This is a genomic window from Allobosea sp. R86505, assembly GCF_042466375.1.
Classification (GTDB): Bacteria; Pseudomonadota; Alphaproteobacteria; order Rhizobiales; family Beijerinckiaceae; genus Allobosea.
Genome location: NZ_JAXHPY010000001.1, coordinates 2,178,472 through 2,235,260, shown reverse-complemented (window position 1 = coordinate 2,235,260; position 56,789 = coordinate 2,178,472). Strand labels below are relative to the sequence as shown.

The following is a 56,789-nucleotide window of genomic DNA, read 5'->3' as shown; positions in this document are numbered from 1 at the left end:
GGCGAAGGCACGGCCGTGCTCGACCCGCACCGGCTGCAGAATGCGCAGGTAACGGCGCGGCGACGAGAGCCCGACCAGACCGGTGGCCTCGATCGCGGCGACGAATTCGGCGGCGCTGCCGTCCATGATCGGCATTTCCGGCCCGTCGATCTCGACCAGCACGTTGTCGAGGCCGAGACCGGCGCAGGCCGACATCAGATGTTCGATGGTCGCGACGGAGGCCGAAGCCCGGTCCCCAATGACGGTGCACAGCTCGGTCGCGCTGACCTTTGTGTGCTTGGCATGGATCAGCTGGGCGGGCGCGTCTTCGAGGCCCTGCCGCAGGAACACGATTCCGGAATTGGCGCTGGAGGGCTTGAGGCAGATCGTGGCAGGAGCTCCGGAGTGAACGCCGATCCCGGTCAGGGTCACGGGGGCTCGCAGGGTCGTCTGCCGATCGAAGCTCATTCCGGTATCCAATCCTGATCGCGAACGACGCCGTTTCATCGGGGATGGTCCCCGCCGGGGCAGTTCGTCTGCGATGCGTCCTGAGTCCAGGAACGGGCGAGGCCCGCCTCCTGTCTGTCGTGGTGCAGCCGCAACATAAGCTTTCCGAGCATGGTCACAAAATCACGCTTTCTTTCGCTCTGTTACAGGACGCAGCAACGCGCAGAGAGGACCTATCAGGCTGAAATCATTATCGTTTTCGACAAGGGAAATCCCGGCGCGCGGGAGGCGCGCCGGGACGATGTGACAGCCCGTGCGAACCGGGAGGACGCTCAGTTGGCCTGCCGGCGCAGGAAGGCCGGGATCTCGAGATGATCCTCCTCGCTGGTCCGATTCGGGGCGGCGCGGCCGAGCGGGTCGAGCTGACCCTGGGCCGGTCGGGCGACCGGCGCTGCCGGGCGGCGCATATACTCGGCATGAGCCGCGCTCGGAGCCTGCGGCATCGCCGGGGGCTGCGGCGCCTGGCGCACCGCGGCCGGCGGGGCCTCGGCCGCCTCCTCCTCCTTGCGACCGAACCCGACCGAGGCGAGGCGCTGCATCAGCGACATGCGCTTCTGGTCCGCGGTGCTGGGCGGCGGCGGCGCGGCCTGGGCGCCGCGATGGGCGGCGATCTGGGCCTGCGCCGGGATCGGCAGATCCTCGACGCGGGGCATGCGGGTCGGACGCACCACCGAACGCTCCGGCATCGGCGGGATGAAACTCTCTTCGAGCATCGGCGCGGGCTCGGGCTGACGCACGGGCTCGGGCGCCGCGGTGGCCATCACCGGGCGGGGCTGCGCCGGGGCGATGCGGATATCCTCCGACAGGCTGTGCGGCGCAGTGTCGATCGCATGCGGCATCCGCATCTCGAGCGGCGCTTCGGGCGCAACCGGCGCCGGCGCCGGGGCAGCCTGGCGCGCCGGGGTCGCGGTGCGCAGGCGGGCCTCGGCCTTCAGGCGCTCGGCGACCTGGGCAATGCGCGCCTCGGTCTCGTCCATCTCGGCCTGCGAGGTCACCGGCTTGTCGATGCCCGTCGCCACGACGGAAACACGCACGATGCCTTCCAGCGCCTCGTCGAAGGTCGCGCCGACGATGATGTTGGCCTCGGAGTCGACCTCCTCGCGGATGCGGGTGGCGGCCTCGTCGACCTCGTAGAGCTTCATGTCGCGCCCACCGGTGATCGAGATCAGCAAGCCGCGCGCGCCCTTCATCGAGACGTCGTCGAGCAGCGGGTTGTTGATCGCGGCCTGGGCCGCGTTCAGCGCGCGCTTGTCGCCCTGCGCCTCACCGGTGCCCATCATCGCCTTGCCCATGCCGCGCATCACGGCGCGGACGTCGGCGAAGTCGAGATTGATCAGGCCGGGGCGGACCATCAGGTCGGTGATGCAGGCGACGCCGGAGTAGAGCACCTGGTCGGCCATGCCGAAGGCGTCGGCGAAGCCGGTGGTTTCGTTGGCGACCCGGAACAGGTTCTGGTTGGGGATGACGATCAGCGTGTCGACCGCCTCGTTCAGCTCGCTGATGCCGGCTTCCGCCATGCGCATGCGGCGATGGCCCTCGAACTGGAACGGCTTGGTGACGACGCCCACCGTCAGGATGCCCATGTCGCGGGCGACGCGGGCGATGGCGGGGGCCGCACCGGTGCCGGTGCCGCCGCCCATGCCGGCGGTGATGAAGACCATGTGGGCGCCGGCGAGATGATCGCGAATCTCGTCGATCACCTCCTCGGCGGCCGCGCGGCCGACCTCGGGCTGGGAGCCGGCGCCGAGACCCTCGGTCACCTGCAGGCCCATCTGGATGATGCGCGAGGCCCGCGACAGCGCGAGCGCCTGGGCATCCGTGTTGGCAACCACGAAATCGACGCCGTCGAGACCGGCCTCGATCATGTTGTTGACCGCATTGCCCCCGGCGCCACCGACGCCGAACACGGTGATCCGGGGCTTGAGTTCCCGGATGTCCGGGGCTTGCAGATTCATCGCCATGGTTGCCTCTTTTGATCCCTTGTCCGGCGCCTGGCGGGAGCCGTCCCGATTGCTACATTCGACGCCGTGGCTCGCCCGCCGCGCGGGCTCGCCGGTACTCACTCTGCTTTCGAACGGAGGGCCGTGACGGCCTTCCGCTCAGAAACTCTCCTTCAGCCACCGCCCGACGCGGGAAAAATACCCGTCGGTTCCCGTGGCGAAATAAGCCGCGCCCGCGCGGGGCTCGAAATGCTCGACATGGGCCACCTGCGGGTAGACCAGCAGGCCGACCGCCGCCGCGAAGGCCGGCCCCTTGCCGGCTTCGGGCAGGCCCTTGATGCCGAGCGGCCGGCCCGTGCGGACCTGACCGCCGAGAATGCGCCGCGCCACCTCGGGAAGGCCGGTGAGCTGGCAGGCGCCGCCCGTCAGCACGACGCGGCGCCCGGCCTGGGCGGAGAAGCCGGCCTGGGTCAGGCGGTCGCGCACCAGTTCGAGAATTTCCTCGACGCGCGGCTTGATGATCCGCACCAGCTGCGACTTCGGCAGATGGTTGGGCGTGTCGCGCTCGTCGTCGTCGACCTGCGGCACGGAGATCATGTCGCGCTCGTCGGAGGCGCTGGAAATGCAGGAGCCGTGCAGCGTCTTCAGCCGCTCCGCGGCCGCGACGCGGGTCGAGAGTCCGCGCGCCACGTCCATGGTGATGTGGTTGCCGCCGACCGCGATCGCGTCGGCATGCATCAGGTGGCCGCCCGAGAAGACGCCGAGGCTGGTGGTGCCGCCACCCATGTCGACCACGACCACGCCCATCTCGGCCTCGTCGTCGACGAGCACCGACAGACCCGACGCATAGGGGGTCGCGACCACCGCCTCGACCTCGAGATGGCAGCGTTCGACCGCCAGCATGACGTTGCGCGCGGCGGAGGCCTCGCTGGCGACGACATGCATGTCGACCGAGAGCTTGCCGCCGATCAGCCCGCGCGGATCGAGCACGCCCGGCACGCCGTCCAGCGCATAGCCGGTCGGAAGGGCATGGAGCACGGCCTTGCCGGGCCGCAGCGCATGGGTGGCGGCATGGGCGAGCACGCGCTTGACGTCGCCGTCGCCGACCGAGCCTGCGCGCAGATCGACGCTGGCCGCGTAATGCTGCGAGGCGAGGCGCCCGCCGGTCAGGTTGACGATGACCGACTGGACCTCGACCTTGGCCATGCGCTCGGCGGCGTCGACCGAGGCGCGGATCGCCTTCTCGGCGCTTTCGAGATCGATGATCGCGCCGCCCTTGAGGCCGAGCGAGCGCTGATGGCCGATGCCGATGATGCGCGCGACATGGGTGCGGCCGCGCAGCCGCTCATTGGCCTCGGCCGGGTTCAGCTCGGCGATCAGGCAGACGACCTTGCTCGTGCCGATGTCGAGAATCGACAACGTCGCGCTCTTGCGCGACGAGAGCGGACGCATCCGCGGCGTCAGGCCCTGGGAGGTGACGTGGTTCATGCTTCGCCTCCCTTTTTCTTGGTCTTGCTCTTGAGCTGTTCGGTGCGGGCGGCGGCGCCCTCTTCCGTCAGCCTCATGACGACCCGGTCGGGCTGGCGCAGGTCGATCGCCAGCAGATCCTTCTCGAAGATCCGGTAATCGGCCTGGAGAGCCGCCAGCCTCTTCACCGCCGCGGCCGGCTCCGCCTCGGGGAGGCGCACATCCATGCCGTTGTCGAGCTTCAGATTCCAGCGCCGGCCGGCCACCAGCGTCGCCGCGCGGATATGCGGGGCGATCGGGCCGGCCTCGCTGCGCAGCGCGAGATATTCGCGGGCGCGGTTGTTGGCGTCGACGCCGACGACCAGCGGAAGATGGGCGAAGCGCCCGTCATCCATCTTGTCGATCACCGTCCCATCGGCGGCGATCACGTAAAGCTCGCCCTTCACCTGCCACAACGCGAAGGGTTCGCGCTCGACCAGCGTGATCGCGACCTCGCCCGGATAGAGTTTGCGGACGGTGGCCTCGCGGATCAGGGGAGCGGATTCGAGTCGCTTGCGCGCCTGGTCGGCGTCGAAGAAGGGCAGCGAGATCTTCGGGTCGATGCCGGCGGCGACCAGAACCTCGACTTCCGAGAGTTCGGCGATGCCCGAGATGGTGACGCGGTCGATTCCCAAGCCGACGAGGCGGGCCAGCATGTGGTGTGGCTCGCCATAATTGTCACGCAGCGTCTCGACATGCCCCCCCAGCAGCGTCCCGGCCCCGATGCTCAGACCCAGGAAGCCGAACGTCAGCCAGGTGCCCAGCCGGCGCGGCAGGCGCTGCGCCAGCGGCACGGCGACTGCACTGCGGCGCGAACGGCGCAGCCAGCGCCCCTGCCGCTCGCCGACGAGCAGCTGCGGCCCGGGAGCCGGGACCGGCAGACGCGCGGCGGCAACCGCCACCGTTGTCTTGACCGATCGAGGGAGGCGTCCTCCACCATCCATGTGACGCGTTCACCGAAGTTGAGCCCGCATGGGCAGCCAGGCGGCGCTGGGCCGATTCGGTCACGCCGGGCCGTCCGGAGCCTAGCCGCAGGGATGAAACACGCTGTTTCGCGGCCCTGGCGGAGATCGGTTCTGAAGACGTCCCGGCACCCGATTGCTTGATGCGCCGTTAACGTCCACTCTTCGATCTGCTGGTAAATTTTTGGTAAAGGTTGCGCCCGGGAGATGGGATCGCGCGTGGATTCTTCGCGGTCCGGACGCCCGGCCCAGCGATGGGCCGGAGCGGCTCTCAGGCGACGCCGATCCGCTTGATCTCCCATTGCAGCTCGAAGCCGGAATGGTCCTTCACCCGGCGCCGCACCTCTTCGCCGAGGCCCTCGACATCGGCCGCGCTCGCCCCGCCGGTGTTGATCAGGAAGTTGCAGTGCATCTCCGAGACCTGCGCCCCGCCCATCCGCAGGCCCCGGCAGCCGGCGGCGTCGATCAGCTGCCAGGCCTTGCCGCCGGGCGGGTTCTTGAAGGTCGAGCCGCCGGTGCGTTCCCGGATCGGCTGCGCCGCCTCGCGGGCCGCGGTGACACGGTCCATCTCGGCCTGGATTGCAGCCCGGTCCCCTGGCCGCCCCTGGAACAGCGCCGAGGTGAAGATGATGTCCTGCGTGTCGGCGCCGCTGCTGCGATAGGAGAAGCCCATCTCGGCATGGGAGAGCGTGACGAGCGTTCCGGCCCGCGTCACGCCGCGCGCCTCGACCAGCACGTCGGTCGTCTCGCCGCCATGGGCGCCGGCATTCATCCGCAGCGCCCCGCCGATGCAGCCGGGAATGCCGCGGTAGAAGGCGAGCCCGTCGAGCGCCGCATCGGCTGCCGCCCGCGCCAGCTTGACATCCGGCACCGCAGCCCCAGCCCGCAGCCGGTCGCCGGGTTCGAGCGCAATCTCGCCGAAGGCCTTGCCACCGAGCCGGATCACCAGCCCCGGAATGCCGCCGTCGCGGACGATCAGATTCGAGCCGAGCCCGACCACCGTCAGCGGGATCTCCGGCGGAAGGCCCGACAGGAGATGCGCGAGATCGGTCTCGTCGGCAGGCGTGAACAGCACCTGGGCCGGTCCGCCGACCCGAAACCAGGTCAGCGGCGCCATCTCGGCATTGAGCAGCAGACGGCCGCGCAACTCGGGGGCCGCGGCGCGGAGGGCCGGGGTGATATCCTCGAAGCTCATGCCGCGGGCTTTGGCGGCGCAAACGCGGCCAGTTCGCCCGGAAGGGCGTAGGCCCATTGCGTGATGTTGCCGGCGCCGAGCAGCACGACATAGTCGCCGGGCCCCGCCACCTCGGCCACCATGCCGGCGAGCCTGTCGGGGCTCTCCAGCGGCAGGGCGTGGCGATGGCCGCGCGCCTTGATGCCGGAGACCAGCGAATCGCGGTCGGCGCCTGCGATCGGGGCCTCGCCCGCCGCATAGGTGTCGGCCACGATCACCGTGTCGGCGTCGTTGAAGCAGGCGGCGAAATCGTCGAACAGGCTGGCGAGCCGCGTATAGCGATGCGGCTGCACGATCGCGACGACCTTGCCCTTGGTCGAGGCGCGCGCCGCCTTGAGCACGGCCGCGATCTCGACCGGGTGATGGCCGTAATCGTCGAAGATCAGGGCGCCATTCCACTCCCCGGTCTTGGTGAAGCGGCGCTTCACGCCGCCGAAGCCGGCGAGCGCGGCGCGGATGCGCTCGACGGGAATGCCGAGATCATAAGCCACCGCGATCGCCGCCGTGGCGTTGAGCGCGTTGTGATGGCCGGGCATCGGCATGATCAGATCGCGTACGACCTCGTCGCGGCCGCGCTTGCGATCGCGGATCAGCAGCGTGAACTTCGCCTGCCCGCCCGAGAGATCGATGTCGATCAGCCGGAAGTCGGCCTGGGGATTTTCGCCATAGGTGACGACGCGGCGGTCCTCGATCTGCCCGACGAGGCCCTGCACGGTGGGATGGTCGATGCACATCACCGCGAAGCCGTAGAAGGGCAGGTTCTCGACAAAGCTGCGGAAGGCGGCCTTGATCGCGTCGAAAGTGCCGAAATGGTCGAGATGCTCGGGGTCGATATTGGTGACGATGGCGACATCCGCCGGCAGCTTCAGGAAAGTGCCGTCGGATTCGTCGGCCTCGACCACCATCCAGTCGCTCTCGCCCATGCGGGCATTGGTGCCATAGGCGTTGATGATGCCGCCATTGATCACGGTCGGGTCGAGCCCTCCCTTCTCCAGCAGCGTCGCGACGAGCGAGGTCGTCGTCGTCTTGCCATGCGTGCCGGCGATCGCGATGCAGCTCTTCAGCCGCATCAGTTCGGCCAGCATCTCGGCCCGGCGCACCACCGGCAGGCGCTTCTCGCGGGCGGCGACGAGTTCGGGATTGTCGCGCTTGATCGCGGTCGAGACCACGACGACCTCGGCCTCGCCGAGATTGTCCGCCTTGTGCCCGACAAAGGTGGTGATGCCCTTCTCGGCGAGGCGCTTGACGTTGGCGCCGTCCGAGGCGTCGGAGCCCTGCACCTTGTAGCCGAGATTGTGCAGCACCTCGGCGATGCCGGACATGCCGATGCCGCCGATCCCGACGAAGTGAATGGAGCCGAGCTTCGGCGGCAGCTTCATGATGCGGCGATCCTTGGTGAGGTTAGAAGCCGGCGACGTCCGTGACGACGGCGGCGAGTCGATCCGCGGCGTCGGCGATTCCGGCGCTCTTCGCGCTCTCGGCCATGACCGTCAAGTCCGACGGCTGCTGCATCAGCCTGGAGAGCTCGCCCGCCAGCCAGCGCGGCGTGAAATCCGGCTGCAGCACCCGGATGGCGGCACCGCGCTTCTCCAGGAAGGCGGCATTGGCCGCCTGGTCCTGGTCGAGCGAGCCCGGCAGCGGCACGAGGATGGCGGGACGACCGATCACGGTGAGTTCTGCGACCGTCGAGGCGCCGGAGCGGCCGATCACCAGATGGGCCTTCGCCATCCGGCCCGGAAGGTCCTTGAAGAAGGGCGCGATCTCGGCCCTGACGCCGAGGCTCTCATAGATCCCGCTGACGCGGCCATCGTCCTCGGCACGGGCCTGCTGGGTGATGACCAGCCGCGCCCGCTCGGCGGGAGCCAGCAGCTGGATCGCGGGCGGCAGGATATCGGCCATGACGCGCGCGCCCTGGCTGCCGCCGAAGACCAGGAGGTTGAACGCTCCTACGCCCGGCCCGGAATAGGGCGAGGCCGCCGCCACCACGGCCGGGCGCACCGGGTTGCCGACATGGCGGCATTTCGCGCTGGCCTTGGCGGTGAGGCCGCCCACCTCCGCGAATCCCGTCGCGATCGCGTCGACCCAGCCCGAGAGGAAGCGGTTGGCCCGCCCGATCACGGCGTTCTGCTCATGGACGAGCGTCTTCACCCCGCCCAGCGCCGCACCCAGCACGGGCGGCACGGTCGGATAGCCGCCGAAGCCGACGACCAGCCCCGGCTTGAGGTCCCTGACGATCCGGCGCGCCGCGAACACGCCTTTGGCGACCTCCATGGCGACACGGATCTTGCCGGAGAGCGGCAGACCGGACGGCGTCGCCGACGGCACGGGAATGACCGCGTCCGCCGGAAAATCCCCGGCGAATTCGGCCCCGCGCGGATCGGTCATCAGCACGACCCGGATGCCCTTGGCCCGCAAGGCGTGGCTCAGGGCCTCGGCCGGGAAGAGATGGCCGCCCGTACCGCCGGCTGCGAGAATGACGAGCTTGGCCTGTCCCATCGCGTCAGTTCCTGAAACGACCGAAATCGACGGCGCGCGGTCGTTTGCGCGTCAAGGCCAGCAGGAATCCCGTCCCGATCGCCAGCGAGATCAGCGACGAGCCGCCATAGGAGATGAACGGCAGGGTCATGCCCTTGGCCGGCATCATGTGCAGGTTGACCATCATGTTGATCGCGGCCTGGATGCCGAAGAGCAGCGCGAGACCGGTTACGGCCAGCCGGATGAACGGGTCCTCGGCCTTCTGCGCGACGAAGAGCGCCCGCAGCACGATCAGCGCGAACAGCATCACCAGCAGGATGCAGACGACGATGCCGAATTCCTCGGCCGTCACCGCAAAGATGAAGTCGGTATGCGCGTCGGGCAGGATTCGCTTCACGGTGCCCTCGCCCGGGCCTTTCCCGAGCCAGCCCCCCTGCGCGAAGCTTTCGAGCGCCGTGTCGATCTGGAAGGTGTCGCCGGAGCCCTTGTCCATGAAGCGCTCGATGCGGGCGCGCACATGCGGCACGAGTTGGTAGGCGATCAGGATGCCGACGGCCCCGGCCCCGCCCAGCCCCAGCACCCAGAACCAGTGCAGACCCGCAACGAAGAACAGCCCGGCCCAGACCAGCGTGACGAGCATGGTCTGGCCGAAATCCGGTTGCAGTACGAGCGGCGCGATCGTCGCCGGCAGCAGCAGGAAAGCGATCCAGGTGCCCGGCAGATCGGGCCGTCGCGTGCCCTCGGCGAAGGCCCATGCGGCGAGGACGACGAAGGCCGGCTTGAGGAACTCGGAGGGCTGGATCGACCCGATCGGCCCCAGCGTGAGCCAGCGCCGCGCCCCCTTGACCTCGACGCCGAGATAGAGCGTCGCCACCACCATGGCGAGCGAGACGGTGAAGATCAGCAGGGCCAGCCGCCGGACCTGGCGTGGCGTCAGGAAGGAGACGCCGACGAAGATCGCCAGGGCCAGGACGAGATAGGCCGCCTGACGGTTGACGAAGTGGAAGGTGGACAGCCCGAGGCGCTCCGCCACAGGTGGCCCGCCCGCCATCAGCAGCACGACGCCGGAAACCATCAGCGCGACGAGGGCGCTCAGGATGACGCGGTCGATCGACCACCACCAGCGGCCGCTGAGAGAAGGTTCGGCGCGCGAGACCATAAGAGGCTCCAGGACAGGCGCGGAGCGGGCCGAGACCCGCTCCCAATCCGAATCACTCTGTCAATGAAGAGTTAACGGAATGATTCCGAAGCCCGCTCCGGGCTATTGCAGATCGCCGAAAGCCTGCTTCAGCCGGTCGACCGCCTCGGCCACGACGGCGCGCGGCGTCGCCAGGTTGAAGCGCAGGAAGGACGCACCGCCCTTGCCGAAGCTCGGGCCGTGATTGGCGGCGATCAGCGCCTGCTTCTCGATGCGGGCCGTGAACTCGGAGGGCGCCATGCCGGTGCCCGTAAAGTCGATCCAGGCGAGATAGGTCGCCTCCAGCGGCATCGCCCGCACGCCGGGGATCGCTCCGACTCCCTCCTCGAACAACCGGCGGTTGCCATCGAGATAGGCGACCAGCTGATCGACCCAGGCGGCGCCGTCCGGTCTGTAGGCCGCGGTCGCCATCATCATGCCGAAGGAATTCGGCGAGACGCCCGCGGCGTTGATCGCCGCCGCCAGCGGCGCCCGCAGCGCCTTGTCGGGCACGATGATGTTGCCGACATGGCAGCCGGCGATGTTGAAGGTCTTGGTCGTGGCGGTCATCATCACCAGCCGGTCCATGATCTCCGGCGCCGCCAGCGCCATCACCATGTGCTTGTGGCCGGGCATGACGAGATCGTGGTGGATCTCGTCGGAAACCAGGATCAGGTCGTGGCGGACGCAGAACTCCGCGATCGCGCGCAGTTCCTCGCGAGTCCAGACGCGCCCGCCGGGATTGTGCGGCGAGCAGAGCACGAACATGCGCTCCTGGCCGGTCATCATCGCGTCCCAGGCGGCGATGTCGAGGACATAGCGGTCGTTCTCGATCGCGAGCTGGCATTCGACCACCTGCCGACCCGCCGCGGAGATCACGCGGGCGAAGGCATGATAGACCGGCGTCATCAGCACGACGCCGTCACCGGGCTTCGTATAGGCGGCCACGCACAGCGCCGTGCCGTTGACGAGCCCGTTCACGGTGAAGATCGAGGCCGGCTCGACCTCCCAGCCATGGCGGCTCTGCATCCACCAGCGGATCGCCTCGTGATTGGCCTTGCTGTCGCCGAAATAGCCGTAGAGCCCATGGGCCGCCATGCCCTCGAGCGCCGCCTGCACACAGGCCGGGGGCCGGAAATCCATGTCGGCGACCCACATGGCGATGCCCTCCGAGGCCGGCACGCCATAGAGGGGCTCCATCATGTCCCATTTCGAGGAATGGGTGCCGCGGCGGTCGATCCGCTCGTCGAAATTCGGGGCGTTGCTCATCATCGGTCCTCAATCGCAGGGCGGGACCGGCCGGCCGGACGCGCCCGTCAGACATGTCGCTTTCGCGGCGCGCCGGCCAGTTGCGCAGCGGATGGCCGCCATGCCCCAGCGGCGCGCCGGCGGCGCCGAAAGCCTAGCGCGCGCCGAACGGCTCGAAGCCCGGCAGCGCCTTGACCAGCGCCCGGAAGGCATCGCCCCGCACCTCGAAATTCGGGAACTGGTCGAACGAGGCGCAGGCCGGCGACAGCAGAACAGCGATCTCGCCCTGCCCGCCATGCGCGAGCGCATCCTGCGTCGCCTGCGCGACGGCTACGTCGAGCGTGCCGCTGCGCTCGTAAGTGACGCGGCCATCCGCCTCGAAGGTCGCCGCGAAGAGGTCGCTCGCCGCACCGATCAGATAGGCCCGGGCGATGTTGGGGAAATAGCGGCGTAGCGACTCGATGCCGCCCTCCTTGGCCTTGCCGCCGAGGATCCAGAAGATGTCGCGGAAGGACGTCAGCGCCTTCTCGGTCGAATCCGCATTGGTCGCCTTGGAATCATTGATGAAGACGACGCGGCCGATGCGGCCGATCTCCTCCATGCGATGCGCCAGTCCGGGATAGCTGGCGAAGCCCGCCGCGATCTCCGGCGCCGTCAGGCCCAGCGCGAAACAGGCGGCGAAGGCGGCCGCCGCATTCTGCGCGTTGTGCGAGCCGCGCAGCGAGCCGATCCCGGCGAGATTGGCGACGATGCGCGGCTTGCCGTCGAGCACCTGGACGATCCGCGTCTCCAGCGAGCCGGCATTGGCGGTCACGCCCGCGAAGACGCCGTCATCCAGCGGCTGCTCGCCGCTGATCTTGACCACGGGCCGCCCCGAGGCCGCACGCCGCCGCGCCATCTGCTTCGACGGCTCGTCATCGACCCCGATCACCGCGATGTCGGCCGCGGCGACCAACCGCTCCTTGATCGCCCCGTATTGCTCGAAGGTCCCGTGCCGGTTGAGATGATCCGGCGTCAGGTTCATCTGGATGCCGACGCTCGGCGCCATCGAAGGTGCGAGGTCGATCTGGTAGCTGGAGCATTCGATGACGTGGATGCGGCCGTCGGCCGGTGGCTGCAGCGCCAGCACGGCCGTGCCGATATTGCCGCCCATCTGGACGTCGCGGCCGGCGGCCTGCAGCACATGGGCGATCAGGGCCGTCGTCGTCGACTTGCCGTTTGTGCCGGTGATGCAGACGACCGGTGCGGCCGGCGCGATCGCCGCCCGCTCGCGGAAAAACAGCTCGATGTCGCCGATGATCTCGATCCCGGCCGCCTGGGCCTTCTCGACCGTCCAGTGCGGGGCGGGATGGGTGAGCGGCACGCCCGGCGCCAGGATCAGGCTGTCGAAACGCGACCAGTCGGCCGCCTCGAGGTCGGCGACCGGGATGCCCTTCCCCGCCGCCTTCTCGCGGCTCGCGGGATTGTCGTCGAAGGCCTCGACCTGCGCCCCGCCGGCGATCAGCGCCAGCGCGGTGGCGAGCCCCGAGCCGCCGAGCCCGAACAGCGCGACGCGCCTGCCGGCAAAACAGGTGACGGGTGTCATCTCAGCGCAGCTTCAGCGTCGACAGGCCGATCAGCGCCAGCACCACGGAGATGATCCAGAAGCGGATCACGACCTGCGGCTCGGTCCAGCCCAGCTTCTCGAAATGGTGGTGGATCGGCGCCATCAGGAAGACGCGCTTGCCCGTGCGCTTGTAGACGAAGACCTGGATGATTACCGAGAGCGCCTCGATCACGAAGAGCCCGCCGACGATCGCCAGCACGATCTCGTGCTTGGTCGCGACGGCGACGACGCCAAGCAGGCCGCCCAGGCCGAGCGAGCCGGTATCGCCCATGAAGATCTGCGCCGGCGGCGCGTTGAACCAGAGGAAGCCGATGCCGGCGCCGATCACCGCGCCGCAGACCACCGCGAGTTCGCCGGCGCCGGGCACGTGATGGATCTGCAGGTAGTTAGCGAAGATCGCGTTTCCGGTCAGGTAGGAGATGAAGCCGAAGGTCGCCGCCGCGATCATCACCGGAACGATGGCGAGGCCATCGAGCCCGTCGGTGAGGTTCACCGCATTGCCGGCGCCGACGACGACGAAGGCCGTGACGATCGGGAAGAAGATCCCGAGCGGGATCACGAGTTCTTTCAGGAAGGGCATGGCGAAGCCCGATGCGATCGCGGGCGGGCCGAGTTGCATAACCACCCAGCAGGCGAAGAGGGCGATCGCCATCTCGAGGCCCAGGCGCGCCTTGCCCGAGAAGCCCTTGTGGGACTGCTTCGTCACCTTGAGATAGTCGTCATAGAAGCCGATCGCGCCGTAGCTGACCGTCACGCCGAGCACGACCCAGACATAAGGGTTGCGCAGATTGCCCCAGAGCAATGTCGCCACCAGCAGCCCGCCCAGGATCATCAGCCCGCCCATGGTCGGCGTGCCGCGCTTGGCGAGATGGGATTCCGGCCCGTCGGTTCGGATCGGCTGGCCCTTGCCCTGCTTGATCCGCAGCCAGGAGATCGCGGCGGGGCCGAAGAAGAAGACCACGAGCAGCGCCGTCGCGGTCGCGCCGCCGGCCCGGAAGGTGATGTACCGGAAGACGTTCAGGATCGGGAACGTGCCCGAGAAGTCGGCGAGCCAGACGAGCATTGTTGTTGCGGTCTCTTGTTCTAGTCTTCAGCCGAGGAGGCGGGAAAACGTATGGTCAGCGCCTTGACGATCGGCCCCATGCGCGAACCGAGCGACCCCTTGATCATGATGACGTCGCCGGACCGCACAGTGTCCAGCACGAGCGGTTCGAGCCCGCTCGCCTGGGCGGCATAAGCCCCCCGCAGGGTCGAAGGCAAGCTGTCATAGAGCCCGCGCATCAGCGGGCCGCAGGCGAACACGCTGTCGATGCCGTTGGCCGTGATCGCCGGCGCCAGCCCCTTGTGCAGGTCGGGACCCGTCGGCCCGAGTTCCAGCATGTCGCCCAGCACGGCGATCCGCCGCCCGCGCCCGGCGACCGGGATACGGCCGAGATTCTCGATCGCCGCCTTCACCGAGGCCGGATTGCCGTTGTAGCTCTCGTCGATCAGCGTGAAGGGGCCGCCGGGCGCCTCGAGCCGCTGCTGCGCCCCGCGCCCCGCCGGCGGACGCAGGTCGCCGAGCGCCAGCGCCGCCAGCGCGAGATCGGCGCCCAGCGCCTGCGCAGCCGCCAGCACGGCGAGCGAATTGATCACGATGTGCTTGCCGGGGCTGCCAATCCGATAGGTGATCGGCTGCCCCATCACCACCGCATCGACGGTCGACACGTCGGAGCGCAGCGCGCAGGAGATCAGCCTGACATCGGCATCGACGCTTTCGCCGAAGCGGATCACGCGCCCGGCCCGGCCGGCCTTGGCGATGCGCTCCAGGAGATCGGCCTGGGGGATGTCGCCATTAAAGATGGCGGTCCCGCCGGGCTCCAGTTCCCAGAAGACCCCGGCTTTCTCCTCCGCGATCCCTTCAAGTGATGAGAACGCCGCAAGGTGGACCGGCTGGATCGTCGTGATGATCGAGACCTGCGGCCGCACCAGCTTCGCCAGCGGGAGGATCTCGCCGGGATGGTTCATGCCGATCTCGTAGACGGCGTAGGCGACGTCCCGCGGCGTCCGGCACAAGGTCAGCGGCACGCCCCAATGGTTGTTGTAGGAGGCGACCGGCGCATGCGTCTTGCCCTGCCGCGACAGGACGAGCCGCAGCGCCTCCTTGGTGCCGGTCTTGCCGACGGAGCCGGTGACCGCGACCACACCGGCCTTCAGCTCCGCCCGGCGGACGCTGCCGGCCCGCTCCATCGCCTTGAGCACGTCGGGCACGATGGCGAGCGCGCCTCGGCCGGCGAACTGCTCCGCATGGGCCTCGTCGACCACGACGAGCGCCGCGCCCTTTTCCAGGGCGGCAGCGACGAAGTCGTGCCCGTTGCGGGCTTCGCCGGTGATGGCGAAGAAGGCGTCGCCCGGCTCCAGCGTGCGGGTGTCGATCGAGATGCCCGTGACGGCACTCGGGACGGCGCCATCGGCCCGCGCACCCAGCGCCGCGACCAGTTCGTCTCCGCTCCAGAGAGGGGCGCTCATCCTGCGATCTCCGCGATAGCCGTCCGCACCACGTCTTGGTCGGAGAAGGGATAGGTCCGGTCGCCGATGATCTGGCCGGTTTCATGGCCCTTTCCGGCCACGACCAAAACATCGCCCGGCATCAACATGGCCACGGCGGCCCGGATCGCCTCGGCCCGGTCGCCGATCTCGCGCAGCTTCGGCGAGGCCGCCATTACCTGCGCCCGGATCGCGGCGGGGTCCTCGCTGCGCGGATTATCGTCGGTGACGATGGCGATGTCGGCCTTCTCGGCAGCGATCGCCCCCATCACCGGCCGCTTGCCAGTGTCGCGGTCGCCACCACAGCCGAAGACGCAGATCAGGCGCCCAGTCGCATAGCCGCGCAGGGTTGAGAGCACGGCCGCCAGCGCATCGGGCTTGTGAGCGTAATCCACGACCACCAGACCGCCATTGGCCTCGCCGACGCGCTCCAGCCGACCGGCGACACCGGTCAGTCCTGCGATCGCCTGCAGCGCGCGCTCGGTGTCGTCGCCGGTGGCGATGGCGAGTGCGGCGGCCACCAGCGCGTTGCCCGCCATGAAGTCGCCGACCAGCGGCAGCGTCACCCGATGCTCGCGCCCTTCGACCGCCACAGTCAGCCGCTGTGAAAAACCTTCGCGGACGCTCTCGACGAGCCGGATGGTCTCGCCCTTGCGGCCGATGCCGATCAGCCGGTGTCCTGCGGCAAGGGCCGCATCGGCGGCCTCCTGCGCATAGGGCTCGTCGCGATTGATCACGACAGGCGCCCCCTTGGGAAGCAGCGTCCAGAGCCGCAGCTTGGCGGCGAGGTAGTCGGCCACCGTCGGATGGTAGTCGAGATGGTCGCGCCCCAGATTCAGGAAGGCGCCGGCAGCGAGCCTGACCCCGTCGAGCCGGTGCTGGTCGAGCCCGTGCGAGGAGGCTTCCATGGCGAGATGCGTCACACCTTCCCCGGCCAGCCGGTTGAGCGAGGCGTGCAGCGAGATCGGGTCCGGCGTCGTGAGCGAGCCGTAATCGGCGCCCCTCGCGGTGACGATGCCGATGGTGCCGAGGCTTGCCGACTGATGGCCGAGCGACTGGAAGATCTGCCGGGTGAAATCGGCCACCGAGGATTTGCCGCTGGTGCCGGTGACCGCGACGATGGTCCGGGGCTGGCGCGGATGGATTTGCGCGGCGGCGAGCGACAGCGCGAGACGCGGCTCGGCGACCTCGGCGAAGGCGACGGCCGGGTCGAGCCCTTCCGGGCGTGGCCCGCCCGAGACGACAGCGATGGCCCCCTTGCCGACGGCATCCGCAATGAAGCGCGCGCCATCCGCCTTGGCACCGGCGAGCGCGACGAAGACGTCGCCCGGCGCCACCTTGCGGCTGTCGAAGGCGAGGCCTGCGACCCGCCGCGACCCGCCGGCGGCGAAGGCGCCCGGAAACAGGCGGCCGAGTGTGAGGGCTTCTGTCATGATCGCTCGCTAGCGTGGAGCCCGGCCCGCGGCAAGCGTCAGCGCGAACCCCATGCGCCCAGCCGCGCCATCAGCGGGAAGGGTGACACCGGCGGCTCGAAGCGCGGCGGCAGGCCCAGGATCGGCGCGGTCCGCTCGATCACCTTGCCGGTGGTGATGCCGGCATTCCAGGCGGCGGTCGAATAGCCGCCGCTCTCGGCATAGCCCTTCGGCTCATCATAGATGGCCAGGAACAAGTATTTGGGCTTGTCGGAGGGCGCGATCGCGGTGAAGGTCGTGAAGTTGCGGTTCTTGGCGTAGCGGCCGTTGATGACCTTTTCGGCCGTGCCGGTCTTGCCGCCGACGAAGTAGCCCGCGACATCCGCTTTTCGGGCCGAGCCCTTCTCGCCATTGAGGCGCATGATGAAGCGCATCGCCTCGGAGGTTTCGGGCTTGATCACCCGCACGCCGCTGCGCTTGGCCTCCTCTTCCGTCCGCTTCAGGAAGGTCGGCGTGATCAGCGTACCGCCATTGACCAGCGCGCCCACCGCCGCCATCGCCTGGAGCGGCGCGACGGCGAGGCCGTGGCCGAAGGCGATCGTGGCCGTGTTGATCTCGCCCCAGCGCTGCGGAACGATCGGCGCCGCGCTCTCCGGCAGTTCCGTCGTCATCCGGTCGAGTTGCATCATCTTGCGTAGGAAGGCCTTGTGCCCCTCCACGCCGACGGCGAGCGCCATCTTGATCGAGCCCATATTGGACGAGTGCAGGAAGACCTCCGGCACGGTCAGGGTCCGGCCCGTCCCGTGATACTCCTTGATCACCTGCCGGCCGAACCGCATCATGCCGCCGGCTGTCGAATAGCTCGAATTGATGTTGGCCTTGCCGGAATCGAGCGCCATCGCGATGGTCAGCGCCTTGAAGGTCGAGCCCATCTCGTAGACGCCGACATTCATCCGGTTGATCCGGTCCTTCTCCAGCGCATCGACCGGGTTGCCGGGGTCGAAATCCGGCAGCGACACCAGCGCGATCATTTCGCCGGTGTTGACGTCCATGATCGCGCCCGCGGCGGCGATGGCCCGATATTTCTCGATGCCCTTGGCGAGTTCGTCGCGCAGGGCGTGCTGGACGCGGAGGTCGATCGACAGCGCCATCGGCTTGAGATCGGATGATTCCGTCGCCAGGCCCGCGCCGTTCAGGTCCTGCAGACCCTGCGAGTCGATGTATTTCTCGATGCCGGCGATGCCGACATTGTCGACATTGGCGAAGCCGAGCACATGGGCGGCCGCCGTCCCGTTGGGATAGACCCGCTTGTTCTCGGGCACGAAGCCGACGCCGGGAATGCCGAGCCGATGGACCTCGGCCTGCTGGCGGGGCGTGATTTCGCGCTTGACCCAGACGAAGCCCTTCTTGGTGCCGAGCTTGTCGCGCAGATCCTTGGCGTCGAGATCGGGCAGGACGGCGGTGAGCAGTTCCGTGGCCTCGTCCTTGTCGAGGATCTTCCGCGGTTCGGCGAAGACGGAGACGGTGCGGATATCGGTCGCCATCACCTCGCCGTTGCGATCGACGATGTCGGGCCGCGCGGCCGAGATCGCGGTCGAGGTGGCGCGGCGCAGGCCGACCTGCTCGTTGGGCAGCGTCGCGAGCATGACGAGGCGCCCCGTGATCGCGAGGAACAGCACCGAGAAGCCGAGGATCACCAGGCCGACGCGCGGCTGGCTCTTCTCGCCGCTCATGCGGAAGACGTCCCTCAGCGCACCGAGACGATGCCGGGGCGCGGCATCCGCCGCGCTCTCGGCCACGGCCTCGGCGGCCTTCGTCGCGGTCTCGCTCATGGGCGGCCTCCCGGCGTCGTGGCGCTCGGCTTGCGGTCCCTCGGGGTCTCGGTGGGAAGTCCGAGGCCGAGATCCTCGAGCTTGCGGCCGATGGCGTCGACCTTCGGTCCGCGAAGGGGCACGTCGGACATGCGCACCACCTGCGTCACCGAGAAGGGCTGCAGGTCGAGATGCCGCTCCGCCAGAGCCTGCAACCGGTCGGGGCGGTTGAGGAACTGCCATTCGGCCTTCAGCACCGCGATCGCATCGCGCTCGCGGTGGATCTTCATGCGGATTTTCTGGACCTGCTCGGCCTCGAGCGTGGTCTCGTACTTGATCGTGTAGGCGTAGAAGGCCGAGGAGACGAGCGCGCCGATCGCGACGACATGCAGCAGCTTGATCATGCGCGGGGCCTCCGGCGAGGCTGCGGCTCGGGCAGGCCGGCCAGCGCGACGAGATCGGGATCGGCCGGGCGCGGGGGCGCTTCGTTGCGCGCCGCCGCCCGCAGCTTGGCCGAGCGCGCGCGCGGATTGAGCCGCATTTCGGCCTCCGACGGCGCAACGGGACCGCGGCTGACCAGGCTGAAGGTCGGCTGGGACGCAGCCACCACCGGCGCATGGCGCGAGCCCGCCGGAGCGCGGCCCGATCGCTCGGCCAGGAACTGCTTGACGATGCGATCCTCGAGCGAATGGAAGGTCACGACCACGAGCCGCCCGCCCGGCGCCAAGACTTCCTCGGCTGCATGCAGCGCACGCACCAGCTCGCCCAGCTCATCGTTGACCGCGATCCGCAGCGACTGGAACACGCGCGTCGCCGGATGCGCCCCGCCGGGCTCCGCCCAGACGATGCCGGCGACGAGTTCGGCAAGTTGCTTCGTCGTCGTCAGCGGGGCCTTGCGACGGGCCTCGATGATCGCGCGCGCCACGGCGCGGGAACGCCGCTCCTCGCCATAGTGATAGAAGATGTCGGCGAGGACGCCCTCCTCCGCCCCGTTGACGAGATCGGCGGCGCTGCGGCCCTCGCGGCCCATCCGCATGTCGAGCGGGCCGTCGAAGCGGAAGGAGAAGCCGCGCTCGGCCTGGTCGATCTGCATGGAGGACACGCCGATGTCGAGCACGATGCCGTCGAGCGGCACGCGCCCGAAGCGCTGCGCCTCCTCCGCCAGTTCACCGAAGCAGGCCTGCGCCAGCGTCAGCCGGCCGTCCATCTCGGCGACGAGCCCCGCGCCTCCGGTGATCGCAGTCGGATCCCGGTCGAGCGCGAGCAGGCTGGCATCCGGCGCGGCCTCGAGAATCGCGCGGGCATAGCCCCCAGCCCCGAAGGTTCCGTCGAGATAGCGCCCGCCCGGCCGCGGCGCGAGCGCGCTCAGCACCTCCGCGAGCAGCACTGGCACATGCGGTGCGCCGGTCTCGGCAGGCCCCTCGGCCCGTTGTCCGCGCGTCTGCGAGCGCCCCGGCATCAGCTCGCGCCTCCGGTAACCGGAGGCGCGACGCTCAGCGCCCGCTTGACGTCGCGCAGCTTCGCCTTGGCCGCTTCGAGATGCGTCCGGAACCGCTCCGGTTCCCAGATCTGGAATTTGTGGCCATGCCCGACGAAGGTCACCGTATCGGTGACCCCCGTATGAGCCCGCAGCGCCTCGCTCAGCATGATGCGGCCCTCCGGGTCCACTTTCAGCACCTCCGAGGTGCCGTTCAGCGCCGTCGACAGCGATTCCCACTCCTCCGAGAAGGGCGAGAAGCGCGCCAGGATGTCGTCGATCGTCCGGCGCAGGGCGTGCCCGCCGGCATCGAAAGCCGCGAGTTCCAGCGCGGGATGAACATAAAGGCCCTCGTAGCCGTCCTTCGCCAGGACGGCGCGGAAGCTCGAGGGAATGGAGACGCGGCCCTTCGCATCGAGCCGATTGGTGAAATTCGAGACGAAGCGGTCCGTCAACGCCGCCTCCCGGCCTGCTCTTCACCCGGGCGCCGGCCGGCGCGCTGCGCGGGGCGGTAGCCCCCCGTCGAGGCAGGCAAAGGACGGCCTTGGACCAGTTTCCGCGCGGCACACGGACCCTGGTCTGACGGCTGCCTGCCGGCCTCGACGGGATGATTTGGGATAGCATGGGCCTTTATGGGCGTCAACGGAATCGGGTTACCGCAGCGGGTGCTGTCAGGTCCTGGCGGCATCACAGCCCGGTAAGGTTAAGTATCCGTAACCACGCGCGATTCCGTCGCGTCCGAGCGCCGGAAGCTCGGTGCCGCCTCCCCCGAGCCCCGCAAAAAAGTTGTCCTGCGTTCATCCTGACGTGGCGGCCGCAAGCAGCGCCTTCGCGCCTTGCGACAGGCTGGGCGGCCGAATTCCCGCAGTGGTTGAGCGCGACACGGGGAGGCTCAGTTTCGGCAGATACCTGCGGGCAGGAGAAGCCAGCCGGCACCTCGCAGTTCAGGGCGTGATCGGAACCTTTGGTCATCCCAGCGCTTGCCACAGCGCGCTCTGCAAGGCGGCCGGCATCGCGGCGTTGATCGAGGACAGGCGAAACCGCCAATCACGCCGTCATCAAGGAGCGATTTAATCGTTGACAATTTAATTGTGCACGACCTAAATCACACGGACGACATCAGAGCCGCAGACGCCTGTCTCCCGGCCGAACAGCGAAGGAACGCGACATGAAGATCCTCTACACCGCCCACGGCTCCGCCACCGGCGGCCGCGAAGGCAAGGCCTCGACCGACACCGGCAACATCGCGGTCGTGCTCAACACGCCCAAGGAGATGGGCGGCAGCGGCGGCGAGGGCACCAATCCCGAGCAGCTCTTTTCGATGGGCTACTCGGCCTGCTTCCTCGGCGCGCTCAAATTCGTCGCCGGCAAGGAGAAGGTGAAGATCCCCGACGATGCGAAGGTGAGCGCCGATGTCGGCATCGGCCCGCGCGACGACGGCGGCGGTTTCGGCCTCGAGGTGACGCTGACCATCTCGGTGCCGGGCGTCGACAAGGCCGTCGTCGAGGATCTCGTCCAGAAGGCCCACATCGTGTGCCCCTATTCGCACGCGACCAAGGGCAACATCGACGTCGATCTAAAGGTGGCGTGACGCCGAAGGGGCTCGCAGGGGCTCGACGCAATTCGCTCCGGCGAGTCGGATGGAGCGATGTTCGAGAACCGGAGCGGAGCGGACATCTGGTCCGTGAGCACCGGAAGCGCAGGACATCGCTTCAGCCGGCCGCGGGAGTAGAATTGCCAGTCGGCCTGTAAGCCGGGTTCTGGATGGCCGGAGGATCGCTCCCCCGGCGTGACGGCCATTCCTCTGGGACGCGCATTGCTGCGCGCCTCGAGCAACCAACCCGGACGACCAGGCCCGGAAAAGGCCCCTCCCCGCTCGCGCGAAAAGCATCGTCCCTATTCGGTTTTGCTCCCGGTGGGGCTTGCCATGCCGTCCCCGTTGCCGGGTCCGCGGTGCGCTCTTACCGCACCTTTTCACCCTTACCTGCGAGCCGAGGCACGCAGGCGGTTCGATCTCTGTGGCGCTGTCCCTGGGGTCGCCCCCGCCGGACGTTATCCGGCACCGTTTTTCCGTGGAGCCCGGACTTTCCTCCCCCACGAGAACCTGCGTTCCCACGAGAGCGGCCGTCCGGCCGACTGGCGGGAGGGCTAGTGCGCGCTCCCGGCGGCTGCGTCAAGGCGAGCGGACGGAAACCAGACGGGTTGTTCAGTTGCTGGCGGTCATGGTGCGGACCTTGGCGCAATAGGTCCGGTTGGCGCCGCTCATGCGCGTCGCCATATGCCCGCTCTGATACTTCATGACGGTTCGGCAGGTGTCGCCACCGGCGGCGCGGTAGGCCATCGCGAGGTATTTCATCGCGTAGCGGGCGTTGGTCTCCGGATCGAGCAGCCCACCGGCCCCGCCGGTATAGCCCATGCCCCGCGCCGTCTGGTGACGGATCTGCATGAGGCCGTAATTGCCGGCATTGGCGGCGCGGGGGTTGTAGCGACTCTCGATCCGCACCACCGCATCCGCCAGCGAGAAGGGCACGCCATTGGCCGCCGCATGGCGCGCGACCAATGCCTTGAGACCCTCCGAACCGGCCGGAGCGGCCAGGGCGCCGCGCACCGGCTTCATCTTCGACTCCTTACGGCCCTCGGCCGGCGCGACCGCTACCTCCGGCTTGGTCTCGCCCGCCGCTTCAGCCGCCTTCTCCCGCTTGATCTCCGCCTCCCGGACGATGAACGCCAGAGCGCCGGTCTCGTCATTGACCTGGGCCCGGGCCGGCTGAAGCGATGCGAGGCAAATCGCGAGGACGGCGAGAGCGCCGCTGGAGGTATACCGCATGATCGACTGAACCTTTACTGCCACCTATTGGCTGGAAGACGCAGTTCAGTGATCAGTAAATGTGACGAGAATCTGTTCGCAAGGTCGCAAATTGGATTGATTTTGCCTCTCAGAGTAAGGATCTACACGATCTTACTGACAAGTATTGATCATGTAAAAACCGCCCCCCGACACTTCGCGGTCCCGAGCCGGCTGTGTATTGACGCGGCCCGGGAACTTCCCGCCCGATTTTCGCCTCATTTACGGTTTGCGACCTGATAACGCAGCGAGTCGGCCCCACACCGGGGCTGTCGGCGCAAACGCGTTCTGGTTATGGTCACCCGGTCAGCACCGCGCCGGGAGTCGCCTGCACCATGGTATCGTCATTCTGGGGGCTGCTGGGCGGCGGCGGCCTCGGCCTCGTGCTCGGCGGCCCCCTCGGCGCCCTTCTCGGCGCGCTCGCGGGCCATATGCTGGTCGATCGCGAAGGCGCCCCCTTCGGCGCGGCGCCGCGCGAACTCGTCTTCACCACTGGCCTCGTCGCGCTCGCCGCCAAGATGGCGCGCTCGGACGGCGTGGTGACGCGCGACGAGGTCGCCGCCTTCCGGCGGATCGTCGCCGTCCCGCCCGAGCAGCAGGCGCGCATCGAGATGCTGTTCGACCTGGCCAAGCAGACCAGCGCCGGGTTCGAAGCCTATGCCGGGCAAATCGCCGAGAGCTTTCGCGACGAGCCAGCCCTGCTCGAGGACGTGCTCGACGGGCTCTTCCTGATCGCCGCCGCCGATGGTGCGATCCACCAGGACGAGCATGCCTATCTGCGCGACGTGGCCACGATCTTCGGCATCGACGAGGCCGATTTCGCCCGCATCGAGGCCCGCCATGTGCGCCGCGCCGACGATCCCTATCTCGTCCTGGGCGCAAGCCGCGAAATGTCGGACGACGAGATCAAGCGGCACTACCGAAGGCTCGTGGCCGAGAACCACCCCGATCGCGAGATCGCCCGCGGCCTGCCCGAAGAAGCGGTTGCCATCGCCACGAGGCGCCTGGCCGCGATCAACGCCGCCTGGGACCGGATCGAGCGCGAACGCGGCCTGCGGGCGCGGCTGACGAGCAACCCCGCATGAGCCGCGACGCCACCCCCGACAGCCGCTTCGCCGCCAAGGTCTTCCCCTCCCCCAATCATGGCGAACGCAAGGGCGGGGCCGCCGGACAGGAGGGCGGCCCGACCGAGGGCGCCCCCCGCCGGCCGGACATGCTGATCCTGCACTACACCGGCATGCGCGACGCCGGCGAAGCCCTGCAATGGCTCTGCAACCCGGTCTCGCAGGTCTCCTCGCACTACTTCGTCTTCGAGAACGGCCACACGCTGCAGCTCGTGCCGGAAGCGCGCCGCGCCTGGCATGCCGGCGCCTCGCATTGGGCCGGCGAGAGCGACATCAACTCCTGCTCGATCGGCATCGAGATCGCCAATCCCGGCCATCCCGGCGGCCTGCCCGATTTCCCGCAAGAGCAGATCGCCGCCACGCTGAACCTCTGCCGCGACATCTGCGAGCGCTGGGCCATTCCGCCCGAGCGTGTGCTCGCCCATTCCGACATCGCACCGGGACGCAAGATCGACCCCGGCGAGAAATTCCCCTGGCGCCATTTCGCACAAGGCGGCGTCGGCCTCTGGAGCGAACCCGCCCCGATCCGCAGCGGCCGCTTCTTCGCCCGCGGCGATGGCGGCCAGCCGGTCGAGGCGCTGCAGGCGATGTTTGCCATGTTCGGCTACGGCGTCACCGTCGACGGCGTCTATGACGAGGAACTGGAAGCGGTCGTCGCCGCCTTCCAGCGCCACTGGCGCCCCGAAAAGGTGGATGGCGTCGCCGACGCTTCCACCATCACGACGCTGCGGGATCTGCTGGCGGCGACGCAGGCCGCGCGGACGGGGTGATAAAGGCGTGGGTCTTGTAATATCTGGGTTTGGGTCCGCTCTCGACCGAGGCTGTGTAAAAACGCGCTGAACGCTGCGGCTTGGCTGGTGGGCAACGCGAGCGCGGGGCGAGGCCGACGTCAGGCCCGGATCGCCTCTATCAGCGGCCCTACGCCCAGGATGGCGATCACCCGCTTGAGATTATAGGCCAGGACATGGAGGCCGATCTCAGTCTTCACATTGGGCAGGCGCTTCGTCAGGAAGTGCGTCGATCCCATCCAGGCTTTGATCGTGCCGAAGGGGTGCTCGACGTGCCGCCTTCGCATGCGCATGGCCCCAGGCGTCAGGTCCATCCGCCGCTGAAGGGCGTCGATGAGCGCCTCGTGCTCCCAGCGGGTCACGCGTCGCTCGATGCTGGGTGTGCACAGAGCCTTGAGGGCGCAGGTCTGGCAACTGGCGCGATCCCAGTAACGGTGGAGCGTCATGCCCCGCTCGACCGTGGTCATATGGCGCGGCAGCAGTGCGCCGGAGGGACAGCGATAGACGTCCTGCTCGGGCAGATAGACGAAGTCTTGCTTGCCGAACCGGCCGTCGGCCTTGGCGCCCGAGGTGAGCGGCTTGGGCAGATAGGGCGTCACGCCCAGGGCGTCGCAGGAGCGGATCTCCTCGCCCGAGAAGTAGCCGCGGTGGGACTGTCAGGATTTCCGTGTGCGGGCGGCCATAATGGATCCGATGGAGGTTCCCGATGGCACGACGCAAAGCCCCCCGCATTCCTGACGCGCTTTTGGACCAGTTGTTGGCTGGCGCCGAGCCCAAGACGGCTTTCGACCCCAATGGCCTGCTCGACGATCTGAAGAAAGCCTTCGCCGAGCGGGCCCTGAACGCCGAGATGGATCACCATCTGGCGGGAGATGAGGCCGGCAACAGCCGCAACGGCTACGGCCGCAAGACGGTGACGACCGACACTGGCCGGATCGAGCTGGAGATTCCGCGCGATCGGCAGGCGACGTTCGATCCGCAGCTGATCGCCAAGTATCAGCGCCGCTTTCCCGGCTTCGACGACAAGATCGTCTCGATGTATGCCCGGGGCATGAGCGCCCCGCGAGATCGTCGGGCATCTGCGCGAGCTCTATGGGATCGAGGTCTCGCCCGATCTGATCAGCGCCGTCACCGATGCCGTGCTCGACGAGATCGCGGCCTGGCAGGTGAGGCCGCTGGAGCCGGTCTATCCGCTGGTCTTCTTCGATGCTCTGCGCGTCAAGATCCGCGACGAGGGCGTCGTCCGCAACAAGGCCGTCCACATCGCGCTCGGCGTCCGTGCCGACGGCGCCAAGGAGATCCTGGGTCTCTGGCTGGAGCAGAACGAGGGTGCGAAGTTCTGGCTGCGCGTCATGAACGAACTCCGAAACCGCGGCGTCGATGATATCCTGCTGGCCGTCGTCGATGGCCTGAAGGGCTTCCCTGACGCGATCCGCGCCGTCTTTGCCGAGGCCATGGTTCAGACCTGCATCGTTCATCTGCTGCGCCACAGCCTGGACTTCGTCTCCTACAAGGACCGCAAGCTCGTTGCCGCAGCGTTGAAGGAGATCTACCGCGCCATCGATGCCGCCGCCGGCGAGGCGGCGCTCAGCGCCTTCGAGGAGGGGCATTGGGGCCGCCGCTATCCGGCGATCGCCCAGAGCTGGCGGCGCGCCTGGAGCGAGGTCGTGCCGTTCTACGCCTTCCCGGCCGACGTTCGTCGCATCCTCTACACCACCAACGCGATCGAGGCGCTGAACGCCAAACTGCGCCGGGCCGTGCGCGCCCGAGGCCACTTCCCGACCGACGAGGCTGCGATGAAGCTCCTCTTCCTCGTCTTGAACCGCTCGGAAAAGGAGTGGAAGATGGGGCCTCGTGAATGGGTGATGGCCAAGGCTCAGTTCGCCGTCATCTTCGGCGAGCGCTTCACTAGGGCCATGGCGGCCTGATGTTCAACCCGCCGCCCGCACACGGAAATCCTGACAATCCCAGCCGCGGTCGGCCAGCGCATCGAGCTTTGCCACGCCCATGGCGTCCTTGGCCTTCGCGGCCATGGCCGCGAGCTGTTCGCGGTCGCTGCCGGTCATGACCACGTCGTGGGCGACGATCAGGTGATGCTCGGCCTCCACCGCAGACTGGACATTATAGCCGACGATCCCGCTGCCGCGCCCGCTGGTGGCCATCGAGCGAGCGTCCGGATCGGTCAGCGAGACTTGGCCATCGGGTGCGGCTTCGACCCGTGCCTCCATCGCCTGAAGCATCTTCATCTGCTCGCGCAGCCGCTCGACCTTCTCCTTCAGTCGGCCCGAGCGCGCCTCGGCGGCCTCGCCTTCCTGGCGGTCGGCCGTGTCGAGGTCCCGCAGGTAACCGGCGATATGCTCGGCGACTTGCTCCAAGCGCTTCTTGAGCTTGTTGGCCGTGAAGTTCTTGTCGCGGCTGTTCACCGCCTTGAACTTGCTGCCGTCAATGGCGACCAGGGCGCTCTCGAACAGACCGATCTGACGGCATAACACCACGAACTGCGCGCAGGCGGCCTGGATCGCCGGGCCATTATCCTTCCGGAAGTCCGCGATCGTCTTGTGGTCGGGCGCAAGCCTCCCCGTCAGCCACATCAACTCGACATTGCGCCCAGCCTCGCGCTCCAGCCGGCGGCTGGACTGCACCTTGTGCAGGTAGCCGTAGACGTAGAGCTTGAGCAGCGTTGCAGGATGGTAGGCCGGACGTCCTGTCGGCGCCGGCGTCACGCCTTCAAAACCCAGGGCGCCCAGGTCAAGGTCGTCGACGAACACGTCCACAACCCGCACCGGGTTATCCTCGGCCACGTAGTCGTCCAGGCAATCGGGAAGCAGCGTCGGCTGCCGACGGTCGCAACCCTCCATGAAGCCGCTCAAATCCACCTCCCGACTGCAACGTCGGGATTCTAGCCAATCCGGAGAGTTTTCACACAGCCTCGACCCGTTGCAGACGTAAGCCACCGTCATTCATAAGCTTGGCTCCGTAAGCGGACCACCTTGTATGAGCCAGCCACCGCTATCGGTTATACAAATTGCGCTCGATTGTGGCACAAGATTACTGACGGAAAATATGGCCGCCAGCTTACCTAGTGATGGAGGAATGGGATGCGAAGCGGGATGGCCGTGACCTGCCACTAAGATGTCATCCAGCGGCGATTCACAATGTAATTTTTCGACCCCGCCCGGCCCTAGCGGTACGACGAGAAAACGCATAAGGGCCTATCCCGGCCAACCAGCACGGGATAGGCATTTTCAGATTAGGAGCTGCCCGAAGGCATTACTTGCACTTGCCGGTTTGCTTGTTAAAAACTTTTGGTTTCGTGCACGAGATTGTAGAGCCGCCACCTGGACCCCAACCAGTATCAGACTTGCAATTTTTTCCTTGGGCGTCACAATTGACCGCCACCGTTCTGGTCGAAAGCTTGGCAGAGGCCGAGCCGGCTGAAAGCACAAGGCTCACGCCAATGGCCAATGCAAATCCAACCAAAGTGAGTTTCTTCATGGTATCCTCCCTACATGATGCCGGGCAGCCAAAATAACCGCCTGTACATTCATAGCTTCTACAGCGCCCCACAAAACTGATCCGAGAGCTCCAATATTAGAGCCGACTCGCTGGTTTCACCGCAGTTGCGTTCGGCACACATGTAGTATAGCGCCTATTGTGTGTATTTGTGTTAACCATTTCATGCTCCAGGCCAATGTAAACCGATATTTGAACCGCGCCGGGTTTGTCGGAGGCTCCAACTCCTGAGAAAGTGGAGCCATGACGAGCAAGACAACGAACAAGTTTTCGCGTGAGGTGCGTGCCCGCGCGGTTCGGATGTTGCTGGACCACGAGGGCGAGTATCCGTCCCGCTGGGCGGCGATCATGTCGATTGCGGGGAATATCGGCTGCACGGCGCAGACGCTGAATGAGTGGGTGAAGAAGGCCAAGGTCGACAGCGGCCGGAAGCCCGGTCTGACGACGGACATGGCGGCGAAGCTCAAGGCCCTGGAGCGCGAGAACCGGGAGCTTCGACAGGCGAACGAGATACTGCGCAAAGCATCGGCGTATTTTACCCAGGCCCCTTTCGGCGAATGCGCGCATTCGCCTGTCGGGTGAGAGGAACTCGACCGCCTGTTCAAGCGATGATCGCTTTCATCGACGATCACCGTCAGGTCCATGGGGTCGAGCCGATCTGCAGAGTGCTGCCGATCGCCCCCTCGACCTATCATGCCAATGTCGCCAAGCGCGCCGATCCCGAGAAGCTGTCAGTGAGGGCGAAGCGGGATATCGCCCTGCAGCCCGAGATCGCCCGCGTCTTCGCCGAGAACTTCGAGGTTTACGGCGTGAGGAAGGTCTGGCGGCAGATGGTGCGAGAACGCTTCGTTATCGCTCGCTGCACCGTGGCGCGACTGATGCGCGGCATGGGCCTGCAAGGCGTCATCCGTGGAAAGCCTATGCGCACCACGGTGCAGGACAAGGCGGCGCCGTGCCCGCTCGATCATGTGAACCGGGTCTTCCATGCTCCTGCGCCGAACATGCTTTGGCTCTCCGACTTCACCGATGTCAGTATCTGGTCGGGCTTCGTCTATGTCGCCTTCGTCATCGACGCCTATGCCCGCCGTATCGTCGGCTGGCGCGTGTCGCGGACTGCGCACGCCGGCTTCGTGCTCGACGGCGTCTATGACGAGAAGCTGGAAGCGGTGGTCGCCGCCTTCCAGCGCCACTGGCGCCCCGAAAAGATCGACGGCGTCGCCGACGCCTCGACGATCACGACGCTGCGGGATCTGCTGGCGGCGACGCAGGGGGGAAGGACGGGGTGACGGCCTAGTGCGGGTCTTGCCGGATGTGGGCTTGGGTCAGCCTCGAGCCGTTTCGGACCATCAGCGAGTCAGCTCTTTGCCGATTGCGCATTTGGCTGTGTCGAGCATCTGACGCGGGATTCCCAACGAGAGGCAAACTGAGTTGACGCAGAAGAGGTGATTGGGGAAGCCGAGCATTCGGCGCGCCTGATTGCCCGCCACAATCGAATGTCGGTGTTGCGAGGTTACGCTGAGCCAGCGATTAGCTGACTGTGCAGTAGAGAGCGTGGAGAACATGATTATTTCGGAAATTCATCGGCTCGCGGCGCTGGACAATGGTGAGTTGTGCGCCTCCATGTGGCGCGCGCATGGGCTTGGCGTCGAGTTCAAAGACGGCTTCGTTGCGTGCTTGGGAACGCCGCCGCGATTCTACCCGAATATAGTCACGATAGACGCAACGATCGATCCACTCGACCAGGCTCAGTCGATCTCCGAGCGGGCGGCGCACGTCTCGGGTCCATTCTTTGTCAAGGATAGCTTCCAGGCGCTCGCGCTGGAGAGCGTGGGCTTTGAGCCGCTGTTCGATGCGTCTTGGATCTACCGGCCCGCCGGATTGGCGCCGGGAGTGACGCGGCTCAAATGGCGTCGTGTGACGGAAGCTGCGGTGTTGAGGCATTGGGAGTCGGCCTGGAGCACAGGCGCTGACCAACTTCCGCTCTTCGTGCCAAGGTTCCTAGCAGGCCCAGCGGTAACAATGTTGGCCGGGTGGGCGGATGATAAAATCGAGGCCGGGTGCGTCATCACAATAGCGGGTGGCGTGGCTGGTATCAGCAACGTATTCGGCGAAGCTCCAGAGACGATCGGCGCCGCGGCCACTATGTTCTGCGACTTTGATTTGGTCGGCTACGAGAGCGGCGATGCGTTGGCGGCTGCGCTGGACGCGGGTTTCCAAGTGGTCGGTGATCTGATGGTCTGGCAACGCTGCTAGAGAGTCGAGGGCCGCAATGTCAGCTTCAAAGTCCGTTGTGCGCGCCTCGCTGGGAGCGGCTTCTGACCCACAGCAGCCTTGCGCATTTGCCGGCAGCGCCTCTATGAAGTAAGGATTTATCCTTACTTCCAAACGTCGGAGCATCCCGTGACAACCCTCGTTTACGAGCGCAGCAAGATCACCGCGAAGGGGCAGACCACGGTCCCCAAGGCCGTGCGTCAGGCGCTGGGGGTGAGCTATGGCGGCGAGATCGCCTATGTCGTCGACGAGGGCGGCCGGGTCAGCCTCGTGGCGGCGCAGGAGGAGACGGACCCCGTCATCGACGGGTTCCTCGCGTTCCTCGCGCGGGACATGGCCGAGAACCCTGCCCATCTCACCGCCTTCCCCACCGCCCTCGCGGAGCGGATGACCGCGCTCACGGCCGGAATGAACGTCGATCTCGATGAAGAGATCGACGGGGATGTGACGCTCTGAGCCATGATCGTCAACGGCTGGACGATCTTCGCCCATCCTCTCCTGCTCGATCAGCTCGAGCGGGCGACGTCCGCCGTCGAAGCCGCCAAGGCGGCCGACCCGGTGGGCTTTCAGGGGACCGCGCAGGCGAAGCTCCTTGCGGCGCTCGCCAAGCTCCTCTTCGAGACGGTCCCCGCCGATCCGACCCGGCCGGAATACCGTCAGGGCGACACGCTCGGCGCCGCCCGGAAGCACTGGTTCCGGGCCAAGTTCGGCAATGGCCGCTTCCGGCTGTTCTTCCGCTTCGACAGCAAGACGAAAATCATCATCTTCGCCTGGGTGAACGACGAAACCACCTTGCGGACCTATGGCGCGAAGACGGACGCCTATCGCGTCTTCAAGGGCATGCTCGACAAGGGCAACCCGCCCGACGATTGGAAGGATTTGCTCGCCGCGGCCTCGGCGAATGCCGCCATCGAGCGGATCGGGAAAGACATACCCCGCGAAGGAAGGGCATAGGTCGAAGGTTGAGGATTGCCTCGACCCGGCACGATGCTCGCCACGATACCATCGTCGACTTTCGCGACGAAAAGCCGCTTGAGCCGCACCCTGCGTCATAGCCTAGACCGATCTTCAGGAGGCTCCGATGAAGATGGCAAGGCGCAATGACGAGGTCCTGCTGGCTGCGAACGAGTGTGCCGCCCGCATCGGCCTGACCGTGCGGGCCTTGCGCCTCTACGAGCAGAGGGGCCTGATCCGCCCGCGGCGGACCGCCAAGGGCTGGCGGGTCTACGGCGCGAGCGAGATCGCCCGCCTCCATGAAATCCTCGCCCTGAAACTCCTCGGACTGAGCCTCTCCAGCATCACCACGCTGCTGGCGGGCAAGACGGCCGATCTCGACGGCACGCTGGCCCTGCAGCATGCGGCGCTGACCGAGCAACGGGCGCGCCTCGACCGTGGGCTGGCGCTCGTCGCCACCGCGCGCGCCGCCCTCGCGGAAGGCCAGGCCGTCTCGACGGAGGACCTCATCAAACTGGCAAAGGAGGCCAACATGACCCAGGCGACGACGGACGACATCGCATGGCGGCGCTACGAGCAGGCGAGACCCAGGACGGCCGTCCCGGTCGATCCTCTGCTCCTCGAACGATACGCCGGCAACTATCGCTACGAAGGAGGGCCGGTCTTCGAGGTCACGAGCAGGGATGGCCGGCTGTTTATTCGCGATCCGGGTGACGATGTCCCGATCGAAATGTTCGCCGAAAACGAGACGACATTCTTCTGGAAGGCTGCGCCCGCGCAGGTCTCCTTCATCAAAGGAAAGGATGGCCTCCCCGCGGAGCTGATCCTACACAACAACGGCCATGAGCGCAGAGCGGCGCGCATCGATCCTGACGAAGCCCGCGACGCCGCCGCCGCCCTCGCCCGCCGCGTCGAAAACCAGCTCCCGCATCCGGAGAGCGAAGCCATGCTGCGTCATCTGATTGCGGAGTACCAGGCTGGCCGACCCTGTGTCGAGCGAATGACGGCGGAGCTGGCGGAAGCCGTGCGCGAACAGTTCGACCGCGCCCATGCCAAGCTCTCCGCCAAAGGGACCTTGCAAACGCTGCTGTTCCGCGGTGTCGGGCCGGCGGGGCACGATGTCTACCGCGCCGTATTCGCGAAGGGAGCGTTCACCTTCCGCATCGCCTGGTCGGATCAGGGGCGGATCATCGGGCTGCGCTTTCGCCCGTCCCTTTGAGGCACCGAACTAGCAACGTGGCGGCAACATTGCCAGAGTTTAACTCGCTGGTCGCGTGCCGTTCTGGCATGTTGCGGCGGCTGAAGGACGTCGGCCCTGCCGACGCAACGATGGGGACAGACTTGCGCAAGTGGTTGATCGGAACAGGTGTCGTGGCCGTGCTCGCGGCCGGCGGCTACTGGGCGTGGCGTCCGGCCGGCGGTCCCTCCAGCGAGGCGGCCTACCGGACGGCCCCGATCGACCGCGGCCAGATCACCGCCGCCGTGCGCGCCACCGGCACGCTGACGCCGATGACGACCGTGCTGGTCGGCTCGCAGCTGTCCGGCCAGATCGTCGAGATCCTCGCCGACTACAATTCCCAGGTGAAGGCCGGCCAGGTCGTCGCGCGGCTCAACAGCGACCAGATCAGGACCCGCCGCGACGCCGCGCAGGCCGATGTGATGCAGGCGCGGGCCGATCTCCTGGTCAAGCGCGCCCAACTCGACCGCGCCCGCTCGACACGGCTCAAGGCCAACTCGACCGTCAGGGATCTCGAAGCCCAGCGAGACCGCGTCGCCGCGCAGCTCGCCGACGCGAAGCGCACCTTCGCGCGCCAGACCGAGCTGTTCAGCCGCGGCGCCGGCTCGCAGCAGACGCTCGACACAGCCCGCACGCAGCTCGAGGTCCAGACCGCCACGCTCGCCTCCAGCGAGGCGCAGATCGCCTCGGCCAAGGCCGAGCTCAACGGGCTCGACGCCGATATCCTGCTCGCGGAAGGGCAGGTGAAATCCGGCGAGGCGATGATCGCGCAGCGCGAGGCCAAGCTGAAGGACATCCTGATCGACCTCGAGCGCACCGACATCCGCTCGCCCGTCGATGGCGTCGTCGTGCAGCGCCAGGTCGATCTCGGCCAGACCGTCGCCGCCTCGCTCTCGACGCCGACCCTGTTCCAGATCGCGCAGGACCTGCGCACGATCGACATCTACGCCAATGTCGACGAGGCCGATGTCGGCAGGCTGAAGGCCGGGCAGCCGGCGAGCTTCACCGTCAACGCCTATCCCAACCGCACCTTCGAGGGTCGCGTCGAGATGGTCAGGCTCGGCGCGCAGACGATCCAGAACGTCGTCACCTATACCGGCGTGATCCGGGTCGAGAATGCCGACATGGCGCTGCTGCCGGGCATGACCGCCAATCTCCAGGTCGTGACGGAGGACCGCCGCGACGTGCTGCGCATTGCCAACGCGGCGCTGCGCTTCCGTCCCGCCGGCGCCGGCGCGCTCAGCCCCGCGCCCGCAACGCCGGGCGCTGCCGCCGTCGCGCAGGGCGCCGCGGCCGGGCGCGGCGCCGCCCAGGCGATGGCATTGCGCGAACGCATCGAGACCGAGTTGCAGCCGACGCCGGAGCAGAAGCAGGCGATCGCCACGATCATGCAGGAGCGCCGCGCCGGCTTTCGCGAGGCCATGGCAGGGCTGACCGAGGAGGAGCGCCGCGCCGTCTTCCGCAAGGCGCGCGCCGACATGATCGCCAAGATCGCCGCCGTGCTCGATCCAGAGCGCAAGGCGAAGTTCGAGGCGATGATGCAGGGGGGACGCACCGCGCCGCAGCAGGGCACACCCGGCCGCGTCTATGTGCTCGACGATGACGGCCGCCCGCGCGCGGTGCCGGTCATGCTCGGCCCGACCGACGGCGCCTATACCGAGCTGCTCTCCGGCGACCTGCAGGAAGGCCAGGCGGTGGTCATCGGCGGCGGGCCGCGCCCGTCCGCCGCCGCCCAGTCAACGCCCGCCCGTCCGCCGACGCGCGGCGGCCCGCCCCGGCTGTTCTGATGGCGATTGCGAAAGCGCCCGCCCTGCCCTGTCGGTCCGGAGCGTCGCGCAGCGGCGAACCCGGAATGACGAGAGGGAGCATGCGATGCCCCTGATCGAAGCCCGCGACCTCTCCCGCGTCTACGACCTGGATTCCGGCCGCGTCACCGCGCTCGACCGCGTCTCGCTCGACATCGAGGCGGGCGACCTCGTCGCCGTGATGGGCCCCTCCGGCTCGGGCAAATCCACCTTCATGAACCTGATCGGCTGCCTCGACCGGCCGAGCGGCGGGCATTACCGGCTCGACGGCGTCGCGGTCGAGACGCTCGGCAGCGATGGCCTCGCGGAATTGCGCAACCGCAAGCTCGGCTTCGTCTTCCAGCAGTTCAACCTGCTGCCGCGCGTCGACGCCTGCGCCAATGTCGAGTTGCCGATGGTCTATGCCGGGGCCGACCGCAAGACGCGGCGCCAGCGCGCGCTCGCCGCGCTCGGCCGCGTCGGCTTGGGCGAGCGCGCCCATCACCGCCCGATGCAGCTCTCCGGCGGCCAGCAGCAGCGCGTCGCCATCGCCCGCGCGCTCGTCAACAAGCCACGCCTGCTGCTGGCCGACGAGCCGACCGGTGCGCTCGACAGCCGCACCGCGCTGGAGATCCTCGCGCTGTTCCAGGACCTCAACCGCGAGGGAGTCACCGTCGTCCTCGTCACCCATGACGCCGAGGTGGCGCGCCACGCCCGCCGGGTCATCCGCTTCCGCGACGGACGGCTCCTCAGCGACACGCGACAGGAGGCGGCCGACGCCCGCGCCGCGCTGATGGCTCTCGATACGCAGACGGCGGCTCCGGAACCCGTGCCGGAGACCGCCGCATGAGCCTTCTCGAAGCCATCCGCTCCGCCCTGTCGGCCATCGGCGCCAATGCGCTGCGGTCGGCCCTGACGATGCTCGGCATCATCATCGGCGTCGCCGCCGTCATCGCGATGGTCGCCATCGGCTCGGGCGCCCGCGAGCGCGTGACCTCGCAGATCAAGTCGCTCGGCGCCAATCTCGCCATCGTCCAGTCTGGCAATGTCACGCAGGGCGGCGCCAGGCTCGGCGCCGGCGCCTCCTCGACGCTGACCGACGAGGATGCGAGCGCCATCGCCAAGGAAGTCGACGGCGTGCTGGCCGCAGCCCCCGTCATCGTCACCCGCGCCCAGGCCGTCTTCGGCGGCGCCAACTGGTCGACGCAGATCACAGCGACCGATCTCGACTTCTTCACCGCCCGCGAATGGGATGTCGGCGAGGGCCGCCTGTTCGAACCGGAGGAACTGCGCCGCGGCGAGATCGTCGCCATCATCGGCCAGACGGTGGCGCGCAATCTCTTCGGCGAGCAGAACCCGCTCGAACAGCAGTTCCGCATCCGCAACGTGCCCTTCAAGGTCATCGGCGTCATGGCGCCCAAGGGCCAGTCGGCGCTCGGCCAGGATCAGGACGACGTCATCTTCGTGCCGCTCGACACCGGCCGGCGCCGCATCGTCGGCCGCAACTATGCCCGCGACCGCTCGGTCCAGACCATCATGGTCAAGTTCGCCAGCGAGGATGCGATCGCGCCGGGCATCGAGCAGACCGGCGCCCTGCTGCGTCAGCGCCACCGCCTGATGGCTGACCAGGAGGACGATTTCATCGTCCGCAACCTGACCGAGATCGCCAACACCGCGACACAGGCCGCCAACACGCTGTCCTGGCTGCTGGCGGCGGTGGCGGGCGTCTCGCTGCTGGTCGGCGGCATCGGCATCATGAACATCATGCTGGTCTCGGTGACGGAGCGCACGCGCGAGATCGGCCTGCGGCTCGCGGTCGGCGCGCGCCAGCGCGATATCCTGGCCCAGTTCCTGATCGAGGCGACGACGCTCGCCACGATCGGCGGGGCGGTGGGCATCGCGCTCGGCATCGGCTCGGCGCTCACGATTGCGCGAATAGCCGGCTGGCCGTCGGTCGTGTCCTTAGAGACGATCGCGGTCGCCGTCGGCGTTTCGGGGCTGATCGGCGTGTTTTTCGGGTTTTACCCCGCCCGGCAAGCGGCGCGCCTCGATCCGATCGAGGCGCTGCGCCGGGAGTGAAGGGCCTCTCTTTTGCCGAGTGCGGAAAGGGGCGTTTAACCCGACGCCTCTAACGTGATCGTCGAGATGCCTGCCCCCTGAGGGGATTTCCCACTTGATGCTCGACACGACCCTCGCCAAGCACACCGGCAATCCCGCAGGACTCTATCAGGAGGCCCTTTCGGGACCGGGCGGCGCGTGGTCATGCGATCTCATACCAACGGCCCTCATTCCTGACCGATATGCGCCCATTCACGCCTCCCGATGGATGTGATGGTCCTGGGCTGATCGACGAGGCGGTTCCACGCGTCGCAGGCGGCGTCGATGATGTCGTCGTAGGTGTCGAAGACGCGGTTTGAGAGCCAGTTCGCGCGCAGATACTGCCAGATGTTCTCGACCGGGTTCAGTTCGGGCGAGCGCGAGGGCAGGAAGATCAGCGAGATGTTTTTCGGCACGACGAGCTTGGCCGTGGTGTGCCATCCGGCGCGATCGAGCAGTAGGACGGCATGGGCGCCCTTCGCGACCGTCCTGGCGATCTCGTCGAGATGGGCCTGCATGGCGTGGGTATCGGCGAAGGGCATGGCGAGCGCCGCGCCGACGCCGCGGGCCGGGCAGATCGCCCCGAACAGATAGGCGCTCTCGTAGCGCTGGTCGGCGGGCTGGCGCGGCCTGGTTCCGCGCCTGGCCCATTGCCGGACCAGGCCGTTCTTCTGGCCGATGCGGGCTTCGTCCTGGAACCAGAGTTCGATCGGCTTGCGCTTCGGCACATGGGCGAGATGGGCCCCCAGCGTCACCGCGAAGTTTTTTTGAACGCCTCGATCACGCGCGCGTCCTGCGCCGGGTGGTGCGGGCGCGCGCTGATGTGGGAAAAGCCGATCTGCTTCAGAAGCTTCCCGATCGTGCGCTCGTGATAATCAACGCCGAAGCGCTCACGAACGACCTTCTGCAGGTCGATGCGCCGCCAGCGCACCACGCCATTGACGGCCCGGTCGGGGCCCGTCTCGACGATGGCCGCCAAGGCGGCGAGCTGATCGGTCGAGAGCCTGGGCGGATGTCCCTTGGAACGAATGTCCTTCAGCCCGTCGGGGCCGCCTTCGTTGAACCGGTGAACCCAGTCGCGCAGCGTCTGGCGATCCATGCCGCCGATCCGCGCGGCCTGCTCCCGATCCATACCGTCGAGAACCGCCGCCAGCGACAGAAGCCGGCGGCTCTGGTTGGCGTGCCTCGACCCCGCCGCAAGCCGACGCAGGTCGAGGGCCGAGTAGTCCGTTCGAAGCTTCACCGCAGCAGCCATGGCGCGAATCCTCCTCGCGCACATGGAATCAGCGAAACGAGCCGCCGAAAAGACCCCCGTGAGTCAGCCGCGATGGCCGTTGGTATCAAGACCGAAATCGTGACCTGGACCGACGGCGTCTACGACCTGTTCGGCATCCAGCGCGGCCTGACATTGCACCGCTCGATGACGCTCGACGTCTACCAGAGCCAGAGCCGCAGCGAGATGGATCGTCAGCGGGCCGCCGCGATCCACAGCGGCAAGGGCTTCGTGCTGGATTGCCAGCTTCGCTCGGGCGGCCGCAGCCGCTGGATGCGCCTGCGCGTCGGTGTCGGGTTCGACCAGGGCCGGGCGATCCGGGTCTTCGGCTCCAAGCAGGACGTCACGGCCGAAAAGAAGATGTGGGACGGTCTTGTCACCGTCGCGGGTCACGACCCGCTGAGCGGGCTGACGAACCGGCGCGCCTTCGAGGAGGCCACGCGCGAACTCAGCCGCTACGCCGATGGCCAGCACGGCTTTGCCCTCGCCGTGCTGTCGATCGACGATTTCGAGACGCTCCGGGCCCGCCACGACCATGACGGCGCGCTGGACTGTCTGCGCTGCCTGGGCGAGCGGCTCGCGCGGCAGTTTCCCGATGCGATCCTCGTCTCCCGGATCGGCGGGGCCGAATTCGCCCTCCTGCTGCGCATCGGCGCCGCTGGAATGCTCGAGGCCACGCTCGGCAGTGCCCATCGCCTGCTGGCCCGCCCAATCCCGCACGGCAGCGGGGCGGTCGAACTCGGCCTGTCGGTCGGCGCGGCCCTGCTCAAGCCGTCTCACCGCGACGACCCGAAGCGGCTTTTCGCCGAGGCCGATTCCGCGCTTTACGTCGCGCGGGCGGCGGGCAGCAACTGCGTGCGTGTCTTTGACGGCATGATCGCGCGGCCGGTACCGGCCGCGCGCACCGAACTGAAGGGGCTCAGCCCTTCACGCTCCTGACCACGTCGGCGACATTGGCGCCGAAGGCCTCGGCCGTCTTCAGATCGCCGGGGATCATCTCGTCGACGCCGGCATCGGAGGGCGAGACCACCAGCAGACCCTGATAGCCACCGAGATTGTTGAGGTCGTCGCGGGTGCTCGCCTTGGCGTTGGACGGATGCATGCCCGTGCCGGTCCAGAGCATCTTGTGCTGGGCGGCGAGCAGAGCGAGATAGGCGATGGTCGAGCCCTTGTCGCCGTTCAGCGTCGCGGAATTGGTGAAGCCGGCCGCGATCTTGCCCTTCCAGTCCATCGTGTACCAGGGCTTGCTGGAGGCGTCGGCGAACTTTTTGAACTGCCAGGAGACGGTGCCCATATAGGTCGGCGAGCCGAAGACGATGGCATCCGCCGCCTTCAGCGTGGCCCAGGCGGCCTCCGGCAGGTTGCCGTCGGCATCGATAGCGACCAGATCGACGCTGGCGCCCGTGCCGCGCGCGCCCTTGGCGACATGCTCGGCGACCCTGGCCGTATGGCCGTAGCCGGAATGGAAAACGATCGCGATCTGGGTCATGGGTGCCTCCTGAGGAACGGTCCGTAGGGTGGCGTGAAGATGTTGCAGCGCAGAGACGGCTTCAATGGCCGTGCGATTGCAGCCGCGCAGGCTCGGGATGGCGCCGGCGCAATGCCGGCCGCGGGTCAGCCGAGCGGCCGGACGAAAACGACGTTCTCGTCGAGCGAGCGACCGGTCTCGCGCCAGCCATGCCGGCGATAGAAGCGCTCCGCCCTCGTCCCCGCGCCGGTGGTGAGATGGGCCTGAACGATGCCGGCCGACGCCAGCGCGGCCAGCGCTGCATCGAGCAGCGCGCGGCCATGGCCCTGCCCCTCATGGGCCGGATCTACGAACAGCGCCCAGATTAGCCCCGTCTGGGGATTGGCGCAGGTGAAGCCGGCGATCTCGCCATCGGCTTCCGACACCAGGAAAATCGCCTGGTCGCAATACCAGGCGACCTCGGCCTCGGTCACCCGCGAGGGATCCGACAGCACATTCTCAAGGACGCCCATGCGGATCGCATGGATGCGCGGCTGGTCGGCCGGCTTCGCCTTGCGGATCACGGGCGAGGCTGCGGTCATCCGCGCTTGCGGACGAACTCGGTGCGCAGAACGAGGCCGCGGATGGTCTCGTGACGGCAGTCGATCTCCTCGGGATCGTCGGTGAGGCGGATCGAGCGGATGACCGTGCCCTGCTTCAGCGTCTGGCCGGCGCCCTTGACCTTCAGGTCCTTGATCAGGACGACGGAATCGCCATCGGCCAGCGTGTTGCCGGCGGCATCGCGCACGACGACGCCGTCCGGCGCGGCCGCCGCAGCCATCTCGGAGGCCGGGCGCCACTCGCCCGTCACCTCGTCATAGACGTAGTCGTCGTCAGCCATGTCAGGTCCGTTCCGTTTATGAGGTCGGGCCAGACGGCCCCTGCGGGGCTATACGCCGCCACGCCCTCATTCAACAAGAGCGGACTGTGAAACCCGCGACAGCCGGGAGCCCTACTCCGCCGCCTCGAGACGGTAGCTCGCAGGCTCGTAGTTGAGGATCGGCGCCAGCCAGCGCTCGACCTCGTGGATCGGCATGCCCTTGCGGGCGGCATAGTCCTCGACCTGGTCGCGCTCGACCTTGGCGACGCCGAAGTAATAGGCGTCGGGATGGGCGAGATAGAGCCCCGACACGGAGGAGCCGGGCCACATCGCGAAGCTCTCGGTCAGCTTCACGCCGACGCGCGACTCCGCCTTCAGCAGCTCGAACAGGGTCGCCTTCTCGGTGTGGTCGGGCTGGGCGGGATAGCCCGGCGCCGGGCGGATGCCGCGATACTCCTCGCGGATCAGGTCCTCGTTGGCGAGGCTCTCATCGGGCGCGTAGCCCCAATAGTCCCTGCGCACGAGCTGGTGCATGCGCTCGGCGAAGGCCTCGGCGAAGCGGTCCGCCAGCGCCTTGACCATGATCGAACGGTAATCGTCGTTGTCGCGCGCGAACCGCTCGGAAATGCGCTCTTCCTCGGCGCCGGCCGTCACCACGAAGGCACCGATATAGTCGGGCCGGTCGATGCCTTCCGGCGCGACGAAATCCGCGATGCACATGTTCGGCTTGCCGTCGCGCTTGGAGAGCTGCTGACGCAGGCCGTGCAGCGTCGCCAGCCGCTCCGCCCGGCTTTCGCCGGTGTAGAGCGCGATGTCGTCGCCGACCGCATTGGCCGGCCAGAAGCCGATCACCGCCTTCGGGTTGAACCAGCGCTCCTCGACGATGCGCTTCAGCATCGCCTGCGCATCGTCCCACAGCGCGCGCGCCGCCGGGCCCTGCTTCTCGTCCTCGAGGATGGCGGGGAAGCGCCCCTTCATCTCCCAGGTCTGGAAAAAGGGGGTCCAGTCGATCAGCGGGACGAGGTCGGCGAGATCATAGGTGCGGAAGGTCCGCGTCCCCAGGAAGCTGGGCTTGGGCGGCTGATAGGCGCTCCAGTCGGCCTTGAAGGCGTTGGCGCGGGCCTTGGCCAGCGGCAGCCGCTGCTTGTCGGCCTCCGAACGGCGATGCGCGGCGGACACCTTGGCGTATTCCGCCCGGATGCCTTCGACATAGGCCGGCTTCTGATCGCGCGACAGCAGGCTCGACACCACGCCGACCGCCCGCGAGGCGTCGGTGACATAGACCGTCTGGCCCTTCTCATAGGCCGGGTGGATCTTCACGGCGGTGTGGACGCGGCTAGTCGTCGCCCCGCCGATCAGCAGGGGAATGTCGAAACCCTCGCGCTCCATCTCGGAGGCGACCGTCACCATCTCGTCGAGCGAGGGCGTGATCAGCCCCGACAGACCGATGATGTCGACCTTCTCCTTGCGCGCGACGTCGAGGATCTTCTGGGTCGGCACCATGACGCCGAGATCGATGACCTCGTAATTGTTGCACTGGAGCACGACGCCGACGATGTTCTTGCCGATGTCGTGGACATCGCCCTTCACCGTCGCCATCAGCACCTTGCCGGCGGCCGAGCGCTGCGAACCGCCGTTGAGGCGCTTCTCCTCCTCCATGAAGGGCATCAGATAGGCGACCGCCTGCTTCATCACGCGGGCCGACTTCACCACCTGCGGCAGGAACATCTTGCCCGCGCCGAACAGGTCGCCGACGACGTTCATGCCGGCCATCAGCGGGCCTTCGATCACATGCAGCGGCTTCTCCGCCTGCTGGCGCGCCTCCTCGACATCGACGTCGATGAAGGCGGTGATGCCGTTGACCAGCGCATATTCCAGCCGCTTTTCGACCGGGTTCTCGCGCCAGGCCATGTCCTTGCCGGAGAAGGACACCGAGCCGTCGCCCTTGAAGCGCGGCGCCGCATCGAGCAGCCGCTCGGTCGCGTCCTTGCGGCGGTTGAGGACGACATCCTCGCAGAGCTCGCGCAGCTCGGGGTCGAGATCGTCATAGGAGCCGAGCTGGCCCGCATTGACGATGCCCATATCCATGCCGACCTTGATGGCGTGGTAGAGGAAGACCGAGTGCATCGCCTCGCGGACCTTCTCGTTGCCGCGGAACGAGAAGGACAGGTTCGAGACGCCGCCCGAGATATGGGCGTGCGGCAGGGTCTCGCGGATCGTCTTGGTCGCCTCGATGAAGTCGTTGCCGTAGTTGTCGTGCTCCTCGATGCCCGTCGCCACGGCGAAGACGTTGGGGTCGAAGATGATGTCCTCGGGCGGGAAGCCGATCTGCTCGGTCAGGAGCTTGTAGGCGCGCGTGCAGATCTCGATCTTGCGCTGGTAGGTATCGGCCTGGCCGGTCTCGTCGAAGGCCATCACCACCACGGCCGCGCCGTAATTGCGGCAGATCCGGGCCTGCTCCAGGAAGGCCTCCTCGCCCTCCTTCATCGAAATCGAGTTGACGATCGGCTTGCCCTGGATCGTCTTCAGGCCGGCCTCGATCACCGGGAACTTCGACGAGTCGACCATGATCGGCACGCGCGAGATGTCCGGCTCCGAGGCGACGAGGTTGCAGAACTCGGTCATCGCGGCCTGCGAGTCGAGCAGGCCCTCGTCCATGTTGATGTCGATGACCTGCGCGCCATTGGCGACCTGGTCGCGGGCGACGTCGAGCGCCGCGGCATAGTCGCCATTGGTGATCAGCTTGCGGAACTTGGCCGAGCCGGTGACGTTGGTGCGCTCGCCGACATTGACGAAGGGGATCGTCTCGTCGAGCGTGAAGGGCTCCAGACCGGCGAGTCGAAGATAGCGCTTGATCTCCGGCACCTGGCGCGGCGCCTTGCCGGCCACCGCCTGCGCGATCGCCGCGATATGCCCCGGCGTCGTGCCGCAGCAACCACCGACGACATTGACGAGGCCGGCATCGGCGAATTCGGCCAGCATGGCCGCCGTCGCCTCGGGGCTCTCGTCATACATCCCGAATTCGTTGGGCAGGCCGGCGTTCGGATAGGCGCAGATCAGCGTGTCGGCGACGCGCGACAGGTCCTTGATATGGGCGCGCATCTCGCGCGCGCCGAGCGCGCAGTTGAGGCCTATCGTCAGCGGCGCGGCATGGCGCACCGCGTTCCAGAAGGCTTCCGTCGTCTGGCCCGACAGCGTGCGCCCGGACAGGTCGGTGATCGTGCCGGAGATCATCACCGGGAGACGGATGCCACGCTCGCGATAGACGTTCTCGATCGCGACGATCGCCGCCTTGGCGTTGAGGGTGTCGAAGATTGTCTCGACCAGGATGATCTCGGACCCGCCGTCGATCAGCCCGCGCACCTGCTCGGCATAGGAGTCGCGCACCTGGTCGAAGGTCACAGCCCGGAAGCCGGGGTTGTTGACGTCCGGCGAGATCGACAGCGTGCGGTTGGTCGGGCCGATCGCGCCGGCGACATAGCGGCGGCGGCCATCGGCCTTCTGCGCGATCGCCGCAGCTTCGCGGGCGAGCTTCGCCGACACCACGTTCAGCTCATAGGCCAGCGCCTCCATGCCGTAATCGGCCTGGGCGATCTGGGTCGAGGAAAAGGTGTTGGTCTCGACGATGTCGGCACCCGCCGTGAAATAGGCGAGGTGGATGTCGCGGATCGCGTCCGGCTGGGTCAGCACCAGCAGGTCGTTGTTGCCTTTGAGATCGTGGTTCCAGCCCTTGAAGCGCTCGCCCCGGAAATCCGCTTCGGAGAACTTCTGGTTCTGGATCTGCGTCCCCATGGCACCGTCGAGCACCAGGATGCGCTCGGATGCGGATTGGCGCAGCGCGCGCTCGATCTCGGCGCCGTCGACGGGGGTGGGCTGGAAGTCTGACATCGTCACGCTTTCATCGAACCCGGATCAGCTCGAACAATCCTCAGCCCTCATCCTGAGGAGCACTTCGCAGAAGTGCGTCTCGAAGGACGCTCCAGATGGTTCCGGAGCTTCCTGGACCATCCTTCGAGACGCCGCCTGTTGCGGCTCCTCAGGATGAGGGCTCGTTAAAAATCACTCCGCCGCCACAGCCTGCGCTGCCACCTTCTCAGGCTTCACCCCGGCGAGATGGCAGATCGCATAGACCAGATCGGCTTTATTCATCGTGTAGAAGTGCAGGTCGCCGACGCCGCGGTCGATCAGGTCCAGCACCTGCTCGGCGCAGACCGCTGCCGCGACGAGCCGGCGCGTCGCGGCATCCTCCTCCAGACCCTCAAATCGATCGGCGAGCCATTGCGGCACGCTCGCTCCCGTCTTGCGGGCGAAATTGGCGGTCTGCTTGAAGTTCTGGACGGGCACGATGCCGGGCAGGATCGGGATGTCGATCCCGGCGGCACGGACCTTGTCGAGATAGCGGAAATAGACGTCGTTATCGAAGAAGAACTGGGTGATGGCGCGCGTCGCCCCGGCATCGACCTTCATCTTCAGCGCGTCGATGTCGGCCTCCAGCGAGGCCGCTTCCGGATGCTTCTCCGGATAGGCCGAAACCGTAACCTCGAAATCGCCGATGCGCTTCAGGCCCGCCACCAGATCCGAGGTCTGGTGATAGCCCTGCGGATGCGGCTCGTAGACCGTGCCGAGCCCTCCCGCCGGATCGCCGCGCAGCGCCACGACATGGCGCACGCCGGCCTCCCAATAGCCGCGGATGACCTCGTCGACCTCGTCGCGGGAGGCGGAGACGCAGGTGAGATGCGCCGCCGGCTTCAGGCCGGTCTCCTCGACCATGCGCTTGACGGTGGCGTGGGTGCGTTCGCGCGTCGAGCCGCCGGCGCCATAGGTCACCGAGACGAAGGACGGCCCCAGCGGCTCGAGTCGGCGCACGCTCTCCCAGAGCGAGACCTCCATCTCAGCCGTCTTGGGCGGGAAGAACTCGAAAGAAATCTTCGGGCGGCGGGAGCCATGCCGGCTCGGGCGGAACGCGTTCATCAGGCTACCTCTAGATTGGTCTGTCGCGGCATCGGGTCGGACTGCACGCGCCGGTCGCAGCCCCGCCACAGCATGACCGGCAACTGGCCGGAGCCGCCGCCGGCCAGCTTGATTTCTTCGGAGAGATCGCAGGCCAGCCCGCTCTCGGCAAACCAGCCGGCGATCTGGGCGCGCGAGAAGCCGAGCCGGCGATGGGCATGCTCGGTCCGCAGGAACTCCATCTCGTGCGGCGCGAAATCGACCACGATCAGCCGCCCGCCCGGCGCCAGCATCGCGGCCGCCTCGCGCACGGCGCGGCCGGGATCGTCGAGGAAGTGCAGCACCTGGTGGATCACCACGAGATCGAAGCTGCCGCGCGGGAACGGCAGCGCATAGATATCGCCCTGCCGCAGTTCGACCCGCGCCAGGCCCGCCTTCTCGAGATTGGCACGCGCCACGGCGAGCATGGCGTGGTTGGCGTCGACGCCGACCGCCCGTCCGAACTTCGGCGCGATGCGCTCGAGCATCCGCCCCGTCCCGGTGCCGAGGTCGAGCAGACTGCCGGGCGTGCCCTTCCCGACGGCGGCTTCGACAGCGGCCTCGACCGCCTCGTCGGGAACATGCAGCGAGCGCAGCCGGTCCCAGTCGCGCGCGACGCTGGCAAAATAGGATTGAGCGGCCTCCGCGCGCGTGCCGCGAACCGCGGCCAGCCTTTCGCGATCAGCCGCCAGCACCGGGTCCGACCGGTCGAGCCAGGCGGCGAGCGAGGCCGCGAACGCCCCGCCGGCGCCGGTTTCGTCCAGACGAAAGAAGGCCCAGGCGCCCTCACGCGCGCGCCGCACCAGCCCCGCCTCGGCCAGCAGCTTGAGATGGCGCGAGATCCGCGGCTGCGACTGCCCGAGGATGTCGGTCAGGTCGGAGACCGACAACTCGCCTTCCGACAGCAGCGCCAGGATGCGCAGCCGCGTCTCCTCCCCCGCGGCGCGCAGCGCAGCGAGCAGGACGTCGGAAGCGAGCGTGGTCGGCAGGCGCAATCGGGAACTCCGCAACAGTATCCAAAAAGATATAAAGATATGTTTATGTCACCTCCTGCCGGGACGCAAGATCATTCTGCTCCCGGGGCGGCCAGCGTCATCCCCCGCAGCGCCTCGAACAGCCGCGGATCGCCCGATTGCGCCACGTTGAAGCGCATGAAGCCGGCCGCACTCTGCGACAGGCTGTAGACATTGCCAGGCGCGAGAACGATGTCCTGCGCCAGCAAACGCTGCGCGATGACCGCGGAATCCACGCCGTCCGGCAGCCGGCACCATAGGAACATGCCGCCGCGTGGCTCCAGCCAAGGCTCGATGCCGATCGCTCGCAGCCGCGCCGCGGTTTCGCCCATGGCGCGCGCGAGCCTCGCCCGCAGCCCGTCCATGTGCCGGCGGTAGCTGCCGTCCGTCAGCACGCCCAGCACCAGTTCCGCGGCCAGCCGCCCCGTCCCGAAGGAGGCGGCGATCTTCAGATCGATCAGCCCTTCGATCCAGTCCCGCCGGGCGGCGATATAGCCGCAGCGCACCGAGGCCGAGAGCGACTTCGAGAAGCTGCCGATCTGGACGACCCGCTCCAGCCCGTCGAAGGCCGCCAGACGCGGCGCCGGCTCCGGCTCGAAATCGGCGAAGATGTCGTCCTCGACGATGGTCAGTCCTGATGCCTCGGACAGCTTGAGGACGCGGTGCGCGACGACCGGCGAGAGGCTCGCCCCGGTCGGGTTGTGCAGGCCGGAATTGGTGACGTAGAGCCGCGGCTGGTGCTCGGCCAGAACCTCCTCGAAGGCTGCGAGATCGGGCCCGTTGGGCCCATAGGGAACGCCGACGATCCGCACGCGATGGGCCCGCAGCAGGGCATGGAAGTTGAAATAGCAGGGATCATCGACCAGCACGGTATCGCCGGGTTCGACGAGGAGGCTGCAGACGAGATCGAGCGCCTGCGTGCCGGATTCGGTCAGCAGGATCTGGTCGGGCGCGGCCTCGACGCCATGGCCCGCCAGCCGGCGCGACAGCAACTGCCGCAGCGGCGCAAGCCCCAGCGGCGTGCCGTAATCCGCGAGAGTCTCGGCCGGGGCACGGGACAGCGCGCGCAGCGCCCGGCGCAGGCTCTCCTGCGGCAGCCAGTCCGCCGGCAGCCAGCCGCAGCCCGGCTTCAGCACCGCCTCGCCCGCGTCGAGCGACTGCCGCGACACCCAGAACGGATCGACCTCCCGCTCCAGCCGCGGCCCGAGATCGGCCGGCGAAAACGGCGGCGCATGGCCGGCGACATAGAATCCTGAGCCGCGGCGGGCCTCGATCACCCCCTCAGCCGCGAGCCTGTCATAGGCCTCCACGACCGTGGACTTCGACACCGCCATCGTCCCGGCCAGGGCCCGGATCGACGGCAGCCGCGCGCCCGGCGCCAGCATCCGGCCGGCAATGCGCTGCCGGATGGCGGCCATCACCGCCCCCACCCGGGTCCCCTCCGCTCCGGCGAGCGCATGCACCCTCTCAACCTGTCCTGATCCTGTCATCAGGACAGTTTGTCCCAATTGTACTGTTCTGTCTCTGGCGAAACGGGTCCGGCCCGGCGCTCTGCTTTCGGCTTCGCGATCGGAGTTCGCCCATGCTCGACGACAGGACCAGCGGCTGGATCAACGGCCTGATCGGGGTGGTGATCTTCGCCGGCTCCCTGCCGGCGACGCGGGTCGCGGTCGCCGATTTCGACCCAGTCTTCCTGACGCTCGCCCGCGCCGCCATCGCAGGCCTGCTCGGGCTCGCCTTGCTGCTCCTCTTTGGCGAGAAGCGGCCGCTGCGGGCCGACCTCATGCCGCTGCTGGTCGTCTCGCTCTGCGTCGTCATCGGCTTCCCTCTGCTGACCGCGCTGGCGCTGCGGCACGTTACCGCGGCGCACTCGATCGTCTTCATCGGGCTGCTGCCGCTTACGACCGCGCTCTTCGGCGTACTGCGCGGCGGCGAGCGGCTCCGCCCGGCCTTCTGGCTGCTGTCGGGCCTCGGCAGCGCGCTGGTCGTCGGCTTCGCCCTGACGCAGGGCTTCGCCGCCGCACCGACCGGAGACCTGCTGATGCTCGCGGCGATTGTCGTCTGCGGGCTCGGCTATGCCGAGGGCGCGAGACTCTCGCGCCGCCTCGGCGGCTGGCAGGTGATTTCCTGGGCGCTGCTGCTGGCGCTCCCCGTCACAGCCGGCGCCGCATGGGTGCTGCGCCCTGACGATCTGGCGGCGACGGGCACGCCCGCCTGGCTCGGCCTCGCCTATGTCTCGCTCTTCAGCATGCTGATCGGCTTCGTCTTCTGGTATCGCGGGCTCGCTCAGGGCGGCATCGCGGCGGTCGGGCAGTTGCAGTTGCTGCAGCCCTTCTTCGGCCTCGCGCTGGCCGGGCTGCTGCTCGGCGAGACGGTCACCTGGCCGATGCTCGCCGCTTCGGCCGCCGTGGCGGCCTGCGTCGCCGCAGCCCGGCGCTTCGCCCGCTAGCGCACGGCGCCCCTCACCGTCACAGGCGGGATCACGACGACGGCATCGTCCACTGCAACGGTGCCGGGCAGATCGACGCTCAGCACGAGCCCGCGCAGCGCAGCGGCCGCCTTCACGAAGCGGGCTGCGAGATCGCTGCGCCCCGTCGCCGCGGCGACCGCGGCCCCAGCCCTGCGGCAGGGCCGGTTGTAGGCCTCCACCCGCAGGACCGCGCTGCCGTCGAAACGGCCCGTTCCGCCCCAGCCGCCGCCAATCGCGAGCCGGCTGCCCGGCGCGATCGCGGACAAGGCCACCAGACCCTCGACGAGAAGATTGCCGCCCAGCCATTCGGGCGGAAGCACCGGCAGGTCGAGCCCGCGGGCGATGGCGGCGAGTTCGGTGGGGCAGAGCACCGACACCTGTCGGTCGTTGCGAAGGGTCAGGCCACGCGGCAACCAGGCCTCGCGCGGCCCGGAACGACGGCTCAAGCCGGCATGAAGGTCGCCGCTAATGCCGGCTTCGTCGAGAACCAGCGTCTCAACAGCCTGCGTCACGAACGCATGCCCCGACGAAGGGGTGCCCGTCGCAGCGAACACGCCGGCGACGCGGCCGATGGGGCGCGCTTCTTTCACGCCGGCGGCATGCTGCTCGCAGCCGGCGCTGTCAACCAGTCCAGCCGGTCACATCAGTTGCAGCGAGCCCGCCGCCGTCTTGCCGCGTTCGGTTTTGAGTTCGAACGAGACTTTCTGCCCCTCGGTCAGCGTCATCAGCCCCGCTTCCTTAACGGCAGTGATGTGAACGAACACATCCTTGCCGCCATCCGAAGGCTGAATGAAGCCAAAGCCTTTCTCAGTATTGAACCACTTGACGGTCCCGGTCGCCATCGCCGCATCCTTTGAAGCCAAAGCGTCGCAGCGGCCAGCAGATGATTGTCCCCCGATAGCCGCAGCAACAAGGATTGACCGAAAAAGCTTGCTTGTCGAGAGCAAAGCGCGAGCGGCTAAAGCCTCCCGGATCAAGACTTGGTCAACATCACCTGCGTCATGACCGAGGTTTGCGACGAGCCACCCAGATATATCTCGACCGGACCAGGCTCGACCACGTAGCGGCCCACATCGTCATGCGCACCGAGGCGGCTGCCCTCGAGCCGGAACGTCACCGTCCGCGTCTCGCCGGCGCGCAGCATCGGCTTGTCGAAGGCCTTGAGCTGGCGCACGGGCCGGGAGCGGCTCGCAACCGTCTGGCGAATATAGAGTTGTACCACCTCCTGCCCGTCGCGCGGGCCGGTATTGGTGACGTCGACCGAGACCTCGACGGCCCCGTCCAGCCTCAGGTTCGGCTTCGAGACCCGCGCATTGGCATAGGTGAAGCGGGTGTAGGACAGGCCGTGACCGAAGGGGTAGAGCGGCTCGTTGGCCTCGTCGATGAAGATCGACTCATAGCGCTGCCGGATGGTCTGCGGCCGCCCCGTCGGCAGATGATCGTAATAGACCGGGATCTGCCCGACCGAGCGCGGGAAGCTCATCGGCACCCGGCCCGACGGATTGACCTTGCCGGTCAGGATGTCGGCGATGGCCGTGCGCCCTTCCGTGCCGCCATGGAAAGTCTGCAGGATGGCCGCGACATGGGCATCGGCCCAGGTCAGGACGAGCGGGCGCCCGGTCGCCAGAACCAGCACGACCGGCTTGCCGGTGGCCACCAGCGCTTCCAGCAGCGGCTGCTGCACGCCCGGCAGGTTGAGCTTGGTGCGCGAGGCGCCCTCCCCCATGAACTCGCAATCCTCGCCCAGCATGGCGACCACGAGATCGCTCGCCTCAGCGGCGCGGATCGCGGCCTCCTTGTCGGCGAACTCGGTACCGCAGGCCTTGGTGAAGGCGGGCTCGTAGGTGACCGAGACATCCGCCGGCAGGCGCTCCTTCAGCGCCTCGGGCAGGGGCTGTACGACGCGCCGGCCGAGGCCGGCCGGGTCCGTCCAGACACGCTCGTCCTCGGGCCGCGCCATCGCCCCGATCACCGCGATGGACTTCACCGACGACCGGATCGGCAGGATGTCGCAGGCATTCTTGACCAGCATCGCGCCTTCCTGCGCAGCCCGCAGCGCCACATCGCGCGCGCCCTGCGTCTGCATCAGCGCCGGCGCAGCCGTGGGGTCGACATCGGGGCGGTCGAACAGGCCGAGATGGAACTTGACGCGCAACACCCGCCGCACCGCCTCGTCGAGAGCCTTCACCGGCACGCGCCCGGAATTCACCTCGGCGGCGAGGTGCTTGTGGTAGACGTCGCCCATCATGTCCATGTCGATGCCGGCGAGCAGCGCCTTGCGCGCGGCCTCGGCATCGTCCCTGGCGATGCCGTGCAGGCGCAACTCAGTGATCGAGCCGAAATCCGAGGTGACGAAGCCCCGGAAGCCCCATTGGCCGCGCAGCAAGTCCGTCAGCATGCCCTTATGGGCTGTCGCCGGCATGCCGTTCAGCGCGTTGAAGGCCGCCATCGCGGTCATCGAGCCCGCATCGAAGGAGGCCTTGAAGGGCGGCAGATGCAGGTCGAAGAGCTGGCTCGTCGGGATCCAGGTCGAATTGTAGTCGCGCCCGGCCTCGCCCGCGCCATAGCCGACGAAGTGCTTGACCGAGGTCGCGACCCCGCCGCGCTGGTAGCCGCGCGTGCGCGCCGCCGCGACGACGGACGCCAGATGCACATCCTCGCCCGCGCCCTCGAGCACGCGGCCCCAGCGCGGGTCGCGCGACATGTCGACCATTGGCGCGAAGGTCCAGTTGATGCCGGCCGCGGAAGCCTCGCGGCCGGTCCAGTAGGCGGCCTGCTCGATCAGCGCCGGGTTCCAGCTCGCGGCCTGGCCGAGCGGCAGCGGGAAATAGGTCGAGAAGCCGTGGACGGCGTCGAGCCCGATGATCAGCGGGATCCTCAGCCGGCTCTTGCGCACCGCCTTCTGCACCGCCAGCACCTCGGCCGGGACGACGAAGTTCATCACCGCGCCCATGCGGCCGGACCGGACCTGGCTCATGTCGAAGCGATCCCCGCGCCCCGACAGATGCAGCTGGCCGACCTTTTCCTCCAGCGTCATCCGCGCCAGCAGCGCATCGATGCGCCGCTCGATCGCGGTGGCCTCGCGCCCGGTCTTCCAGGCGACGGGCGTCGCCGTCGGGATGGCTGTCGTCTGGGCGGGGGCGACGGTCGGAGCCGCCGGCAGGAGGAGGCCGAGGACGAGGAGTGAGGCGGCGAGCCGCGGGATCATGAAGCGCATCTTTCGGCAGGAGACCGGGTGGGGCGGACGGCGGGACAGGTGACGAATACCGAGCGCCGCCCTACAGGAAGGACCGTGGCGGCTCAACTGCGCGGAATTCTGCCCACGCTGGCTCGCCCATTGCATCGCCAGAACCGCCTGAACGCCGCCTGAATCGGACACGTCGCCATGTCGCAGACCACCGCCCCCCTCGCCTCGTCGACGGAGCGGCACCGGCTCTATGAGGACGCTCTGGCGATCCTGCTGGGCACGCTGATGGTCTCGATCGGCATCGCCCTCTTCGCCAAGGCGATGATCATGACCGGCGGCGCTGCGGGGCTCGCGCTGCTGCTGCAATATGCGACCGGGCTCGAATTCGGCCTGCTCTTCTCGGCGGTCAACCTGCCCTTCTACTGGCTCGCCTTCCGCCGCATGGGCCTGCCCTTCACCCTGCGCACCTTCGTCGCGGTCGGGCTGGTCTCGCTGCTGGTCCAGGCGACGCCGCTCTGGCTCGACATCGCCCGCGTGCAGCCGCTTTATGCCGCGCTCGCCGGCGGCAGCATCATGGGGTTGGGGCTGCTGGCGCTCGCCCGCCACCGCACCGCCATCGGCGGGGTCAACATCCTGGCCCTTTACCTGCAGGAAAAGCGCGGCTGGCGCGCCGGCTGGGTGCAGCTGGCCATCGATGTGGCCATCTTTCTCGGCGCGGCCTTCGTCCTGCCGCCTGACCGGCTGGCGATCTCGCTGGTCGGCACGCTCGTGCTCAATGCGGTGCTCGGCATGAACCACAAGCCAGGGCGCTACAGGGGCGTGTCCTGAGCGTCGCAGGGCACCGGTCTTGCGCGCCGTCGCGGCTCATGCCAGTCACGCCGACGGTGCCCAAAACGCGACGAGGCTCGACACCATGGCCCAGCCCCTGACCATCGAAGATCTGCGCCTGCTGGCGAAGCGCCGTGTGCCGCGCATGTTCTACGACTACGCCGATTCCGGCGCCTGGACGGAGGGCACCTACCGCGCCAACGAAACCGACTTCGCCAAGGTCAAGCTGCGCCAGCGCGTCGCGGTCGACATGACCGATCGCACGCTGGAATCGACCATGATCGGCGAGAAGGTCGCGATGCCCGTCGCGCTTGCCCCCACCGGCATGACCGGGATGCAGCATCCCGATGGCGAGATCCTCGCCGCCAAGGCCGCCGCCAAGGCGGGCGTGCCCTTCACCCTCTCGACCATGAGCATCTGCTCGATCGAGGACATCGCCAACCATGTCGGCAACCCGTTCTGGTTCCAGCTCTACGTCATGAAGGACCGCGATTTCAGCGCGCGGCTGATCGAGCGGGCCAAGCGCGCCGGCGTCTCGGCGCTCGTGCTGACGCTCGACCTGCAGATCCTCGGCCAGCGCCACAAGGACATCCGCAACGGCCTCTCCGCCCCGCCGAAGCCGACGCTCGCCAATCTGATCAACCTGGCATTCAAGCCGCGCTGGTGCCTGAAGATGCTCGACACGCCGCGGCGCAGCTTCGGCAACATCGTCGGCCATGTCTCGGGCGTCGCCGACATGTCTTCCCTCTCCTCCTGGACAGCCGACCAGTTCGATCCGAAGCTCGACTGGGACGACGTCAAGCGGATCAAGGACCAATGGGGCGGCAAGCTCATCATCAAGGGCATCCTCGATCCCGAAGATGCTGAGATGGCCGCCCAGAGCGGTGCCGACGCGCTGATCGTCTCCAACCATGGCGGCCGCCAGCTCGACGGCGCGCTCTCCTCGATCGAGGCGCTGCCGGCCATCGTCGACCAGGTCGGCAACCGCATCGAGGTGCATTTCGACGGCGGCATCCGCTCGGGCCAGGACGTCATCAAGGCGCTCGCGCTCGGCGCCCACGGCACCTATATCGGCCGCGCCTTCCTCTATGGACTGGGCGCGATGGGCGAAGCCGGCGTCACCCGCTGCCTCGACATCATCCGCAAGGAACTCGACGTCACCATGGCGCTCTGCGGCCTGCGCGACATCAAGGCGGTCGACGAGAAGATCCTCGTCGGCGGCCTCGAGGGGGCGATGAAGCGGCTGGCGGCGGCGGTCTGAAGCGGAAACGGCTGCGGGGGCGCCAGCGCCCCCGCTTCCTTCGGTTCGCTTGAGGCTGCTCAGGCCTTGAGGAAGGCGAGCATGTCCTGGTTCAGGCGGTCCTTGTGGGTCTCGGAGAGGCCGTGCGGTGCGCCCTCATAGACCTTCAGGATCGCGCTCGGCAGCAGCCGCTTCACGGCGCGCGCGGTCGCCTCGATCGGGACGATCTGGTCGTCGTCGCCATGGACGATCAGCGTCGGCCGGTCGACCTTCTTCAGATCCGCGACGAAATCGGTCTCCGAGAACGCCCTGATCGAGTCATAGGTGTTCTTGAAGCCGGCCTGCATGCCCTGCGCATACCAGGCCTCGATCGCGCCCTGGCTCGCCTTGGCGCCGGGGCGGTTGTAGCCGAAGAATGGGCCCGACGCGATGTCGCGGAAGAGCTGGCCACGGTCGGCGAGGAAGCCCTTGCGGATTCCGTCGAAGACCTCCAGCGGCACGCCATCGGGGTTTGAGGGCTTGCGCAGCATGATCGGCGTCACCGCGGCGATGAAGCCGACCTTCGCGACGCGACCCGTTCCGTGGCGGCCGACATAGCGCGCCACCTCGCCGCCGCCGGTGGAGAAGCCGAAGGCCGAAACGTTCTTCAGGTCGAGCGCCTCGATCACCTCCGCCAGATCGTCGGCGTAGTGATCCATGTCGTTGCCGTCCCAGACCTGGCTGGAGCGGCCATGGCCGCGCCGGTCGTGGCTGATGACCCGGAAGCCGTTATTGGCGAGGAAGAAGGCCTGGTTCTCCCAGCTGTCGGAGGACAGCGGCCAGCCATGGCTGAGCGTCACGACCGGGCCGTCCTTCGGGCCCCAGTCCTTGAAGTACAGCCGGACGCCTTCTCGGGTCACGACATGGTCGCCATCGACGATCGGCTTGCGGCCGCGCGGGGCAGTCTTCTTCGCGCTTGTGGACTGGGCGGCGGCCTCACTCTTCGGCAGGGACACGGCGGTGGCGGTGACGGCAGCGAGCGCGATGCCGGTCAGCAGGTCGCGGCGGGCGGGGCTGTTGGCAGCGGCTTCGGTGGGGTTCGACATGATATCGTCTCCTTCTGGTTCGGGTGGCCCGGCGGAGGACCGTCGGCCGATCTTTAAATCGTTATCGATTAGATCGTGAGCGATTTAATATAAGCGACTCGACCAGCTGTCAATCCCTTGCGATTGGATCGCGTGCGATTATTTTAGGACGACCCCGAGGAGATGCCGATGACCGCCCCTGCCCCGCCATCCGATCCGAAGCTCGACGACTTCCTCTGCTTCGCGCTCTATTCCGCCAGCCATGCCTTCAACCGGCTCTACAAGCCGCTGCTCGACGAGCTCGGCCTGACCTACCCGCAATATCTGGTGATGGTGACGCTGTGGGAACGCGACGACCGCACCGTCGGCGAGATCGGCGAGCAACTCTTCCTCGAGTCGAACACGCTGACGCCGCTGCTGAAGCGGATGGAGGCGGCGGGGCTGGTCTCGCGCAGCCGCGACCCGGCCGACGAACGCCAGGTCCGCCTGCGCCTGACCGGCGATGGCCGCGCCCTGCTCGACAAGGCCCGCCGCGTCCCGCCCTGCGTGCTCGAGGCAACCGGGCTGACCGCCGATGAGGCCCGCAGCCTCACCGGCCAGATCGGCGCGCTGCGGACGCGACTGGCGGCGGCGGAGTGAGACCAGATCGCCCGTACTCGACAGCCCGGTCATTCTGACGTTAAGTCATCGATGTCCGCAGCCAGACCGGGACCCCGGCCATGAGCATCAGCGCATCGGTAGGCATCGGTGGCACCAACCTGAAAGCCGACGCGCAGATCGTGCAGTCGCTGCTGAACCCCCACGCGGCTGTGATGGGCCTGCCGCTGCTGGTCGTCGACGGCATTTGCGGCGTCAGGACCAAGGCGGCGATCCAGCGTTACCAGCAGGTCGTGATGAAGGTCGCCAAGCCCGACGGCCTGGTCGAGCCGGGCAAGGCGACGATCACCTCACTGCTGGCCGCGGCGCCCATGGCGGGCGAGGTCACGGCCGCGCGCACGGTGGTGAAGCTGACCGTGGGCCATTTCAAGAAGGTGGCCAAGGTCATCGACCCCGCCGACGGCACCCTGCAGGATGCCTATACGGCCTTCGACTATGCGATGCCCAACAAGGGGTCCCGCTTAGTCGGCGGGAAGCACGCCGTCGCGGTTCCCAATGTGATCACCGTCTCGCCCAATGCGAAGATGCGGATCGGCGCCGTCATGACCGCCGGGCTGCTCGCCCATGAACAGTTCCACTATGATGTCGGCTTCGTCGCCGCCCGTGCCTTCGCCCATCAGCTGACGATCGCGCGCGCGCCCTCGCTGGCGGCGCTGATCGCCGACTATGCGCAGCTCGAGCAACTGCATCTTCAGACGCGGGTGGGCCTGATCCAGCACCGATACGACCTCGACACAGCCCACGGCACCAACGCGCATTACCAGAAGATCTGGCTCAACCGCATGGCCGCCTGCATCGCGAACCCGAAGGCCAATCAGATCGGCGGCTTCTGGCTCTGATCGGACAAGCGGGTCGGCGGGGCGCAGCGGCGCCCCGCGCGAGCCCTCAGCGCGAGAACTTCTTGTACTGGATGCGCTTGGGGATCGTGGAGTCGATACCCAGCCGACGCTTCTTGTCTTCCTCGTAATCGGCGAAGTTGCCCTCGAACCATTCGACATGGCTGTCGCCCTCGAAGGCGAGGATATGGGTCGCGATCCGGTCGAGGAACCAGCGATCATGGCTGATGATCACGGCGCAGCCGGCATAATCCTCCAGCGCCTCCTCCAGCGCCCGCAGCGTGTCGACGTCGAGATCGTTGGTCGGCTCGTCGAGCAGGAGGACGTTGGAGCCGGCCTTCAGCATCTTGGCGAGATGGACGCGATTGCGCTCGCCGCCTGAGAGCGAGCCGACCTTCTTCTGCTGGTCGCCGCCCTTGAAGTTGAAGGTCG

General features: G+C 67.7%; 49 protein-coding genes, 1 other RNA gene, 4 pseudogenes and 1 other annotated feature (2 of these 55 only partly in view). Of the genes and pseudogenes, 19 read left to right on the top strand and 35 right to left on the bottom strand.

Annotated elements, in window-relative coordinates; all coding sequences use genetic code 11:
• From lpxC to SJY11_RS10705, 17 genes are all read right to left on the bottom strand, one after another.
• Positions 1-447, bottom strand: partial view of a UDP-3-O-acyl-N-acetylglucosamine deacetylase gene (gene lpxC, locus SJY11_RS10785; RefSeq protein WP_376986595.1) — the start only. It extends 501 nt beyond the left edge of the window; 447 of the gene's 948 nt are visible here — the first part of the coding sequence; it begins with the start codon at positions 445-447; the stop codon falls past the left edge of the window.
• Between the two features lie 311 nt (positions 448-758).
• On the bottom strand, positions 759-2,447 hold the full coding sequence (ftsZ, locus tag SJY11_RS10780) for a cell division protein FtsZ (protein WP_376986594.1): 1,689 nt from the start codon (positions 2,445-2,447) through the stop codon (positions 759-761).
• Positions 2,448-2,585: 138 nt separating this feature from the next.
• A complete protein-coding gene (gene ftsA, locus SJY11_RS10775; protein ID WP_376986593.1) occupies positions 2,586-3,914 on the bottom strand; it encodes a cell division protein FtsA in 1,329 nt (442 codons plus the stop codon).
• Positions 3,911-4,834: a cell division protein FtsQ/DivIB gene (locus tag SJY11_RS10770; RefSeq protein ID WP_465247435.1), complete on the bottom strand. Its 924-nt coding sequence runs from the start codon at positions 4,832-4,834 to the stop codon at positions 3,911-3,913. The genes ftsA and SJY11_RS10770 overlap by 4 nt, the downstream gene beginning before the upstream one ends.
• Positions 4,835-5,165: 331 nt before the next feature.
• A complete protein-coding gene (gene murB / locus SJY11_RS10765; protein ID WP_376986591.1) occupies positions 5,166-6,089 on the bottom strand; it encodes a UDP-N-acetylmuramate dehydrogenase in 924 nt (307 codons plus the stop codon).
• Positions 6,086-7,507 (bottom strand): UDP-N-acetylmuramate--L-alanine ligase, encoded by a 1,422-nt coding sequence (murC, locus tag SJY11_RS10760; RefSeq protein ID WP_376986589.1) that lies wholly within the window; start codon positions 7,505-7,507, stop codon positions 6,086-6,088. The genes murB and murC overlap by 4 nt, the downstream gene beginning before the upstream one ends.
• A 22-nt stretch (positions 7,508-7,529) precedes the next feature.
• A complete protein-coding gene (murG, locus tag SJY11_RS10755; protein WP_376986588.1) occupies positions 7,530-8,624 on the bottom strand; it encodes an undecaprenyldiphospho-muramoylpentapeptide beta-N-acetylglucosaminyltransferase in 1,095 nt (364 codons plus the stop codon).
• A 4-nt stretch (positions 8,625-8,628) separates the two neighbouring features.
• Complete coding sequence (locus SJY11_RS10750) at positions 8,629-9,762, bottom strand: FtsW/RodA/SpoVE family cell cycle protein (protein ID WP_376986587.1); 1,134 nt, start codon at positions 9,760-9,762, stop codon at positions 8,629-8,631.
• A gap of 102 nt (positions 9,763-9,864) precedes the next feature.
• The gene (locus SJY11_RS10745) at positions 9,865-11,052 is read right to left on the bottom strand and encodes a MalY/PatB family protein (protein ID WP_376986586.1); all 1,188 of its coding nucleotides are present in this window, start codon (positions 11,050-11,052) and stop codon (positions 9,865-9,867) included.
• Between the two features lie 130 nt (positions 11,053-11,182).
• Positions 11,183-12,613 (bottom strand): UDP-N-acetylmuramoyl-L-alanine--D-glutamate ligase, encoded by a 1,431-nt coding sequence (gene murD / locus SJY11_RS10740; protein WP_376986585.1) that lies wholly within the window; start codon positions 12,611-12,613, stop codon positions 11,183-11,185.
• Position 12,614: 1 nt separating this feature from the next.
• Complete coding sequence (gene mraY, locus SJY11_RS10735) at positions 12,615-13,697, bottom strand: phospho-N-acetylmuramoyl-pentapeptide-transferase (RefSeq protein WP_376986583.1); 1,083 nt, start codon at positions 13,695-13,697, stop codon at positions 12,615-12,617.
• A 20-nt stretch (positions 13,698-13,717) separates the two neighbouring features.
• On the bottom strand, positions 13,718-15,142 hold the full coding sequence (locus SJY11_RS10730) for a UDP-N-acetylmuramoylalanyl-D-glutamyl-2,6-diaminopimelate--D-alanyl-D-alanine ligase (RefSeq protein WP_376986582.1): 1,425 nt from the start codon (positions 15,140-15,142) through the stop codon (positions 13,718-13,720).
• Positions 15,139-16,593, bottom strand: coding sequence for a UDP-N-acetylmuramoyl-L-alanyl-D-glutamate--2,6-diaminopimelate ligase (locus SJY11_RS10725; protein ID WP_376986581.1), 1,455 nt, complete (start codon positions 16,591-16,593; stop codon positions 15,139-15,141). The genes SJY11_RS10730 and SJY11_RS10725 overlap by 4 nt, the downstream gene beginning before the upstream one ends.
• Before the next feature lie 38 nt (positions 16,594-16,631).
• Positions 16,632-18,404 carry a peptidoglycan D,D-transpeptidase FtsI family protein gene (locus SJY11_RS10720; protein WP_376986580.1) on the bottom strand — a complete coding sequence of 591 codons (1,773 nt, stop codon included), beginning with the start codon at positions 18,402-18,404 and terminating at the stop codon, positions 16,632-16,634.
• Positions 18,401-18,787 (bottom strand): cell division protein FtsL, encoded by a 387-nt coding sequence (gene ftsL / locus SJY11_RS10715; RefSeq protein ID WP_376986579.1) that lies wholly within the window; start codon positions 18,785-18,787, stop codon positions 18,401-18,403. Before ftsL ends, SJY11_RS10720 begins: the two co-directional genes overlap by 4 nt.
• Positions 18,784-19,842, bottom strand: coding sequence for a 16S rRNA (cytosine(1402)-N(4))-methyltransferase RsmH (gene rsmH, locus SJY11_RS10710; RefSeq protein WP_376986577.1), 1,059 nt, complete (start codon positions 19,840-19,842; stop codon positions 18,784-18,786). The genes ftsL and rsmH overlap by 4 nt, the downstream gene beginning before the upstream one ends.
• Positions 19,842-20,315, bottom strand: a complete 474-nt coding sequence (locus SJY11_RS10705) for a division/cell wall cluster transcriptional repressor MraZ (protein ID WP_376986576.1) — start codon at positions 20,313-20,315, stop codon at positions 19,842-19,844. Before SJY11_RS10705 ends, rsmH begins: the two co-directional genes overlap by 1 nt.
• A 713-nt stretch (positions 20,316-21,028) precedes the next feature.
• Here SJY11_RS10705 and SJY11_RS10700 point away from each other — a divergent pair.
• Complete coding sequence (locus SJY11_RS10700) at positions 21,029-21,451, top strand: organic hydroperoxide resistance protein (protein ID WP_376986574.1); 423 nt, start codon at positions 21,029-21,031, stop codon at positions 21,449-21,451.
• 142 nt (positions 21,452-21,593) lie between these two features.
• Here the strand turns inward: SJY11_RS10700 and rnpB are convergent.
• Positions 21,594-22,000, bottom strand: an RNA gene (gene rnpB / locus SJY11_RS10695) — RNase P RNA component class A.
• A gap of 66 nt (positions 22,001-22,066) precedes the next feature.
• Positions 22,067-22,687 carry a transglycosylase SLT domain-containing protein gene (locus SJY11_RS10690; RefSeq protein WP_376986573.1) on the bottom strand — a complete coding sequence of 207 codons (621 nt, stop codon included), beginning with the start codon at positions 22,685-22,687 and terminating at the stop codon, positions 22,067-22,069.
• Positions 22,688-23,040: 353 nt separating this feature from the next.
• Between SJY11_RS10690 and SJY11_RS10685 the strand changes: the two genes are divergently transcribed.
• Positions 23,041-23,790: a TerB family tellurite resistance protein gene (locus tag SJY11_RS10685; protein WP_376986572.1), complete on the top strand. Its 750-nt coding sequence runs from the start codon at positions 23,041-23,043 to the stop codon at positions 23,788-23,790.
• The gene (locus SJY11_RS10680; RefSeq protein ID WP_376986571.1) at positions 23,787-24,599 is read left to right on the top strand and encodes an N-acetylmuramoyl-L-alanine amidase; all 813 of its coding nucleotides are present in this window, start codon (positions 23,787-23,789) and stop codon (positions 24,597-24,599) included. The genes SJY11_RS10685 and SJY11_RS10680 overlap by 4 nt, the downstream gene beginning before the upstream one ends.
• Positions 24,600-24,718: 119 nt before the next feature.
• Here the strand turns inward: SJY11_RS10680 and SJY11_RS10675 are convergent.
• Positions 24,719-25,264, bottom strand: a pseudogene (locus tag SJY11_RS10675) (transposase); the annotation flags it as partial.
• Positions 25,265-25,323: 59 nt separating this feature from the next.
• Here SJY11_RS10675 and SJY11_RS10670 point away from each other — a divergent pair.
• Positions 25,324-26,545: pseudogene (locus SJY11_RS10670) on the top strand (IS256 family transposase).
• Positions 26,546-26,584: 39 nt separating this feature from the next.
• Here SJY11_RS10670 and SJY11_RS10665 read toward each other — a convergent pair.
• A pseudogene (locus SJY11_RS10665) lies at positions 26,585-27,487 on the bottom strand (IS1182 family transposase); the annotation flags it as partial.
• A 400-nt stretch (positions 27,488-27,887) separates the two neighbouring features.
• Entirely contained in the window at positions 27,888-28,112 is a 225-nt protein-coding gene (locus tag SJY11_RS10660) for a hypothetical protein (RefSeq protein ID WP_376986570.1), read from the bottom strand.
• 261 nt (positions 28,113-28,373) lie between these two features.
• Here SJY11_RS10660 and SJY11_RS10655 point away from each other — a divergent pair.
• From SJY11_RS10655 to SJY11_RS10615, 9 genes and pseudogenes are all read left to right on the top strand, one after another.
• Positions 28,374-29,275: pseudogene (locus SJY11_RS10655) on the top strand (IS3 family transposase); the annotation flags it as partial.
• Positions 28,658-28,813 (top strand) — a sequence feature (AL1L pseudoknot). (Overlaps the previous pseudogene by 156 nt.)
• Positions 29,261-29,416, top strand: coding sequence for a peptidoglycan-binding domain-containing protein (locus tag SJY11_RS10650; RefSeq protein ID WP_376989296.1), 156 nt, complete (start codon positions 29,261-29,263; stop codon positions 29,414-29,416). The pseudogene SJY11_RS10655 and the gene SJY11_RS10650, both read left to right, overlap by 15 nt.
• Before the next feature lie 265 nt (positions 29,417-29,681).
• Complete coding sequence (locus SJY11_RS10645; protein WP_376986568.1) at positions 29,682-30,383, top strand: hypothetical protein; 702 nt, start codon at positions 29,682-29,684, stop codon at positions 30,381-30,383.
• A gap of 147 nt (positions 30,384-30,530) precedes the next feature.
• Entirely contained in the window at positions 30,531-30,857 is a 327-nt protein-coding gene (locus SJY11_RS10640) for a type II toxin-antitoxin system PrlF family antitoxin (protein ID WP_376986567.1), read from the top strand.
• Between the two features lie 3 nt (positions 30,858-30,860).
• A complete protein-coding gene (locus tag SJY11_RS10635; protein WP_376986566.1) occupies positions 30,861-31,355 on the top strand; it encodes a type II toxin-antitoxin system YhaV family toxin in 495 nt (164 codons plus the stop codon).
• Between the two features lie 127 nt (positions 31,356-31,482).
• A complete protein-coding gene (locus SJY11_RS10630) occupies positions 31,483-32,574 on the top strand; it encodes a MerR family transcriptional regulator (protein ID WP_376986564.1) in 1,092 nt (363 codons plus the stop codon).
• A gap of 152 nt (positions 32,575-32,726) precedes the next feature.
• The gene (locus tag SJY11_RS10625; protein ID WP_376986563.1) at positions 32,727-34,379 is read left to right on the top strand and encodes an efflux RND transporter periplasmic adaptor subunit; all 1,653 of its coding nucleotides are present in this window, start codon (positions 32,727-32,729) and stop codon (positions 34,377-34,379) included.
• Positions 34,380-34,464: 85 nt separating this feature from the next.
• Positions 34,465-35,226, top strand: a complete 762-nt coding sequence (locus SJY11_RS10620; RefSeq protein ID WP_376986562.1) for an ABC transporter ATP-binding protein — start codon at positions 34,465-34,467, stop codon at positions 35,224-35,226.
• Entirely contained in the window at positions 35,223-36,455 is a 1,233-nt protein-coding gene (locus tag SJY11_RS10615) for an ABC transporter permease (protein ID WP_376986560.1), read from the top strand. The genes SJY11_RS10620 and SJY11_RS10615 overlap by 4 nt, the downstream gene beginning before the upstream one ends.
• Before the next feature lie 206 nt (positions 36,456-36,661).
• Here SJY11_RS10615 and SJY11_RS10610 read toward each other — a convergent pair.
• Positions 36,662-37,728, bottom strand: a protein-coding gene (locus SJY11_RS10610) for an IS630 family transposase (RefSeq protein WP_376984777.1) whose coding sequence is annotated in 2 segments (ribosomal slippage) — positions 36,662-37,242 and positions 37,242-37,728 — 1,068 coding nt in all. Because the reading frame shifts where the segments join, the coding sequence is not laid out codon by codon here.
• 72 nt (positions 37,729-37,800) lie between these two features.
• Between SJY11_RS10610 and SJY11_RS10605 the strand changes: the two genes are divergently transcribed.
• Complete coding sequence (locus tag SJY11_RS10605) at positions 37,801-38,685, top strand: GGDEF domain-containing protein (RefSeq protein ID WP_376986559.1); 885 nt, start codon at positions 37,801-37,803, stop codon at positions 38,683-38,685.
• Here the strand turns inward: SJY11_RS10605 and SJY11_RS10600 are convergent.
• The 7 genes from SJY11_RS10600 to SJY11_RS10570 form a co-directional block, all read right to left on the bottom strand.
• Positions 38,666-39,235: a flavodoxin family protein gene (locus SJY11_RS10600; protein ID WP_376986558.1), complete on the bottom strand. Its 570-nt coding sequence runs from the start codon at positions 39,233-39,235 to the stop codon at positions 38,666-38,668. The genes SJY11_RS10605 and SJY11_RS10600 overlap by 20 nt on opposite strands.
• 125 nt (positions 39,236-39,360) lie before the next feature.
• Positions 39,361-39,795 (bottom strand): GNAT family N-acetyltransferase, encoded by a 435-nt coding sequence (locus SJY11_RS10595; RefSeq protein ID WP_376986557.1) that lies wholly within the window; start codon positions 39,793-39,795, stop codon positions 39,361-39,363.
• Positions 39,792-40,094 carry an alkylphosphonate utilization protein gene (locus SJY11_RS10590; RefSeq protein WP_376986556.1) on the bottom strand — a complete coding sequence of 101 codons (303 nt, stop codon included), beginning with the start codon at positions 40,092-40,094 and terminating at the stop codon, positions 39,792-39,794. Before SJY11_RS10590 ends, SJY11_RS10595 begins: the two co-directional genes overlap by 4 nt.
• 111 nt (positions 40,095-40,205) lie before the next feature.
• Positions 40,206-43,961, bottom strand: coding sequence for a methionine synthase (gene metH / locus SJY11_RS10585; RefSeq protein WP_376986555.1), 3,756 nt, complete (start codon positions 43,959-43,961; stop codon positions 40,206-40,208).
• 171 nt (positions 43,962-44,132) lie between these two features.
• A complete protein-coding gene (gene metF / locus SJY11_RS10580; protein WP_376986553.1) occupies positions 44,133-45,044 on the bottom strand; it encodes a methylenetetrahydrofolate reductase [NAD(P)H] in 912 nt (303 codons plus the stop codon).
• Positions 45,044-46,057: an ArsR/SmtB family transcription factor gene (locus tag SJY11_RS10575; RefSeq protein WP_376986552.1), complete on the bottom strand. Its 1,014-nt coding sequence runs from the start codon at positions 46,055-46,057 to the stop codon at positions 45,044-45,046. The genes metF and SJY11_RS10575 overlap by 1 nt, the downstream gene beginning before the upstream one ends.
• Before the next feature lie 71 nt (positions 46,058-46,128).
• On the bottom strand, positions 46,129-47,565 hold the full coding sequence (locus SJY11_RS10570) for an aminotransferase-like domain-containing protein (protein ID WP_376986551.1): 1,437 nt from the start codon (positions 47,563-47,565) through the stop codon (positions 46,129-46,131).
• Between the two features lie 92 nt (positions 47,566-47,657).
• On the opposite strand from SJY11_RS10570, the gene SJY11_RS10565 reads away from it, so the two are divergent.
• The gene (locus tag SJY11_RS10565; protein ID WP_376986550.1) at positions 47,658-48,524 is read left to right on the top strand and encodes a DMT family transporter; all 867 of its coding nucleotides are present in this window, start codon (positions 47,658-47,660) and stop codon (positions 48,522-48,524) included.
• Here SJY11_RS10565 and SJY11_RS10560 read toward each other — a convergent pair.
• The 3 genes from SJY11_RS10560 to SJY11_RS10550 form a co-directional block, all read right to left on the bottom strand.
• Positions 48,521-49,057 carry an MOSC domain-containing protein gene (locus tag SJY11_RS10560; protein ID WP_376986548.1) on the bottom strand — a complete coding sequence of 179 codons (537 nt, stop codon included), beginning with the start codon at positions 49,055-49,057 and terminating at the stop codon, positions 48,521-48,523. The two genes, SJY11_RS10565 and SJY11_RS10560, sit on opposite strands and share 4 nt — an antisense overlap.
• 126 nt (positions 49,058-49,183) lie before the next feature.
• Complete coding sequence (locus SJY11_RS10555; RefSeq protein ID WP_069055881.1) at positions 49,184-49,387, bottom strand: cold-shock protein; 204 nt, start codon at positions 49,385-49,387, stop codon at positions 49,184-49,186.
• Positions 49,388-49,518: 131 nt separating this feature from the next.
• Entirely contained in the window at positions 49,519-51,753 is a 2,235-nt protein-coding gene (locus SJY11_RS10550) for a glycoside hydrolase family 3 N-terminal domain-containing protein (protein ID WP_376986547.1), read from the bottom strand.
• A gap of 177 nt (positions 51,754-51,930) precedes the next feature.
• Between SJY11_RS10550 and SJY11_RS10545 the strand changes: the two genes are divergently transcribed.
• Positions 51,931-52,560, top strand: a complete 630-nt coding sequence (locus SJY11_RS10545) for a DUF6198 family protein (RefSeq protein ID WP_376986546.1) — start codon at positions 51,931-51,933, stop codon at positions 52,558-52,560.
• Positions 52,561-52,645: 85 nt separating this feature from the next.
• On the top strand, positions 52,646-53,821 hold the full coding sequence (locus SJY11_RS10540) for an alpha-hydroxy acid oxidase (RefSeq protein ID WP_376986545.1): 1,176 nt from the start codon (positions 52,646-52,648) through the stop codon (positions 53,819-53,821).
• 59 nt (positions 53,822-53,880) lie between these two features.
• On the opposite strand, the gene SJY11_RS10535 is transcribed toward SJY11_RS10540, so the two are convergent.
• Positions 53,881-54,885, bottom strand: a complete 1,005-nt coding sequence (locus tag SJY11_RS10535) for an alpha/beta fold hydrolase (RefSeq protein ID WP_376986544.1) — start codon at positions 54,883-54,885, stop codon at positions 53,881-53,883.
• Between the two features lie 168 nt (positions 54,886-55,053).
• Here SJY11_RS10535 and SJY11_RS10530 point away from each other — a divergent pair, with 168 nt between their 5' ends.
• Entirely contained in the window at positions 55,054-55,503 is a 450-nt protein-coding gene (locus tag SJY11_RS10530) for a MarR family winged helix-turn-helix transcriptional regulator (protein ID WP_376986543.1), read from the top strand.
• 80 nt (positions 55,504-55,583) lie between these two features.
• Positions 55,584-56,360, top strand: a complete 777-nt coding sequence (locus SJY11_RS10525; RefSeq protein ID WP_376986542.1) for a peptidoglycan-binding domain-containing protein — start codon at positions 55,584-55,586, stop codon at positions 56,358-56,360.
• A gap of 46 nt (positions 56,361-56,406) precedes the next feature.
• Here the strand turns inward: SJY11_RS10525 and ettA are convergent, their stop codons facing one another.
• Positions 56,407-56,789 carry the final stretch of an energy-dependent translational throttle protein EttA gene (gene ettA / locus SJY11_RS10520; RefSeq protein ID WP_376986541.1) on the bottom strand. 1,270 nt of this gene lie beyond the right edge of the window, so 383 of the gene's 1,653 nt are visible here — the last part of the coding sequence; its start codon lies off the right edge, out of view; its stop codon occupies positions 56,407-56,409.

What these genes read in the sequence shown, in the direction of transcription:
- SJY11_RS10535 (WP_376986544.1), bottom strand. Translation starts at nt 54,885, where the DNA reads ATGTCGAACCCCACCGAAGCCGCTGCCAACAGCCCCGCCCGCCGCGAC.
- SJY11_RS10550 (WP_376986547.1), bottom strand. Translation starts at nt 51,753, where the DNA reads ATGATCCCGCGGCTCGCCGCCTCACTCCTCGTCCTCGGCCTCCTCCTG.
- ftsZ (WP_376986594.1), bottom strand. Translation starts at nt 2,447, where the DNA reads ATGGCGATGAATCTGCAAGCCCCGGACATCCGGGAACTCAAGCCCCGG.
- SJY11_RS10530 (WP_376986543.1), top strand. Translation starts at nt 55,054, where the DNA reads ATGACCGCCCCTGCCCCGCCATCCGATCCGAAGCTCGACGACTTCCTC.
- SJY11_RS10745 (WP_376986586.1), bottom strand. Translation starts at nt 11,052, where the DNA reads ATGATGAGCAACGCCCCGAATTTCGACGAGCGGATCGACCGCCGCGGC.
- SJY11_RS10565 (WP_376986550.1), top strand. Translation starts at nt 47,658, where the DNA reads ATGCTCGACGACAGGACCAGCGGCTGGATCAACGGCCTGATCGGGGTG.
- murG (WP_376986588.1), bottom strand. Translation starts at nt 8,624, where the DNA reads ATGGGACAGGCCAAGCTCGTCATTCTCGCAGCCGGCGGTACGGGCGGC.
- SJY11_RS10720 (WP_376986580.1), bottom strand. Translation starts at nt 18,404, where the DNA reads ATGAGCGAGACCGCGACGAAGGCCGCCGAGGCCGTGGCCGAGAGCGCG.
- SJY11_RS10605 (WP_376986559.1), top strand. Translation starts at nt 37,801, where the DNA reads ATGGCCGTTGGTATCAAGACCGAAATCGTGACCTGGACCGACGGCGTC.
- metF (WP_376986553.1), bottom strand. Translation starts at nt 45,044, where the DNA reads ATGAACGCGTTCCGCCCGAGCCGGCATGGCTCCCGCCGCCCGAAGATT.
- SJY11_RS10725 (WP_376986581.1), bottom strand. Translation starts at nt 16,593, where the DNA reads ATGACAGAAGCCCTCACACTCGGCCGCCTGTTTCCGGGCGCCTTCGCC.
- ftsA (WP_376986593.1), bottom strand. Translation starts at nt 3,914, where the DNA reads ATGAACCACGTCACCTCCCAGGGCCTGACGCCGCGGATGCGTCCGCTC.
- SJY11_RS10660 (WP_376986570.1), bottom strand. Translation starts at nt 28,112, where the DNA reads ATGAAGAAACTCACTTTGGTTGGATTTGCATTGGCCATTGGCGTGAGC.
- SJY11_RS10635 (WP_376986566.1), top strand. Translation starts at nt 30,861, where the DNA reads ATGATCGTCAACGGCTGGACGATCTTCGCCCATCCTCTCCTGCTCGAT.
- SJY11_RS10540 (WP_376986545.1), top strand. Translation starts at nt 52,646, where the DNA reads ATGGCCCAGCCCCTGACCATCGAAGATCTGCGCCTGCTGGCGAAGCGC.
- SJY11_RS10590 (WP_376986556.1), bottom strand. Translation starts at nt 40,094, where the DNA reads ATGGCTGACGACGACTACGTCTATGACGAGGTGACGGGCGAGTGGCGC.
- SJY11_RS10680 (WP_376986571.1), top strand. Translation starts at nt 23,787, where the DNA reads ATGAGCCGCGACGCCACCCCCGACAGCCGCTTCGCCGCCAAGGTCTTC.
- SJY11_RS10525 (WP_376986542.1), top strand. Translation starts at nt 55,584, where the DNA reads ATGAGCATCAGCGCATCGGTAGGCATCGGTGGCACCAACCTGAAAGCC.
- SJY11_RS10620 (WP_376986562.1), top strand. Translation starts at nt 34,465, where the DNA reads ATGCCCCTGATCGAAGCCCGCGACCTCTCCCGCGTCTACGACCTGGAT.
- SJY11_RS10545 (WP_376986546.1), top strand. Translation starts at nt 51,931, where the DNA reads ATGTCGCAGACCACCGCCCCCCTCGCCTCGTCGACGGAGCGGCACCGG.
- SJY11_RS10700 (WP_376986574.1), top strand. Translation starts at nt 21,029, where the DNA reads ATGAAGATCCTCTACACCGCCCACGGCTCCGCCACCGGCGGCCGCGAA.
- SJY11_RS10630 (WP_376986564.1), top strand. Translation starts at nt 31,483, where the DNA reads ATGAAGATGGCAAGGCGCAATGACGAGGTCCTGCTGGCTGCGAACGAG.
- SJY11_RS10690 (WP_376986573.1), bottom strand. Translation starts at nt 22,687, where the DNA reads ATGCGGTATACCTCCAGCGGCGCTCTCGCCGTCCTCGCGATTTGCCTC.
- murB (WP_376986591.1), bottom strand. Translation starts at nt 6,089, where the DNA reads ATGAGCTTCGAGGATATCACCCCGGCCCTCCGCGCCGCGGCCCCCGAG.
- murC (WP_376986589.1), bottom strand. Translation starts at nt 7,507, where the DNA reads ATGAAGCTGCCGCCGAAGCTCGGCTCCATTCACTTCGTCGGGATCGGC.
- SJY11_RS10555 (WP_069055881.1), bottom strand. Translation starts at nt 49,387, where the DNA reads ATGGCGACCGGGACCGTCAAGTGGTTCAATACTGAGAAAGGCTTTGGC.
- murD (WP_376986585.1), bottom strand. Translation starts at nt 12,613, where the DNA reads ATGACACCCGTCACCTGTTTTGCCGGCAGGCGCGTCGCGCTGTTCGGG.
- SJY11_RS10685 (WP_376986572.1), top strand. Translation starts at nt 23,041, where the DNA reads ATGGTATCGTCATTCTGGGGGCTGCTGGGCGGCGGCGGCCTCGGCCTC.
- ftsL (WP_376986579.1), bottom strand. Translation starts at nt 18,787, where the DNA reads ATGATCAAGCTGCTGCATGTCGTCGCGATCGGCGCGCTCGTCTCCTCG.
- SJY11_RS10570 (WP_376986551.1), bottom strand. Translation starts at nt 47,565, where the DNA reads ATGACAGGATCAGGACAGGTTGAGAGGGTGCATGCGCTCGCCGGAGCG.
- SJY11_RS10600 (WP_376986558.1), bottom strand. Translation starts at nt 39,235, where the DNA reads ATGACCCAGATCGCGATCGTTTTCCATTCCGGCTACGGCCATACGGCC.
- mraY (WP_376986583.1), bottom strand. Translation starts at nt 13,697, where the DNA reads ATGCTCGTCTGGCTCGCCGACTTCTCGGGCACGTTCCCGATCCTGAAC.
- SJY11_RS10730 (WP_376986582.1), bottom strand. Translation starts at nt 15,142, where the DNA reads ATGAGCGCCCCTCTCTGGAGCGGAGACGAACTGGTCGCGGCGCTGGGT.
- rsmH (WP_376986577.1), bottom strand. Translation starts at nt 19,842, where the DNA reads ATGCCGGGGCGCTCGCAGACGCGCGGACAACGGGCCGAGGGGCCTGCC.
- SJY11_RS10750 (WP_376986587.1), bottom strand. Translation starts at nt 9,762, where the DNA reads ATGGTCTCGCGCGCCGAACCTTCTCTCAGCGGCCGCTGGTGGTGGTCG.
- metH (WP_376986555.1), bottom strand. Translation starts at nt 43,961, where the DNA reads ATGTCAGACTTCCAGCCCACCCCCGTCGACGGCGCCGAGATCGAGCGC.
- SJY11_RS10615 (WP_376986560.1), top strand. Translation starts at nt 35,223, where the DNA reads ATGAGCCTTCTCGAAGCCATCCGCTCCGCCCTGTCGGCCATCGGCGCC.
- SJY11_RS10595 (WP_376986557.1), bottom strand. Translation starts at nt 39,795, where the DNA reads ATGACCGCAGCCTCGCCCGTGATCCGCAAGGCGAAGCCGGCCGACCAG.